At 72.7% G+C, this 44020-nt stretch carries 47 protein-coding genes (1 of these 47 running past the window's edge); 13 read left to right on the top strand and 34 right to left on the bottom strand.

Going from position 1 to position 44020, the window contains the following annotated elements; translation table 11 throughout:
• The 7 genes from GLX25_RS18480 to GLX25_RS05825 all read right to left on the bottom strand — a co-directional run.
• The coding region (locus GLX25_RS18480; protein WP_420837641.1) for a hypothetical protein at positions 1–330 on the bottom strand (330 nt) is incomplete at its 3' end.
• A 13-nt stretch (positions 331–343) separates the two neighbouring features.
• Positions 344–1411 (bottom strand): recombinase RecA, encoded by a 1068-nt coding sequence (gene recA / locus GLX25_RS05850; RefSeq protein ID WP_155841348.1) that lies wholly within the window; start codon positions 1409–1411, stop codon positions 344–346.
• A gap of 280 nt (positions 1412–1691) precedes the next feature.
• Entirely contained in the window at positions 1692–1928 is a 237-nt protein-coding gene (locus GLX25_RS05845; RefSeq protein ID WP_166548493.1) for a DUF3046 domain-containing protein, read from the bottom strand.
• A gap of 64 nt (positions 1929–1992) precedes the next feature.
• The gene (locus GLX25_RS05840) at positions 1993–2307 is read right to left on the bottom strand and encodes a helix-turn-helix domain-containing protein (protein ID WP_155050770.1); all 315 of its coding nucleotides are present in this window, start codon (positions 2305–2307) and stop codon (positions 1993–1995) included.
• A 145-nt stretch (positions 2308–2452) separates the two neighbouring features.
• Positions 2453–4042, bottom strand: a complete 1590-nt coding sequence (locus GLX25_RS05835; RefSeq protein ID WP_155841347.1) for a tripartite tricarboxylate transporter permease — start codon at positions 4040–4042, stop codon at positions 2453–2455.
• Positions 4035–4637 (bottom strand): tripartite tricarboxylate transporter TctB family protein, encoded by a 603-nt coding sequence (locus GLX25_RS05830; protein WP_166548492.1) that lies wholly within the window; start codon positions 4635–4637, stop codon positions 4035–4037. The genes GLX25_RS05835 and GLX25_RS05830 overlap by 8 nt, the downstream gene beginning before the upstream one ends.
• Positions 4634–5701: a Bug family tripartite tricarboxylate transporter substrate binding protein gene (locus GLX25_RS05825; protein WP_240898170.1), complete on the bottom strand. Its 1068-nt coding sequence runs from the start codon at positions 5699–5701 to the stop codon at positions 4634–4636. Before GLX25_RS05825 ends, GLX25_RS05830 begins: the two co-directional genes overlap by 4 nt.
• A gap of 188 nt (positions 5702–5889) precedes the next feature.
• Between GLX25_RS05825 and GLX25_RS05820 the strand changes: the two genes are divergently transcribed.
• Positions 5890–7560, top strand: coding sequence for an ATP-binding protein (locus GLX25_RS05820; RefSeq protein ID WP_271192598.1), 1671 nt, complete (start codon positions 5890–5892; stop codon positions 7558–7560).
• On the top strand, positions 7557–8246 hold the full coding sequence (locus GLX25_RS05815) for a response regulator (protein WP_155841346.1): 690 nt from the start codon (positions 7557–7559) through the stop codon (positions 8244–8246). The genes GLX25_RS05820 and GLX25_RS05815 overlap by 4 nt, the downstream gene beginning before the upstream one ends.
• Positions 8247–8267: 21 nt before the next feature.
• On the opposite strand, the gene GLX25_RS05810 is transcribed toward GLX25_RS05815, so the two are convergent.
• The 9 genes from GLX25_RS05810 to GLX25_RS05770 form a co-directional block, all read right to left on the bottom strand.
• On the bottom strand, positions 8268–8789 hold the full coding sequence (locus GLX25_RS05810; protein WP_155841391.1) for a CinA family protein: 522 nt from the start codon (positions 8787–8789) through the stop codon (positions 8268–8270).
• A gap of 38 nt (positions 8790–8827) precedes the next feature.
• Positions 8828–9430 carry a CDP-diacylglycerol--glycerol-3-phosphate 3-phosphatidyltransferase gene (gene pgsA, locus GLX25_RS05805; protein ID WP_155841345.1) on the bottom strand — a complete coding sequence of 201 codons (603 nt, stop codon included), beginning with the start codon at positions 9428–9430 and terminating at the stop codon, positions 8828–8830.
• 20 nt (positions 9431–9450) lie between these two features.
• Positions 9451–12345, bottom strand: coding sequence for an FtsK/SpoIIIE family DNA translocase (locus GLX25_RS05800; RefSeq protein WP_155841344.1), 2895 nt, complete (start codon positions 12343–12345; stop codon positions 9451–9453).
• 117 nt (positions 12346–12462) lie between these two features.
• The gene (locus GLX25_RS05795) at positions 12463–12954 is read right to left on the bottom strand and encodes a GNAT family N-acetyltransferase (RefSeq protein WP_155841343.1); all 492 of its coding nucleotides are present in this window, start codon (positions 12952–12954) and stop codon (positions 12463–12465) included.
• 97 nt (positions 12955–13051) lie between these two features.
• Complete coding sequence (locus tag GLX25_RS05790) at positions 13052–14728, bottom strand: ribonuclease J (protein WP_155841342.1); 1677 nt, start codon at positions 14726–14728, stop codon at positions 13052–13054.
• Between the two features lie 129 nt (positions 14729–14857).
• Positions 14858–15856: a 4-hydroxy-tetrahydrodipicolinate synthase gene (dapA, locus tag GLX25_RS05785; protein WP_155841341.1), complete on the bottom strand. Its 999-nt coding sequence runs from the start codon at positions 15854–15856 to the stop codon at positions 14858–14860.
• Entirely contained in the window at positions 15843–16256 is a 414-nt protein-coding gene (locus GLX25_RS05780; RefSeq protein ID WP_155841340.1) for a hypothetical protein, read from the bottom strand. Before GLX25_RS05780 ends, dapA begins: the two co-directional genes overlap by 14 nt.
• Before the next feature lie 500 nt (positions 16257–16756).
• A complete protein-coding gene (locus tag GLX25_RS05775; protein WP_155841339.1) occupies positions 16757–17284 on the bottom strand; it encodes a dihydrofolate reductase in 528 nt (175 codons plus the stop codon).
• Positions 17281–18090: a thymidylate synthase gene (locus GLX25_RS05770; protein WP_166548491.1), complete on the bottom strand. Its 810-nt coding sequence runs from the start codon at positions 18088–18090 to the stop codon at positions 17281–17283. The genes GLX25_RS05775 and GLX25_RS05770 overlap by 4 nt, the downstream gene beginning before the upstream one ends.
• 136 nt (positions 18091–18226) lie before the next feature.
• Here GLX25_RS05770 and GLX25_RS05765 point away from each other — a divergent pair, with 136 nt between their 5' ends.
• The 4 genes from GLX25_RS05765 (at position 18227) to GLX25_RS05750 (ending at position 20616) form a co-directional block, all read left to right on the top strand.
• Positions 18227–18727, top strand: a complete 501-nt coding sequence (locus GLX25_RS05765) for a thioredoxin family protein (protein WP_155841338.1) — start codon at positions 18227–18229, stop codon at positions 18725–18727.
• Positions 18708–19193, top strand: a complete 486-nt coding sequence (locus tag GLX25_RS05760; RefSeq protein ID WP_166548490.1) for a DUF4395 domain-containing protein — start codon at positions 18708–18710, stop codon at positions 19191–19193. The genes GLX25_RS05765 and GLX25_RS05760 overlap by 20 nt, the downstream gene beginning before the upstream one ends.
• An 89-nt stretch (positions 19194–19282) precedes the next feature.
• Positions 19283–19708, top strand: coding sequence for an OsmC family peroxiredoxin (locus GLX25_RS05755; protein WP_155841337.1), 426 nt, complete (start codon positions 19283–19285; stop codon positions 19706–19708).
• A gap of 2 nt (positions 19709–19710) precedes the next feature.
• The gene (locus GLX25_RS05750; protein WP_166548489.1) at positions 19711–20616 is read left to right on the top strand and encodes a TIGR01777 family oxidoreductase; all 906 of its coding nucleotides are present in this window, start codon (positions 19711–19713) and stop codon (positions 20614–20616) included.
• Here the strand turns inward: GLX25_RS05750 and GLX25_RS05745 are convergent.
• Positions 20588–21031 (bottom strand): hypothetical protein, encoded by a 444-nt coding sequence (locus GLX25_RS05745; RefSeq protein ID WP_155841335.1) that lies wholly within the window; start codon positions 21029–21031, stop codon positions 20588–20590. The two genes, GLX25_RS05750 and GLX25_RS05745, sit on opposite strands and share 29 nt — an antisense overlap.
• Positions 21028–21777 carry a 4-hydroxy-tetrahydrodipicolinate reductase gene (gene dapB, locus GLX25_RS05740; RefSeq protein ID WP_166548488.1) on the bottom strand — a complete coding sequence of 250 codons (750 nt, stop codon included), beginning with the start codon at positions 21775–21777 and terminating at the stop codon, positions 21028–21030. Before dapB ends, GLX25_RS05745 begins: the two co-directional genes overlap by 4 nt.
• A 122-nt stretch (positions 21778–21899) precedes the next feature.
• On the opposite strand from dapB, the gene GLX25_RS05735 reads away from it, so the two are divergent.
• Positions 21900–22391, top strand: coding sequence for a GNAT family N-acetyltransferase (locus GLX25_RS05735; RefSeq protein WP_155841334.1), 492 nt, complete (start codon positions 21900–21902; stop codon positions 22389–22391).
• A gap of 52 nt (positions 22392–22443) precedes the next feature.
• On the opposite strand, the gene GLX25_RS05730 is transcribed toward GLX25_RS05735, so the two are convergent.
• From GLX25_RS05730 to GLX25_RS05720, 3 genes are read right to left on the bottom strand one after another with little or no spacing between them, the layout of a single operon-like run.
• Complete coding sequence (locus GLX25_RS05730; protein WP_166548487.1) at positions 22444–23049, bottom strand: histidine phosphatase family protein; 606 nt, start codon at positions 23047–23049, stop codon at positions 22444–22446.
• A gap of 24 nt (positions 23050–23073) precedes the next feature.
• Entirely contained in the window at positions 23074–24468 is a 1395-nt protein-coding gene (locus GLX25_RS05725; protein WP_155841333.1) for a M16 family metallopeptidase, read from the bottom strand.
• 51 nt (positions 24469–24519) lie between these two features.
• Positions 24520–25632 (bottom strand): aldo/keto reductase, encoded by a 1113-nt coding sequence (locus GLX25_RS05720; protein ID WP_271192597.1) that lies wholly within the window; start codon positions 25630–25632, stop codon positions 24520–24522.
• Positions 25633–25817: 185 nt separating this feature from the next.
• On the opposite strand from GLX25_RS05720, the gene GLX25_RS05715 reads away from it, so the two are divergent.
• The 3 genes from GLX25_RS05715 to GLX25_RS05705 are packed head-to-tail and all read left to right on the top strand — an operon-like array spanning position 25818 to position 28382.
• Positions 25818–26570, top strand: a complete 753-nt coding sequence (locus tag GLX25_RS05715; RefSeq protein WP_166548485.1) for a TetR/AcrR family transcriptional regulator — start codon at positions 25818–25820, stop codon at positions 26568–26570.
• A 43-nt stretch (positions 26571–26613) separates the two neighbouring features.
• Positions 26614–27588 (top strand): ABC transporter ATP-binding protein, encoded by a 975-nt coding sequence (locus GLX25_RS05710; protein ID WP_155841331.1) that lies wholly within the window; start codon positions 26614–26616, stop codon positions 27586–27588.
• Positions 27585–28382 carry an ABC transporter permease subunit gene (locus GLX25_RS05705; protein WP_155841330.1) on the top strand — a complete coding sequence of 266 codons (798 nt, stop codon included), beginning with the start codon at positions 27585–27587 and terminating at the stop codon, positions 28380–28382. The genes GLX25_RS05710 and GLX25_RS05705 overlap by 4 nt, the downstream gene beginning before the upstream one ends.
• 12 nt (positions 28383–28394) lie before the next feature.
• Here the strand turns inward: GLX25_RS05705 and GLX25_RS05700 are convergent, their stop codons facing one another.
• From GLX25_RS05700 to GLX25_RS05660, 9 genes are all read right to left on the bottom strand, one after another.
• Positions 28395–29810 carry a cytochrome b/b6 domain-containing protein gene (locus GLX25_RS05700; protein WP_338081368.1) on the bottom strand — a complete coding sequence of 472 codons (1416 nt, stop codon included), beginning with the start codon at positions 29808–29810 and terminating at the stop codon, positions 28395–28397.
• A 291-nt stretch (positions 29811–30101) separates the two neighbouring features.
• Positions 30102–31088: an electron transfer flavoprotein subunit alpha/FixB family protein gene (locus tag GLX25_RS05695; protein WP_155841329.1), complete on the bottom strand. Its 987-nt coding sequence runs from the start codon at positions 31086–31088 to the stop codon at positions 30102–30104.
• Positions 31089–31098: 10 nt separating this feature from the next.
• Positions 31099–31875 carry an electron transfer flavoprotein subunit beta/FixA family protein gene (locus tag GLX25_RS05690; RefSeq protein ID WP_155841328.1) on the bottom strand — a complete coding sequence of 259 codons (777 nt, stop codon included), beginning with the start codon at positions 31873–31875 and terminating at the stop codon, positions 31099–31101.
• Entirely contained in the window at positions 31872–32726 is an 855-nt protein-coding gene (locus GLX25_RS05685) for an HpcH/HpaI aldolase/citrate lyase family protein (protein WP_155841327.1), read from the bottom strand. The genes GLX25_RS05690 and GLX25_RS05685 overlap by 4 nt, the downstream gene beginning before the upstream one ends.
• The gene (locus GLX25_RS05680; RefSeq protein ID WP_155841326.1) at positions 32723–33244 is read right to left on the bottom strand and encodes a MaoC family dehydratase; all 522 of its coding nucleotides are present in this window, start codon (positions 33242–33244) and stop codon (positions 32723–32725) included. Before GLX25_RS05680 ends, GLX25_RS05685 begins: the two co-directional genes overlap by 4 nt.
• A gap of 32 nt (positions 33245–33276) precedes the next feature.
• Positions 33277–34440: an acyl-CoA dehydrogenase family protein gene (locus tag GLX25_RS05675; RefSeq protein ID WP_155841325.1), complete on the bottom strand. Its 1164-nt coding sequence runs from the start codon at positions 34438–34440 to the stop codon at positions 33277–33279.
• 8 nt (positions 34441–34448) lie between these two features.
• Complete coding sequence (locus tag GLX25_RS05670; protein WP_155841324.1) at positions 34449–36461, bottom strand: acetyl/propionyl/methylcrotonyl-CoA carboxylase subunit alpha; 2013 nt, start codon at positions 36459–36461, stop codon at positions 34449–34451.
• The gene (locus tag GLX25_RS05665) at positions 36461–38068 is read right to left on the bottom strand and encodes a carboxyl transferase domain-containing protein (RefSeq protein WP_155841323.1); all 1608 of its coding nucleotides are present in this window, start codon (positions 38066–38068) and stop codon (positions 36461–36463) included. The genes GLX25_RS05670 and GLX25_RS05665 overlap by 1 nt, the downstream gene beginning before the upstream one ends.
• A 108-nt stretch (positions 38069–38176) precedes the next feature.
• A complete protein-coding gene (locus GLX25_RS05660) occupies positions 38177–38743 on the bottom strand; it encodes a TetR/AcrR family transcriptional regulator (protein ID WP_155841322.1) in 567 nt (188 codons plus the stop codon).
• Positions 38744–38800: 57 nt separating this feature from the next.
• Between GLX25_RS05660 and GLX25_RS05655 the strand changes: the two genes are divergently transcribed.
• The 3 genes from GLX25_RS05655 to GLX25_RS05645 all read left to right on the top strand — a co-directional run bounded on the left by GLX25_RS05655 (position 38801) and on the right by GLX25_RS05645 (position 40673).
• Positions 38801–39532 (top strand): MBL fold metallo-hydrolase, encoded by a 732-nt coding sequence (locus GLX25_RS05655; protein ID WP_155841321.1) that lies wholly within the window; start codon positions 38801–38803, stop codon positions 39530–39532.
• An 80-nt stretch (positions 39533–39612) separates the two neighbouring features.
• A complete protein-coding gene (locus tag GLX25_RS05650) occupies positions 39613–40209 on the top strand; it encodes an SACE_7040 family transcriptional regulator (protein ID WP_155841320.1) in 597 nt (198 codons plus the stop codon).
• A complete protein-coding gene (locus GLX25_RS05645) occupies positions 40188–40673 on the top strand; it encodes a GNAT family N-acetyltransferase (RefSeq protein WP_155841319.1) in 486 nt (161 codons plus the stop codon). The genes GLX25_RS05650 and GLX25_RS05645 overlap by 22 nt, the downstream gene beginning before the upstream one ends.
• A gap of 25 nt (positions 40674–40698) precedes the next feature.
• On the opposite strand, the gene GLX25_RS05640 is transcribed toward GLX25_RS05645, so the two are convergent.
• The 4 genes from GLX25_RS05640 to GLX25_RS05625 all read right to left on the bottom strand — a co-directional run.
• Positions 40699–41022, bottom strand: coding sequence for a histone-like nucleoid-structuring protein Lsr2 (locus GLX25_RS05640; protein ID WP_155841318.1), 324 nt, complete (start codon positions 41020–41022; stop codon positions 40699–40701).
• A 236-nt stretch (positions 41023–41258) separates the two neighbouring features.
• Positions 41259–41567 carry a 4a-hydroxytetrahydrobiopterin dehydratase gene (locus GLX25_RS05635; protein ID WP_155841317.1) on the bottom strand — a complete coding sequence of 103 codons (309 nt, stop codon included), beginning with the start codon at positions 41565–41567 and terminating at the stop codon, positions 41259–41261.
• Between the two features lie 64 nt (positions 41568–41631).
• Positions 41632–43077, bottom strand: a complete 1446-nt coding sequence (locus GLX25_RS05630; RefSeq protein WP_166548482.1) for a 2-oxo acid dehydrogenase subunit E2 — start codon at positions 43075–43077, stop codon at positions 41632–41634.
• A protein-coding gene (locus GLX25_RS05625) for an alpha-ketoacid dehydrogenase subunit beta (protein ID WP_155841316.1) crosses the window boundary here: on the bottom strand, positions 43074–44020 show its 3' portion. The gene runs 64 nt beyond the window's last position; the window shows 947 of its 1011 coding nt (coding positions 65–1011); its start codon lies beyond the right edge, outside the window; it ends in the stop codon at positions 43074–43076. Before GLX25_RS05625 ends, GLX25_RS05630 begins: the two co-directional genes overlap by 4 nt.

Below are 44020 nucleotides of genomic sequence, written 5' to 3'. Positions count from 1 at the left end.
CGACAGCGACGAGCGACGCAAACGCGAGACGATCAGCCGGTCGATGCGGTCGTCGCGCTCCGGGCCGGTCTCGGGCTCATCCGGATCCGCCGACGGGACCCGTTCGGTCGCGGCGCCACGGAGGCCCGTGCTGCGACGCTGCGAGTCCGGCCGCGCGGCGCCCGGCCGCGCGGTGTCGCGATCGCGCCCGACGGGCGCTGCCGTGGGCGGCCCCGCCGCAGCGGGCGCCGTTCCCGCCCCGCGGCGGGCGGCACCGTCGGATTCCTCCGACGGCGCCACCCATGGCAGGTAGGTGACCGGCGCGAGTCGCTCGTTCCGCTGATCGGTCATCGGTACCGCCGACTCAGGCGCCCTTGCGCTTCGCCGCGATCGACTCGACGTTGGACGGCGCCGCGGCCGCCGGCGCACCGCCGGCCTGGCCGATGCCGAGCTTCGAGAGGATCTTCTTCTCGATGTCGGCGGCGATGTCGGGGTTCTGGATGAGGAAGTTGCGGGCGTTCTCCTTGCCTTGGCCGAGCTGGTCGCCGTCGTAGGTGTACCAGGCGCCGGACTTCTTCACGATGCCCTGGTCGACGCCGTAGTCGATGAGGCTGCCCTCGCGCGAGATGCCCACGCCGTAGAGGATGTCGAACTCGGCCTGCTTGAAGGGCGGGGCCATCTTGTTCTTCACGACCTTCACGCGCGTGCGGTTGCCGACCGCGTCGGAGCCGTCCTTCAGGGTCTCGATGCGACGGATGTCGAGGCGCACCGACGCGTAGAACTTCAGCGCCTTGCCGCCCGCGGTCGTCTCGGGGCTGCCGAAGAACACGCCGATCTTCTCGCGGAGCTGGTTGATGAAGATCGCCGTCGTCTTGGTCTGGTTGAGGCCACCGGTGAGCTTGCGCAGCGCCTGGGACATGAGTCGCGCCTGGAGGCCGACGTGCGAGTCGCCCATCTCGCCCTCGATCTCGGCGCGCGGCACGAGCGCGGCCACGGAGTCGATGACCACGAGGTCGATCGAGCCCGAACGGATCAGCATGTCGGCGATCTCGAGCGCCTGCTCACCCGTGTCGGGCTGCGAGACGAGCAGCGAGTCGATGTCGACGCCGAGCTTCTTGGCGTAGTCGGGGTCGAGCGCGTGCTCGGCGTCGATGAACGCCGCGATGCCGCCCGCGCGCTGCACGTTGGCGATGGCGTGGAGGGTCAGCGTCGTCTTGCCCGACGACTCGGGCCCGTAGATCTCGATGATGCGGCCGCGCGGCAGGCCGCCGACGCCGAGCGCGACGTCGAGTGCGATGGAACCGGTGGGGATGATCTCGACCGGTGCGCGCTCCTCGCTGCCGAGGCGCATCACCGAGCCCTTGCCGAACTGGCGGTCGATCTGGGCGAGTGCGGTCTCGAGGGCCTTCTCGCGGTCTGCGGGTGATGGCATCGGTGCTCCTTCGTGGTGGTGACGGCTGCCTCTAGGCTGTCGTTCCGCGTGCCAGGCCGTGACCCGGCACGTCTCGCGACAAGGCGTTTGCGGTGTGTTCCGACGCCTCCGACCGTACGGCCGGCCACCGACATCCGTCGCCCGGGGGCTCGGGTTGTGGATGGACGCGTCGTCCCTCCTGCTGTTGAGGAGCCTAACGCAGCATCCGAACGGATGTTCGACACGCGCCACGGCGTGTCGAACGGGTCTTCGGACGCGGTCCCGGCCTGTGCGCAGCGGCCTACCGGGAGGGTCGTTCACCCGGCTCGGGACGCCCGACGCCGTGACGCCGCTCCTCCGGGACATCCGTCGCCGCGCACAGCGCGAACCACACGTCGCGCGGCGCGAGGCCGGCCGCGAGCGCCTCGCGCGCGGTGCGGTTGCCGAGCTCGACGAGCACGAGGTCGTTCACGACGACGTCCCCGTAGCCGGGGCCGAACTCCTGCTCGACCGCCAGCGCGAACTCGCTGCGCTTCACCGATGACCTCCGGAACGTGCGAACGGCCGGTCACGAGGACCGGCCGTTCGAGTGGATCTGTGGATCAGCGGACCATCATGTCCGCGTCGAACTCCGCCACCAGCTCGTCGGGGAGGCTGTCGGGCACTGCCGGGGTGTTGAGCCCCTCGAGCACCGCGATGCGGTCGCCGACCTCGTGCATGATCACGGAGATGGGAGTGTCGAGCGCGTCCGCGACGGACGCGAGGATCTCGCTCGAGGCCTCCTTCTGGCCGCGCTCCACCTCGCTGAGATAGCCGAGCGCGACGCTCGCCTTGCTGGCGACCTGGCGGAGGGTCCGGCCCTTCTGCAGGCGGAAGTCCCTCAGCACGTCGCCGATCTCCTGTCGAACCAGAACCATCGGAACCTCCCTCGTCTCACCTTGCGACCCGACCGGGGCCGGTACGGGGAGGTCAGTCTAACGCCTCTTCCCGTTCACCGAGCCTACCGTTGGTCACTGGTGTTTTGCTCTGAACCCGACACCTGTAACAGGGTGTTCACGTGGACTATTCCCGGTCGCGCGTCGCCGCGTCCGCGGGAGCGTCGGCGATCTCGACCGCGGCGACGGCACCCGTCGGCACCAGCGCCGGCGACGCCTCGAGCCGGGCCTTGCGCCGCTTCAGCCAGATGCCCGTCACGACGATCACGGCGAGCGTCGCGTACGCGGCGATCGCGAACGGGCTGTGCACGAGGTACGCGAGGTCGCCCTGGCTGATCGCCATCGCCTTGCGGAGCTGCTCCTCGGCCATGGGTCCGAGGATGCCGCCGACGACCATCGGCGCGACCGGGTACCCGTAGCGGCGCATCAGGAACCCGACGATGCCGACGACGAGGAGCGTGAGCGTGTCGAACACGTTGAAGTGCAGCGCGTACGCCCCGAGCCCGGCGAACGCGAGGATGCCCGCATAGAGGTAGGGACGCGGGATGCGCAGCACCTTCACCCACATGCCCACGAGCGGCAGGTTGAGCACGAGCAGCAGCACGTTCCCGATGTAGAGGCTCGCGATGAGCGCCCACACGAGCCCGGACTGGGTCTCGAACAGCAGCGGCCCGGGGCGGATGCCGTACGACTGGAACGCCGAGATGATGATCGCGGCGGTCGCCGTGGTCGGCAGCCCCAGCGTGAGCAGCGGGACGAGCACCCCGGCGGCGGCGGCGTTGTTCGCCGACTCGGGTCCCGCCACGCCCTCGATCGCCCCGCGCCCGAACTGCGCGCGGGACGGACCCTTCGCCAGCCGGCGCTCGGTGGCGTACGACAGGAAGGTCGCGACATCCGCCCCACCCGCCGGGATGGTGCCGATCGGGAACCCGATCGCGGTGCCGCGCAGCCACGGCTTCCACGAGCGGCGGAGATCGTCGCGCGTGAGCCAGCTGCGCCATCCGCGTGCCACCGGGATCACCCGCACCGGGCCGTGACGCAGGCGTGAAGCGACGAAGAGCGTCTCGCCGAGCGCGAAGAGCCCGACCGCGATGAGCACGACGTCGATGCCGTCGGCGAGGCTCGGGACGCCGAGCGTGTAGCGCTGCTGGCCCGAGAGCACCTCGGTGCCGACGAGCCCGAGCAGCAGGCCGAGGCCCAGCGAGACGAGCCCCCTGGGCACGCTCGAGCCGAGCAGCGCGCCGACCGTGAGGAAGGCGACGACGATGAGCGCGAAGTAGTCCGCCGGGCCGAGCTGGACGGCGAGCTTCGCGATGCCCGGTGCGAGGAAGGTCAGCAGGACGGTCGCGACCGTGCCCGCGACGAAGGACCCGATCGCCGCGGTCGCCAGCGCCGCCGCGCCCCGGCCGGCCTTCGCCATCCGGTTGCCCTCGAGCGCGGTGACGATCGAGGCCGACTCCCCCGGCGTGTTCAGCAGGATCGACGTCGTCGACCCGCCGTACATGCCGCCGTAGTAGATGCCGGCGAAGAGGATGAGCGCGCCGGTCGGATCGAGCGTGTAGGTCAGGGGCAGCAGCAGGGCGACCGTCATGGCCGGACCGATGCCGGGCAGCACGCCGACGGCGGTGCCGATGAACACGCCGAAGAGCGCGATGAGGAGGTACTGGGGCTGCAGCGCGGTGGCGAACCCCTCGAGCAGTGCGGTGAGGCTATCCATGGAAGATCGGGATCCAGTCGAGGAGCGGGCCGGCGGGCAGGGACAGCCCGAGCCAGGCGCCGAAGACGAGTTGCGTGACGAGTCCGAGGCCGAGACCGATGAGGAGCGCCATCCACCAGCGCTTCGCACCGAGCACGATCGCCGCGCCTCCGAACACCACCGCGACCGCGACGGGCCATCCCGCCGACTCGATGAGCACGAGCTGCGAGAGGAAGATCGCGACGAGCTTCGCGACCGTGAGCCAGTCGGTCGGGGCGTCCGGGTCGACGTCCTCGCCGTCGTCGGGCACGCCGCGGCGGCCGCGTGCGATCTGCACGACGACGGCGACGGATGCCACGAGGAGCAGCACCCCGACGGCGTACGGGAATGCGCGGGGACCGAGCACGCTCGCCGAGCCCGGCGGCACCCGGATGAACCCCGCGCCGATGATCGCGTAGGCGCCGAGTGCGGCGCTCACGGCCGCGAAGGCGTATTCCCCCGCGAGGCCGGGACCGGCGCGCCCGTCGGCGGCGCCGTCGGCGGGCGCGCCGGTCGCGGGATCGGGGGTTCCCCCCGGCGCGGTCGCGCCGAGGGGAACCGGGGACGACTCGGTCACGGTGCGACCAGGCCGATCGTCTCGAGCGTCTGCGTCACCTCGGCGATGTCGCCGTCGAGGAACTCGGTGAACTCGTCGCCCGTGAGGAACGCGTCGGCCCAGCCCTTCTCCTCGAGCGTGGCGGCCCATGCGTCGGAGTCGTGCAGCTCGGTCACGAGCGTGCTGAGCGCCTCGACGTCGGCCTCGTCGAGGCCGCCGGGGGCGATCAGCCCGCGCCAGTTCGTGAGGGTCACGTCGTAGCCCTCGTCGACGAGGGTGGGCACGTCGGGCAGCAGTTCGACCGACTCGGGCGACGAGACGGCGAGGGCGCGGAGTTCGCCCGCGGCGATCTGCTCGGCGAACTCGCCGACGCCTGAGATGCCCGCCTGGACCGTGTTGCCGAGGAGCATCGTGACGGCCTCGCCGCCGCCCGAGTTCGGGATGTAGTTCAGCGTCGTCGGGATGTCGGCCGGATCGACGCCCGCCTCGGTGAGCAGCATGCCCGCCAGGATGTGGTCGGCCCCGCCCGCCGACCCGCCCGTGACGGCGATCGCCGCGCCCTCGTCGACGATGGCGTCGACGAGGTCCTCGGCCGATTCGTAGGGCGAGGACGCCGGCACGACGAGCACGAGCGCCTCCTCGGTGAGCTTCGCGATGGGCGTCATGTCCTCGATGCGCACGGGCGAGGCGTTCGTCTCGACCGCGCCGACCATGACGAGGCCCGTGACCATGAGCGTGGCCGGGTCCTTCTCGTTGGCGAGCGCCGCGAGGCCGACGGTGCCGCCGGCACCGCCGATGTTCTGGACCGGCGCCGATCCGACGAGTCCCTCCGTGGTCAGCACCTGCGAGAGCGCGCGGGCCGTCTGGTCCCAGCCGCCGCCCGGGTCCGCGGGAGCGATGAGGTTGACCGCGTCGAGGGATGCCGCGGCATCCGACCCGTCGCCGCCCGCGGTGGCGGTCGACGCGCTGCATCCGGCGAGCCCGACCAGTGCGGTGACGCCGAGGCCGGCGAGCGCCGCACGCGCGGCCGCGTTCCGGATCCGATGAGGGGTGGCCGAGGGGGTCGGCCGGCTGTGTGATCGCAATGCTCCTCCTTGAGTGCCCGGCGCCGTCGCCGGGCCGACGATCGTCGGTGCCGTCGACGGTAGGGCGGCGGCGCGACCCGGCGGAACGTTGCGGTCGTACGGGTCGTACTGGTCGTTGCGGTCGATTCGGTCGTATTGGTCACGGCCCCGCGGGAGATGGGTGCGCGCCCGTGCGTCACACTGGTGGGGTGGGCCGGTCGAGGATGACGCTGGGCATGCAGCTGCTGCTGCTGCAGGTCGCGATCGTGCTCACGACCGTCGTCGGCACGGGCGTGACTGCGATGCTCATCCAGGAGCGCCAGCTGCGCGAGGGCTACCAGGACCGGATGATCGCGGTGGCCCAGTCCGTCGCCGGGCTGCCGGTCATCCGCGGCGCGTTCGACGACCCGGACCCCTCCGCGACGATCCAGCCGGTCGCCGAGGTGATCCGGAACGCGTCGGACGTCACGTACGTCGTCGTCGCGAACGTCGACGGGATCCGCTACTCGCATCCCAATCCCGACCGCATCGGAGAGCGTGTCTCGACCGACCCGACGATCCCCCTGTCGGGCGAGGTCTACGTCGGCACGCAGACCGGAACGCTCGGCGAATCGTGGCGCGTGAAGGTGCCGATCTTCGACGACGACGGCGACGTCATGGGGCAGGTGTCGGTCGGCATCCTCGAGTCCGAGCTGCGTGCCGACTTCCTCGGCGGGCTCGGCGGGCTCCTCGGCGCGCTCGCCGTGGCGGCGCTCGTCGGCGTCGTCGGGTCCGCGTGGATCGGCCGCGTCATCCGCCGCCGGATCTACGGGCTCGAGCCCGACGAGATCCGCGCGATGCTCGAGACGCGCGAGGCGATGCTGCACGGCATCCGGGAGGGCATCGTCGCGGTCGACGACCGGGGCCGCATCGTGCTGATGAACGACGCCGCGGCGCGCCTGCTCGACGTCGAGGCCCCCGATCGCGTCCTCGGGCTGCCCGTCGAGGAGGTGCTCGACCGCGACCTCGCGCGCTTCATCGCCTCGGGTGAGGACCGTGAGGCGCCCGTGCTCTCGGGCGAGCGGGTGCTCCTCGTGCACGGGGATCGGGTCCGCGTCGAGGGCCGGGAGGTCGGCTCGATCGCGATCCTGCGCGACCGCACCGAGCTCGAGACCATGCTCCGCGAGCTCGAGGGCGCACAGGGCCTCGCCGAGGGGCTGCGCGCGCAGTCGCACGAGTTCTCCAACAAGCTCCACGTCGTCAGCGGGCTGCTCGAACTCGGCCACGTCGATGCGGCGATCGCGTTCATCCAACGCGTCGGCAGCGGCGGCGCCCTCTCCACGCTCGGCGACCACGACGGCATCGCGGACGTCGAGACCGCCGCGCTCGTGCTCGCGAAGCGGTCGCGCGCGGGTGAACTCGGGCTCGCCTTCGACGTCGACGTCGAGTCCCACCTCGACGCGACCACCGACGCTCGCGAACGCACCGACCTCGTGACCGTCGTCGGCAATCTCGTCGACAACGCGATCGAGGCGTGCGTGCTGGGCGGGCGCATCGAGCTGTCGATCCGGGACGACCTCGAGCCTGGAACGGTCGTCGTCCGCGTCGACGACGACGGGCCGGGCGTGCCTCCCGAGCGGCGCGCCGCGATCTTCGAGCCCGACGTCAGCGGGAAGGCACCGGCACCCGGCAAGGCGCGGCGCGGCATCGGGCTCACGATCGTCCAGCGCGTCACGGCGCGGGCCGGCGGCGGCGTGGCCGTCGACGCGTCGCCCGCCGGTGGCGCGCGATTCGTCGTGCGGCTGCCGTGGGGTTCGGGCGCGACATCGGCCGAAGCGGCGCCGAAACGCCCGACCGAGACGGATGCCACGGCAACGCCGGCTGCGGGAGGTCGGCGATGAGCGGGATCCGCGTGGTCATCGTCGACGACGACTTCGCCGTCGCGCAGGTCAACCGGGCGTTCGTCGACGCCCAGCCGGGCTTCGCGGTCGTCGCGGAGGCGCACACCGGAGCGGCCGCGCTCGAGGCGATCGAGCGGCACCGGCCGCACCTCGTGCTCCTCGACGTCTACCTGCCCGATCTCGGCGGCCTCGACGTGCTGCGCCGACTTCGCGCGTCGGGCGACGAGGTCGAGGTCATCGCCGTGACGGCTGCGCGCGATCTCGACACCGTGCGACAGGCCCGACTGCTCGGCGTGCGGCACTACCTCGTCAAGCCATTCTCCGCCGCGACCCTGGTCGAACGACTCGACGACGTCCGCCGCGGCATCGCCGCCGACCGTGCGGCGCCTGCGCGGGCGCTCGACCAGCACGGTGTCGACCGCATCCTCGGCGGGACGACGAGCACGATGCGCCGGGTCGCCCTGCCGAAGGGACTGTCGCAGGTCAGCCTCGACCGTGTCGCCGCGAGCCTTGCGGCGTGCCGTGCCGACGCATCCGCCGCCGAGATCGCCGAGGCGCTCGGGATGTCGCGTGTGAGCGCGCGCCGCTACCTCGAGCACCTCGTGGCGAGCGGCGCCGCCGAGGTCGCGCCGCGGTACGGGAGTGCGGGCCGGCCGGAGCACCGATACCGGATGCCGTCGCGCTGACGCGGGGCACGGTGGTGGCGATCAGCTCCGCTCGCGCACGCGCGCGAGCGCCGCGTCGATCGCGGCCCGCACGGTCGCCGCACGGATGGCGTCGCGCCCGCCCACCCCGGCGAGATCGAGGGTGATCGCCTCGGTTCCGTCGGCCGTCGCGACGCCGACGTAGACCGTGCCGACCGCCTTGCCGTCCTGCGGGTCGGGTCCGGCGACGCCCGTGGTCGCGAGGCCGACGTCGGCCGGGCGCTCATCGACCGCGAGGGCGCGCCTCACCCCGTCGGCCATCCGCCGGGCGACCTCGGGGTGCACGGCGCCCTCCGCGGCGAGCAGGTCGGCGGGCACTCCGAGCAGCGAGCGCTTCACACCGGTGTCGTAGGCGACGATGCCGCCGCTCACGGCGAGGGATGCGCCGGGGATGCGGGTCATCTCGGCGGTCACCAGTCCACCCGTGAGCGATTCGGCGACCGCGATGCGCAGGCCCCTCCGCGTGAGCTCGGCGATGAGCTCAGCGGCCGGGTCGGCCGGCGCGTCGCCGGCGGCGGGCGCCATCCGCTCGTCGCTCACGGCACGTCACCCACCGAGCGGGCTCACGTCGACTCGGCCCGGTGCTCGCGCGCGAGCCGGATCGCGTCGCGCACGTACAGCAGGCCCGACCAGACGGTGAGCACGAGCGCGACCGCCATCGCCGCCCAGTTCACCCAGAAGATCCAGTCGCCGACGATCGTCCAGAGCGGGGTCAGGAAGAGCGAGATCGCGATCGCCTGCGCGAACGTCTTCGCCTTGCCGCCCGAGGAGGCCGGCACGACGGTGCCGCGGCGCAGCTCGACGAGCCTCCAGACCGTGATGCCGACCTCGCGGACGACGATGAGGATCGTCACCCACCACCACAGCTCGCCGAGGATCGACAGGCACACGAGCGCGCCGCTCGTGAGCAGCTTGTCGGCGATCGGGTCGAGGATCTTCCCGAGGTCGGTGACGAGACCGCGCGAGCGCGCCAGGTGCCCGTCGACCCAGTCGGTCGAGATCGCGACGATGAAGATGACCGCCGCCCACCACCGCATCGATCCGTCGGCGCCGCCGTCGGCGAGCAGCAGCCAGAAGAAGATCGGCGCCATGACGATCCGGACGATCGTGATCGCGTTCGGGAGGTTCCAGTTCGAGCTGCGATCACGGCTGACGGCATCGGTCATGGCCTCAGCCTAGCCGTCGGTCAGTCGCGGCCGGTGAGGCCCCAGGCGTCCTCGTCGCCGTCGGCCTCGACCTCTTCCATGCCCTCGGGGATGCGGCCGACGGGGTCGTCGTATCGGTCGTCGACGTCGTCGGGCGACGCGGACGCGACGGGCGCGGCCGCAGCAGGCGCCGGCGGGGCGGATGCCGCGGGCGCGGCCGGCGCCGCCGGCTCCTCGCCGCGCAGCTTCGCGAGCACGCCCGGCAGCTGTTCGGGCGTCACGAGCACGTCGCGGGCCTTGGAGCCCTCGGACGGACCGACGATCTCACGCGACTCGAGGAGGTCCATGAGGCGGCCCGCCTTGGCGAACCCGACGCGGAGCTTGCGCTGCAGCATCGACGTCGACCCGAACTGCGTGGAGACGACGAGCTCGGCCGCCGCCAGCAGCAGCTCGAGGTCGTCGCCGATGTCGGAGTCGATCTCCTTCTTCTCGACGGCCGCCTCGACGTCCTTGCGGTACTCGGGGCGGGCCTGCCGGGTCACGTGCTTCACGACGCGGTCGATCTCGGTCTCGGTGACCCAGGCGCCCTGCACCCGGATCGGCTTCGACGCGCCCATCGGCAGGAACAGCGCGTCGCCCTGGCCGATGAGCTTGTCGGCGCCCGGCTGGTCGAGGATGACTCGGGAGTCCGTGACGCTCGTGACCGCGAACGCGAGGCGCGACGGCACGTTGGCCTTGATGAGGCCCGTGACGACGTCGACCGACGGACGCTGCGTGGCGAGCACGAGGTGGATGCCCGACGCGCGCGCGAGCTGCGTGATGCGGACGATCGAATCCTCGACGTCGCGCGGGGCCACCATCATGAGGTCGGCGAGCTCGTCGACCACGACGAGCAGGTACGGGTACGGCTTGAGCTTGCGCTCGCTGCCCGCGGGCAGCTTGATCTCGTCGTTGACGACGGCCGCGTTGAAGTCGTCGATGTGGCGGAACCCGAACGACGCGAGGTCGTCGTACCGCATGTCCATCTCCTTCACGACCCACTGCAGCGCCTCGGCCGCCTTCTTGGGGTTCGTGATGATCGGCGTGATGAGATGCGGCACGCCGGCGTACGGCGCGAGTTCGACGCGCTTCGGGTCGATGAGCACCATCCGCACCTCGGAGGGCTTGGCGCGCATGAGCAGGCTCGTGATCATCGAGTTGACGAAGCTCGACTTTCCCGAGCCCGTGGAGCCGGCCACGAGCAGGTGCGGCATCTTCGCGAGGTTCGCGACGACGTAGCCGCCGCCGACGTCCTTGCCCACGCCGATCGTCATCGGGTGCTTCGCGTTCACCGCGGCGCCCGAGCGGAGCACGTCGCCGAGCGTGACCGTCTCGCGGTCGGCGTTCGGGATCTCGACGCCGATCGCCGACTTGCCGGGGATCGGCGAGAGGATGCGCACCTCGTTCGACGCGACCGCGTACGAGAGGTTCTTCGACAGTGCGGTCACGCGCTCGACCTTGACGCCCGGCCCGAGCTCGATCTCGTACTGCGTGACCGTCGGCCCGCGCGAGAAGCCGGTCACCTTCGCGTCGACGCCGAACTGCTCGAGCACGCCCGTGATCTGCCGCACGACCTCGTCGTTCACCGCCGAGCGGGTCTTCGCGGGCGCGCCCGCCGCGAGCGTGGACGAGGAGGGCAGGTGATACGGCCGGTCGGGCAGGTCGTCGCCCGCGTCGTCGACGGATGCCGCGGGGCCGGCCGTCGTCGGTGCGTCGCCCGCCGCGGCTCCGGCGACGAGCCCGGCCGCAGCGCCCGCGGGCGCGAGCACCTCGGTCGCCCCGGCGTCGTCGCCCCGCAGGCCGGTGCCGCTGCCGGCGACCTCGCCCGTGAACTTCTGGAGCGCGGACTCCGCACGCTCGAGGTCGTCGATGACGCCCGCACCGTACGGGTCGGCCGGGCGGACCCCTTCGAGGGGCGTGTCGAAGCTGCCGACCGCCGACCCCTCGCCGAAGACCTCGGTGATGCCGTCGCCGCCCGCATCGGCGAACTCGGGATCCTCCTCGCGGTTCGACGCATTGCGGCGCCACCACGGCAGCATCCCGCCGGCGGGCGCCTCGTCGTCGATGCCGTCGAGCTCGACCTGCTCGGAGCGGCCGCGCTTCGACCGGCCCTTCGGCTTCGCCTCGGCCGACGCGCTGTTCGGCGCCGCGTCGTCGGCCTCGCCCTCGAGCGACCCGAACAGCCACGCGTACAGCTCGCGGAAGCGCTGCGGGATCCGGTTCGGCGGCGTCTTGGTGAGGATGAGGAGTGAGAGCACCACCAGCAGTGCCAGCACGACGCCGGCTCCGACCTCGGTGATGAGGAGGATCAGGGGCTCGGCGAGCATCCAGCCGAGGATGCCGCCCGCGCCGGCGAGCACCGGCATCCCCTCGCTCGGCGACGGCTGACCGCCGAACAGGTGGCAGAGCCCCGAGACGGTGATGAGCAGCATCCCGAGCCCGATGCCGATGCGCGTGTTGTCGTGCACCGAGCTCGGGTGCCGGAACAGCCAGACGGCGAACATCAGCATCACGACCGGCAGGGCGAACGCCACCCGGCCGAACAGCCCGCCGAACGTGTAGGCGTCGAGCGTCTGCGCGACGGGGTCGTTGATGAAGAACCACTCGACGATCGCGCCCGACACCGCGAGGAGGACGAGGAAGAAGGGCAGGCCGTCGCGGCGCTCCTCCTTCGCGAGGGTCTCGGGGCCGAGGGCGCGCGCCGCGCCGCCGGTCAGGTGGGCGAGCCCCATCCAGGCGCGGACGAGGACCCCCGGTCGGTCGGTCTTCGGCGGCGTGCTGCGCGCCGATCGCGTCGACGTGCCCTTCGCCGGCAGCTTCTTCGTGGGCGCGTTGCGCGTCGACGAGCGCCCGGACGCGCCGGAGGCGCGACCGTTCGACCTGGTGCTCGTAGCCATGCGCCCAACGTTACGGCCCGCCGCCGACGCGGCACGGCAAGCGGGTCGAGTGTCGGCGCAGTCGACGGCCGCCGGGATGTTGGCCGCCGGGCGACGTCGGTCGAAGGTCGACGAAGGTCAGCGCAGCAGTCGCACCATGGTGTCGCGCCCCGCCGCCGAGGCGACGACCGAGAAGCCCTCCGACCGGTACAGGTCGTGCGCGAAGTTCCCGTGCTCGACCGAGAGCGCCAGGCGCGCGTAGCCGCCCGCGCGCGCATCCTCCGTGAGCGCCCGCAGCAGCGCACGCCCGAGGCCCTGCGCCCGCCACAGCGGCTTCACGCCGATGATGAGCTCGGGGACGCCGGTCGCGACGAACCCCATCGACGGCCGGTCGGCGCCGAACAGGCGGTACCACGCGGCGCCCACCGGGCGCCCCTCCGGGTCGACCGCCACGACGCCCCGATCGGCGGGGCGCTGCCACCCCGAGATGTACGCGGCGTGCGTCGCGTCGGCCAGGACGACCGGGCGCGGGCGCGTGGCATCCGCTCGCCAGTTCGCCGCCTCGACGACCATGTCGGCGAGGAAGCCGCCGTCCGCGGGGAGCGCGGACCTGATGGTGAAGGCCGCCATGACCGGAGGGTACGCGGCGCCTGTTACGGCGGTGTTTCGAGGCGACGGATGCCGCGGCATCCGTCGCCCGTGCCCGGAGACGACCCGAGCGGCCGGCCTACGCCTCGATGACGAGCGGCACGAGCATCGGGCGGCGGCGCAGGCGCCGGTTCACCCAGCTGCCGACCGTGCGGCGCACCGTCTGCTGCAGCGCGTGCGGGTCGCGCACCCCGTGGTGCGCGGCATCCGCGAGGGCCGCAACGATCTTCGGCTTCACGTCCTCGAAGACCGCGTCGTCTTCCGCGAAGCCGCGCGCGTGGATCTCGGGGCCGACGATGACGCGGCCGGTCGAGGCGTCCACCACGACGATGACCGAGATGAAGCCCTCCTCGCCGAGGATCCGGCGGTCCTTCAGGTCGGCGTCGGTGATCTCGCCGACGGTCGAACCGTCGACGTAGACGAAGCCGAGGTCGAGCTGGCCGACCACCTTCACCTCGCCGTCGCGCAGGTCGAGCACGGTGCCGTTCTCGGCGAGGAACGTGCGCTCGGCCGGGATGCCCGTGTCCTGCGCCAGGCGCGCGTTCGCGACGAGGTGGCGGTACTCGCCGTGCACCGGCAGCACGTTCCGCGGCTGCAGGATGTTGTAGCAGTACAGCAGCTCGCCCGCGGCCGCATGGCCCGACACGTGCACCTTCGCATTGCCCTTGTGCACGACGTTCGCGCCGAGCTTCGTGAGCCCGTCGATCACGCGGTACACCGCGTTCTCGTTGCCCGGGATGAGGCTCGACGCGAGGATCACCGTGTCGCCCTCGCCGATCTCGATCTGGTGGTCGCGGTTCGCCATGCGGCTGAGCACCGCCATCGGCTCGCCCTGCGAGCCCGTCGACATGTACACGATCTTGTCGTCGGGGATGTCGCCGGCCTTCTTGAAGTCGACGAGCACGCCCTCGGGGACGTCGAGGTAGCCGAGGTCGGCCGCGATGGTCATGTTGCGCACCATCGAGCGGCCGAGGAGCGCGACGCGGCGCCCGTTCTGGTGTGCGGCGTGCAGCACCTGCTGGACGCGGTGCACGTGGCTGGAGAAGCTCGCGACGATGACCCGCCGCGGCGAGCGCGCGATGACCTCGTCGAGCACCGGCCCGATGGCGCGCTCCAACGGCGTGAAACCCGGCACGTCGGCGTTCGTCGAGTCGACGAGGAAGAGGTCGACGCCCTCCTGGCCGAGGCGAGCGAACTCGCGCAGGTCGGTGAGCCGGCCGTCGAGGGGCAGCTGGTCCATCTTGAAGTCGCCGGTCGCGAGCACCGTTCCGGCGTCCGTGCGGATGGCGACCGCCAAGGCGTCGGGGATGGAGTGGTTCACGGCGACGAACTCGAGCGCGAACGGCCCGAGCTTCTCCGTCTGCCCCTCCTTCACGGTGAGGCTGTACGGCGCGATGCGGTGCTCCTTGAGCTTCGCCTCGACGAGCGCGAGGGTGAGCTGCGAGCCCACGAGCGGGATGTCGGCGCGCAGCTTCAGCAGGTACGGCACGGCGCCGATGTGGTCCTCGTGGCCGTGCGTGAGCACGACGGCGACCACGTCGTCGAGGCGCTCACGGAGGAAGCCGAAGTCGGGCAGGATCAGGTCGACGCCCGGCTGGTGCTCCTCGGGGAACAGCACGCCGCAGTCGACGATCAGCAGCTTGCCGTCGATCTCGAAGCACGTCATGTTGCGGCCGACCTCGCCGAGGCCGCCGACGGGGATAACGCGGAGCGTCCCCGGTTCGAGCGGCTCGGGGTCGATGATCTCGTCGGGCATGTGCCCTCCTCACGTTGCGGTGTTCAGTTCGGTGCGACCCTCGTGGTCGCGGATGTCTCGGTCCGGTGCCCGGTCGGATGCCTCGTCGGTGCGCGGTGCGCGACGGCGTGCCGTGGCATCCGTCGTTCGTCAGCGCGTCGTGCCGGCCACCTTGGGCAGCGCGCCGCCGGCGGCGGCGTTGCGGTCGGGGCGGAAGTTGCGGAAGTCGACGCCGGGGATGCCCTGGACGAGGTCGATCTCGTCCTCGATGAGCGCGGCCTCCCACTCCTCGGGGCCGACGAGCGGCAGGCGCACGCGCGGGCTGCCGATCCGGCCGAGGCCGTGCAGGATGTACTTCGCCGCGACCGTGCCCGGCACGTGCGTCATGACGGCGCGCACGAGCGGCTCGAGGCGCTGGTGCTCGGCCGTCGCGGCCTTCAGGTCGCCGCGGTTCACGGCGTCGACGATCGTGCGGTACGGGGCGGGGGCGATGTTCGCGGTCACGCCGATGAGGCCGGTCGCGCCGATCGCGAGGTGGGGCAGCACGTTCGCGTCGTCGCCGGAGAAGTACATGAGGTCGGTCTGGTTCAGCACGCGGCTGACCTCGCTGAAGTCGCCCTTGGCGTCCTTGATGGCGAGGATGTTCGGGTGCTTGGCGAGCCGGAGGATCGTCTCGTACGTGATCGGCACGCCCGTGCGGCCCGGGATGTCGTAGAGGATGACCGGCAGGTCCGTGGCATCCGCGACGAGCCGGAAGTGCGTCAGGATGCCCGCCTGCGTCGGCTTGTTGTAGTACGGCGTGACGATCATGATGCCGTCGGCGCCGGCCTGCTCGCTGTGCTTGTACAGCTCGATCGCGTGCGCGGTCTCGTTCGAGCCGCCGCCCGTGATGATCTTCGCCCTGCCTGCCGCGACGTCCTTGCCGACCTCGACGAGGCGGATCTTCTCGGGGTCGGTGAGCGTCGACGTCTCCCCCGTGGTGCCGGTGACCACGATGCCGTCGGCGCCCGCCGTGATGACGTCGTCGATGTGCTTCTCCACGGCCGGCCAATCGACCTCGCCGTCCGCCGTCATCGGCGTGACGAGCGCGACGAGCACCTGACCGAAGGGATTCTCTGCACTCACGTGCTCAAGGCTATCGTTCCGCATCGCCGCATCGCTCCCACTGCAGCCGGGCGGTCATCACGTCGACCGCGGCTCGATCACCCGAGGACGGACGCCGCGGCTGATGCAACCGGATGCGCTCCACTCCGCCGTCCAGTCGGCGGGCGGAGCCGTTGGCGGGCAGTTCGACATGCAGGACTCCGTCGTCGCGGAGATGCTCCCCGTGGAAGCGGAGGGCGCTCGCGCATGCCAGTCGCCCGCCGATGCGGCACGCGCGCACGGCGTCGTTGTCGGTGCCGGGCAGCGCATACCAGGCCTGCCGAACCCGCAGCAGGCGCTGACGCCCGACCAGCAGGCGAAGGGTCTCGTCGTCGAGGCCGATCCGCCGCAGGTCGGATCGGCGCGCGATTCCGCCGAGAGCCACCATCTCCCGCTCGAATCTCATCGTTCGAGCCTGCCTGCGGGCGCGCCTCCGAGCGCCGCGACCCTGATCCCCGTTCGACACGGACGTCGCGCCCTTCCTGTGCAGGACGACTCCCGACGCCATCGCCCGAGCGACGGTCGCACGCGGGGCCAGGATCGCTCCCTCGACTCGATCCACATCGTCGACGCCCGCTCGATCGTCGACGCCCGCTCCATATCCGACGTTCGCTCCATCGACGATGGCACGCACCCTCGATCGTTCCTGAATCGAAGGACGGTGACGGCCGTGTGCAAGCCACCTGCGCAGCGCGAGCGACGATCGGATCGCGGATGGCGGCGACACGGGATCGCGAATGCGTGAGTGTCCTCGGATTCAGGAGGGCAGGCCGACCCCGCACACCCCAGCAGTCGCGACCGAGCCTGCGGCCGTCCTCGGATTCAGGAGCCGGGCGCGTGCGTACGTGCCTTGCATCCGGCAACAACCCAGGCCAAGGCTCCGGCCTGGGTTCACCCCGGGCGCGATCAGCGCTCGAGCGTGAGGAAGCGGTGGCGGATGCCGGAGCGCGAGGCGTGCCATCCGTCGGCGGGATCGGCGGCGACCACCCGCCACCCCGACCGGTCGGGCGCGAAGGTGTCGCCATCGACGTCGAGGTCGAGTTCGGTGACGACGAGGCGGTCGGCGAGGTCGATGGTGCGCGCGAAGAGCTCGGCGCCGCCGATGACCCAGATCCGGTCGTCGGCGTCGGATGCCGCGAGCGCGAGCGCCTCGTCGACCGAGGCCGCGCGGACCGCGCCGTCGGCGTGCCAGTCAGCCTGCCGGGTGACGACGATGTTCGCCCGCCCCGGCAGCGGCCGGAAGCGCGGCGGCAGCGAGTCCCAGGTGCGGCGGCCCATGACGACCGGGGCGCCGTGCGTGGTCCGCTTGAAGTGCGCCAGGTCTTCGGGCACGTGCCACGGCATGCCGCCGGCGGCGCCGATCACTCCCCCGCGCGCCTCGGCCCAGATCAGGCCGACCCGGGGGGTCGCCTCGTCGTCGAACGCGTCGCTCATACGGCGACGGCCGCGCGGATCGCGGGGTGGTGCTCGTAGCCGACGACCTCGAAGTCCTCGAAGCGGTAGTCGTCGATCGAGCCGGGTCGGCGGCCGATTCGGAGCGTCGGGTACGGGAAGGGATCGCGCGAGAGCTGCTCGGTCACCTGCTCGACGTGGTTGTCGTAGATGTGGCAGTCACCGCCGGTCCAGACGAAGTCGCCGACCTCGAGGCCCGTCTGCTGCGCGATCATGTGCGTGAGCAGCGCGTACGAGGCGATGTTGAAGGGCACCCCGAGGAAGAGGTCGGCGCTGCGCTGGTAGAGCTGGCACGACAGGCGGCCGTCGGCGACATGGAACTGGAAGAGCGCGTGGCACGGCGCGAGCGCCATGTCGGGGATGTCGGCCGGATTCCACGCCGACACGATGAGCCGGCGGGAGTCGGGGTTCGTGCGGATCTGCTCGATCACCTGCGCGACCTGGTCGACCTGGCCGCCCGACGGGGTCGGCCAGCTGCGCCACTGCACGCCGTAGACGGGGCCGAGCTCGCCCGAGGCATCCGCCCACTCGTCCCAGATGGTGACGCCGTGCTCCTGCAGCCAGCCGACGTTCGACTCGCCCCGGAGGAACCAGAGCAGCTCGTAGGCGATCGACTTGAAGTGCACGCGCTTGGTCGTGACGAGGGGGAAGCCCTGGGAGAGGTCGAGACGGATCTGCCGGCCGAAGACGCTGCGCGTTCCGGTGCCGGTGCGGTCGGCCTTCGGGGTGCCGTTCTCGAGCACGTCACGGAGGAGGTCTTCGTACGGGGTGGGGATCGCGCTGGCCACGGCGTCAAGGCTACGCCGACCCGGCGACAGCGCCGGCACGACAGGCGGGGCGGATGCCGCGGCGCTCCGGGCGCCGGGCGTCACCCGGCGTCACACGGCGTGACCGGACCGTCCCGCCCGACGTAGCCTGCGGGACATGGACCTCGCGCCCGCCCTCGTCGTCGGCCTCGGGCTGCCCGCGGTCGCGCTCGTGGTCGGCCTCGCGTGGCGGGCTCGCGACGGGCGGGTGCGACGCGTCGCACCCGGCGCGGACGTCCCCGGCGCGGCGGCCTCGGCGATCCAGCCGCGGACGCACTCGGCATCGGAGGCCGAACGGCTCGGACTCGGAGTCGACGTGGTCGGCACCGACGCCACCCTCGTCCAGTTCTCGACCGAGTTCTGCAGCCGCTGCCCAGGCACGGCGCGCGCACTCGTCGGACTGGCCTCGGAGTACGACGGCGTCCGGCACGTCGACGTCGACCTCACGCACCGGCGCGACCTGGCCCAGGCGTTCCACGTCACGCAGACGCCGACCGTGCTCGTCCTCGGCGCGGACGGTCGCGCGACCGCGCGCGTGACCGGCGTCCCCCGTATCGACGACCTTCGCGACGAACTCGACACCACCACCGGGAGGTCCCGTGTCCGCAACCACGCCTGACGCCGGCGCCACGACCCCCGACCGTCCGGGCATCGACCCGCGCGGGCCCCGGTTCTCCGCGGCGATCACGTCCGTCCTGCTGCTCGCGGTCGTCGTGCTCGCCGTCGGCGGGCTCGACACGGCGGCGCTCGTGCTCCTCGCCCTCCTCGCGGCGCTCTTCGCCTGGGGCGCGATCGCGGGCGTCGCGCGGCACCCGTTCGGGCTGCTGTTCCGGACCCTCGTCCGCCCGCGGCTCGCGCCGCCCGGCGAGCTCGAGGACCCGCGACCGCCGACCTTCGCCCAGCTCGTCGGCCTGGTCGTGACGGGGACCGGCGTCGTGCTCGGCCTCCTCGGCATCGGCATCGCGGTGCCGATCGCCGCCGGCGCGGCCTTCTTCGCGGCGTTCCTCAACGCCGCGTTCGCGTACTGCCTCGGATGCCAGCTGTACCTGCTGCTCGTCCGTGCCCGGGTCATTCGGACCGCGTGAACCGGACCGCGTGACGCGCCACCGCCGGCGACTGCCGCACGCGGCATCCGCTCGATAGGCTGGGAGCCCGGCTCGAGGAGGAGGACCCATTGGCACTGACGAGCGAATCGACCACGGTCTGGACGGGAAGCCTCCTGGAGGGATCCGGCACGACGCGGCTGGACTCATCGAAGGTGGCCGAGTTCCCCGTCAACTGGAAGGCGCGCGCCGAGGGCGAGGCCGGAACCACGAACCCGGAGGAACTGCTCGGCGCCGCGCACTCGGCGTGCTTCTCGATGGCGCTCTCGAACATCCTCACCCAGGCCGGCCACACCCCCGAGAGCATCCAGACCACCGCCGCCGTCACGTTCCAGCCCGGTGAGGGCGTGACCGGAAGCCACCTGCTCGTGAGCGCGCGCGTGCCGGGCGTCACCGAGGCGGAGTTCGAGGCCTTCGCCGACGACGCCAAGGCGAACTGCCCGATCTCGCAGGCGCTGACCGGCATCCCGATCACGATCGAGGCGGAGCTCGCGTAGCGGTGCGGGTCCTCGTCGCCGGCGCTTCCGGGTTCATCGGCACGGCCGTCCGCGACCGGCTCGTGGCCGACGGCCACGAGGTGGTGCGGCTCGTCCGCCGGCGCGCCCAGTCGGGCGACGAGGTCAGCTGGTCGCCGTCGTCGGGCATCATCGACTTCACGGTCATCGACCGCGTCGACGCCGTCCTGAACCTCTCGGGCGCCTCGCTCGCACGCCTGCCGTGGACGCGGCGGTACCGCGACGAGATCCTGGAATCGCGGATCGCCGCGACGCGGACCCTGGCCGACGCGATGCGCAAGGCGCGGACGCCGCCCGCGACCTTCCTCAGCGCGTCGGCCGTCGGGTACTACGGCGACCGACCGGGCGAGCTCCTCACCGAGCACTCCGCGGCCGGCACGGGGTTCCTCGCCGAGGTCGTCGCCCGCTGGGAGGCTGCAGCGCAGCTCGCCCCGCACGAGACGCGCACCGTCGTCTTCCGGACCGGCATCGTCGTCGGCCGCGGCGGCGCGATGCAGCGGATCCGGGCGCTCACGACCTTCGGGGTCTCCGGGCGCCTCGGCACGGGCGGACAGCACTGGCCCTGGATCGCCCTCGACGACGAGGTCGGCGCGATCGTGCACCTGCTCGACTCGCACCTCTCGGGGCCCGTGAACCTCGTGGGGCCGACGCCCGCGACCGCCGATCGCGTCATGGCGGCGCTCGCCGAGCGCATGCACCGGCCGTACGCGATCCCCGTTCCCGAGAAGCTCCTGGAGGCCGCGCTCGGCAAGGCCGCCGACGACCTGCTGCTCTCGAGCCAGAAGGTGCGGCCGCAGCGACTCATCGACGACGGCTACCGCTTCCGGCACCCGAGCATCGAGTCGGCGATCGACGCGATGCTCAGTCCCGAGCCCGCTCCAGCTCGATAGCGCGGCGCACCGCGCGACGCGCGCGCCGCCGATCGCCCGCCGCGTCGTACGCGAGCCCGAGCCGGAGCCAGGCGCGCCACGAGTCGGGCTCGGCCTCGACGGCGGCGCGGAACTCGGGGAACGCGGCATCCGCCTCGGCGCGTTCGGGGCGCCCGCTCGGACGCACCGGGATGCCGAGGTCGAGGGCGCCCTCGGACTCGAGCCGCTCGACGAGTCGTTGCGAGCGGATCCCGAACGCGAACTCCCGCCAGATCGCCCAGACGGCGACGATCGGCAGCACGATGAGCGCCACGCCCATCGCGACGGCGACCGGCTCGCCCGTGAGGACGAACTGCACGGCTCGCCACCCCACGAGCGCGACGTAGAGGACGAGCAGCGCCGCCATGACGACGGCGCCGGTCTTCGCGCCGCTCATCGGTCGTCGGGGAGCTCGATGCCGAGCAGGGCGTCGAGCCCCACGGTGACGCCCTCGGCCGTGGCGGCCCGCCGCAGCGCGAGCAGGATGCCGGCCTCGTACGCCGTCGCAGCGATCGTCGAGTGCGTGATCTGCAGGCTCTCGCCGGGCCCGCCCAGCATGACCCGCTGGTCGGCGAGGATCCCGTCCATCCGGAGGCTGTGGATCGGCACCCCGGACACGAGCTGACCGCGCGCGCGCTGGTCGGCGTGCGGCGCCGACACCGGGCCGAGTCCGCCGCGCGCGGCGGCGATGAGCTCGGCGGTGCGGACCGCGGTGCCCGACGGCGAGTCGACCTTCCCGGCATGATGCGCCTCGACGATCTCGATGGAGTCGAAGTGGCGCGCGGCGAACGCCGCGAACGCCGAGCCGAGCACGCTGCCGACCGAGAAGTTCGGCACGAAGATCACGCCGGACATGGCATCGGCGTCGCGGAGGCGCGTCTCGACCTCGACGATGCGCTCGCGCGACCAGCCGGACGTGCCGACGACGACCGAGGCGCCCGCCTCGATCGCGGCCTCGACGATCGCCGCGCTGGCCGCGGGATGGGTCACGTCGAGGACGACGTCGGCCCCCGCGAGCTCGTCGAGGCTCGACGTCGAGTCGAGGCCCGCGTGGAGCTCGAGGTCGTCGGCCTCGTCGATCAACCGGGTCGCGAGGCGCCCCATCTTCCCCGTCGCGCCAGCGACCGCCACCGTGATCGTCACGACGTTCACCCTAGCAAGCGGGTGCGGCCCGCCTGGCGGGTCCCGACCGGGCCACGGGCGGCTCCCGGTCAGGCGGCGGCCGGACGAACGGATGCCGCGCACGCGCGCCCTAGGCTTGGCCCATGCTCCGCTTCCGCGACGCCGCCGTGACCGACCCCGACGCGAACCGGCTGATCGGCGACTACTTCGCCGAGCGCGCCGCGGGCTTCCCGCCCGAGCAGGGCGAGTACCGTCCGACCTGGCCGGATGCCGCGCAGTTCACTCCCCCGGCGGGCGTCTTCGTTCTGGTCGAGGACGAGACGGGCGTGGCGGTCGGATGCGGCGGGGTGCGCCGCATCCCGCCGGCCGACGGCGGGCTCGTTCGCTACGAGGTGAAGCACCTCTGGCTCGCCCCCGCGGCGCGCGGACGCGGCGGCGGGCGCGCCCTGCTGCACGAGCTGGAGCGGCGCGCCGTCGCGTTCGGCGCCGAGGAGCTCGTGCTCGACACGAACGCGAGCCTCGCCGCCGCCGGCGGCCTCTACGCGGCGAGCGGGTACGTCGCCATCGAGCCCTACAACGACAACCCGAACGCGACCAACTGGTACGGCAAGCGGATCGAGCGGGCCGCCGGCTGAGCCGGACCCGGCAGGCGCGGTCCGGCGTCGCGATGCGCGCCGCGCCGGCGGCTCAGAGCGCGAACGGCTCGGGCAGCCCGGTGCGGAGTTCGGGGGGCAGGTGCGCGAGGTCGTTGTGCACCACGAGGTTCCACGGTCGACCCGGAGCGCGCTGCGTCAGGACGGTGAGTCCGCAGTTGGCCTGGTTGATCGTCGCCCACCGCCACTCGGGTGCGCCGAGCACCTCGCGCACGAACCACCCGATCACGAAGTTGTGCGTGATGAGCAGGTCGTGGCGGTCCTCGCGGTGCGATCGGAGGAACTCCGCGTTCGCGTCGGCCATCTGCGCGCGGCCCGCCTCGAAGTCGAGCTCGGTGAAGGAACCGAAGAACGGCGCGTAGGCGGCGGGCGTCTCGGATGCCGGGCCGGACGGCACGCAGTCGAACAGCAGCGGCGAGGGCTCGGGCTTCAACGACGGCAGCTTCGAGGCGATGATGTCGGCCGTCTCGGCGGCCCGCTGCAGCGGCGAGTGGTAGGCGGCGTCGAACGGGATGCCGCCGAGGCGCTCGGCGAGCAGTTCGGCCTGGCGCCGTCCGCGCGGGGACAGCGGTCCGTCGGGAAGGCCGTGCTCGGCGTCGAGCTGCTCGCCGTGGCGGACGAGGTAGAGGTGGTGGGGCACGTCTGATCCTGTGGTCGGACGTCGCTAGGCGACGTCGGGTCGGGTTTCGGGCTGGTCGACGATCGAGCGGAACGCGTGCTCGTCGACGGGGCCGACCGCGACGAGCGAGAACGGCCGGTCGGCCAGCTCCCCGGCGAGCGCCCGGACGTCGTCGGCGGTGACGCGTCCGACGCGGCGCAGCGCCTCGTCGAGGTCGGCGAATTCCCCCAGCGCGAGCTCGGCGCGGCCGAGTCGCGACATCCGCGTGTCGGAGTCCTCGAGCGCGAGCGCCGAGGCGCCGCCGAGGTATCCCCTCGCGCGGGTGAGCTCGTCATCGGTGACGCCGTGGTGGGCGAGCCGCTCGAGCTCGGTGCGCATGAGCGCGGCCACGGTCGCGGCGTTCTTCGGCGCGCATCCGGCGTACATGCCGAACACCCCCGCGTCGGAGTAGCCCGGTGCGAACGAGTACACGGCGTAGGCGAGTCCGCGGCGTTCCCGGATCTGCTGGAACAGCCGCGACGACATGCCGCCGCCGAAGACGGTGTTGAGGACGCTCGTGACGGCGCGGCGCTCGTCGGTCGCGACGAGCCCGGGCACGCCGAGCACGAGGTTGACCTGCTCGCCGGGGCGCTCGACGACCGTGAGCGCGGAACGGCCGTCGACGAGGGCGAGCTCGGCGGGACGCCGGTCGACCGGCGTCGCCGCCACCGAGAGGTCCCAGCCGGCGGCCTCGAGGGCGGTGGACAGCCCGGCCACGAGGGCGTCGTGGTCGACCGCGCCGGCCGCGGTGACGACGAGGTCGCGTGGGCGGTAGCTCGCGCGGTAGTGCTCGAGGACCGCGTCGCGGGTGGCGACGCCGATCGTGTCGGGGTCGCCGCCGATCGGGCGGGCGAGCGGATGGGTGCCGAGCACGGCCTCGAAGAATCGCTCGTTCGCGACATCCGCCGGGTCGTCGCCCGCCATCGCGAGCTCCTCGAGGATGACGCGACGCTCGCTCTCGAAGTCCTCGGGATCGAGGACGGACGAGGTGAACATGTCGGCGAGCACGTCGACGGCCATGGGCAGGTCGCGGTCCTGCACCTTGGCGTAGTAGCAGGTGTACTCCTTCGCCGTCACGGCGTTGTGCTCGCCGCCGACGGCGTCGAACGAGACCGCGATGTCGAGGGCGCTCCGGGTCTCGGTGCCCTTGAAGAGCAGGTGCTCGAGGAAGTGCGTCGACCCGAAGGTCGCGGGGTGGCCGCTCTCGGCCGGATGCTCGTCGCGCGAGCCGACGGCGACCCAGAACCCGATGGTCGCGCTCCGGCTTCCGGGCACCTGCTCGCTGAGGACGCGGATGCCGGACGGGAGCACGGATCGACGAACGAGCGTGTCGCCTGCGGCGCGGAAGGCCAGTTCGGGCTCACCAAGCGGGAGTTCGACGGCGCCGTTCACGACTCCCAGCCTATGTCACCGCCCGCGCTCGGCGGGCCCGTGCGGGCCCGCGCGGCGTCCCTACGCCGATGCCCGATCGAGCTCGACGAGTTCGGACCGATGCAGTTCGAGCGAGGCCGCACCGAGCAGCGCGTCGACCTGCTCCGGCCGGCTCACCCCGGTGACGGGAGCGACGACCGTCGGTCGGGCGAGCAGCCAGGCGATGGCGACCGAGGCGGGCACGGTCCCGTGCGCGGCCGCGACCTCGTCGAGTGCTCGGAGCACGCGAAGGCCGCGGCGGCCGAGGTGGCGCCCCTGCCGCTCGCCGCGCGCGTCGCGGCGCACGTCGGCCCGGCGTCGGATGGCGCCGCCGAGGAACCCGTCGGCGAGCGCGAAGTCCGGCATCACGGGCAGGCCCTGGGCGTGCGCGACGAGTTCCGTGGCGCCCTCGAACGCGCGACGCTCCATGAGGTTGTAGCGCGTCGTGAGCGCGTGGAACCTCGGCAGGCCGTTCGCGGCGAGCACGCGCGCCTCGATGAGGCGTTCGGGCGACAGGTCGGAGGCGCCGAGCGCCAGCACCTTGCCGGCGGCGATGAGCGCGTCGACGGCGCCGAGGCTCTCCTCGAGGGGGACCTCGGGGTCGTCGCCGTGGAAGCAGAGCAGGTCGATCCGGTCGGTGCCGAGGCGTTCGAGCGAGGCGTCGACGGCGCGGGTGATCGACGCCGGGGCGAGGCCGTCGTGGTCCGGGTGGCGGCCGACCCTCGTGACGATCCGGACGCGGTCGCGCGTCCCGCGCGAACCCAGCCATTCGCCGATGATCGTCTCGCTGCGTCCGGCGGCATAGCTGTCGGCCGTGTCGACCAGCGACCCGCCCAGGGCGACGAAGCGGTCGAGGATGTCGGCGCTCGCCTCGGCGTCGAGGGTCCAGCCGAACGTGCTCGCGCCCAGCGCGAGCGGGTGCACCTCGAAACCGGTCTCGCCGATCGTGACGTGCCGGGGCACAGTGATCGGCCCGGAATCGGCGTTCGTCTCGACCTGCTCCGTCGGCAGCGCGAAGGTCCCCGTCGTCGGTTCCCCGTCGTCCCCGCGTGCGACCGCGTCGGCGCGCTCCGGCGCCGACCCGTCGTGCTCGCCGCGGACGGCCGACGGGCCTCCTGCGCGCCTGCCTCCTTGCAGTGCGTGTCGTCGTGCCACGCGATCCTCCTCCCCAGGATTGGAGACGAGCGTATGTCAGGAATGAACCGGGTGGTTGAACATGACAGCGAAGCGTTACGAAACCGTTGGTGAACGGCAGGTGACGCCGGACCGACGGCGTCTCGCCCGACGCCGCGCGAATCCGGGCCTTGCGGCGCGCTGAACGAGTGTTTAGCATGTTGAACATGCGTTCAGTGCGTCCCGAGGATGCCACGACCGCCGCCCGCATCCGGGACGCCGCGATCGCCCGCTTCGGCGCGCACGGCTACGCGGGCACGAGCCTGCGCGAGGTCGCCTCCGACGTCGGCGTCAGCGCGGCCCTCGTGATCCACCACTTCGGGTCGAAGGAGGGACTGCGTCGCGCCTGCGACGACTGGCTGGTGCATGAGCTCATGGGCGAGAAGGACCGGCTCGGCGACGCAACCGTCGCCGCCACGATCCGCGAATGGCTCGACGACCCCGCCCGCTTCCGCACCTCGATCGCGTACCTCGCGGTCATGCTCGCCGACGGGTCCCCCGCGGCGGACCGCCTCTTCGACCTCCTGCTCGCCGAGACCGGCGCCATGCTCGAGCGCGGCGTGGCCGACGGCAGCATGCACCCGTCGAGCGACCCCGACCTGCGCGCCGTGCTCATCACCGCGTACGGACTCGCGCCGCTGCTGCTGCGCGGCCAGTTCGCGCGCGTGCTCGGAGCCCCGCTCGACTCCCCCGCCGTGGTGCGGCGGATGACGCTGCCGACCCTCGAGTTCTACACGCAGGGCCTCTACGCCGACACGCGCCTGCTCGATGCCGCCCGCGACGCGCTCGACGCCGCCGCCGACGGCCACGCGCCGGAGTCGCGTCGTGTGGACCCCGCACCACGCGTGCGATCCGACAAGGGCCCGGGGAACCCGGTGCAGGACCCGGACCCGCCGGTCGGGGATTCCGCGCGCGCCTGACGCGCCGCGGCATCCCACTCCCACGACCGACGAGAGGATCCACATGACCACCGACACCGGGGCCGCCGTCAGCACGCGCGGCCTGACGAAGCGCTACGGCGCGACCACCGCCCTGCACGGCCTCGACCTCGACATCCCGCGCGGCAGCGTGTTCGGGATGATCGGGCCGAACGGCGCGGGCAAGACCACCACGATGCGGCTGCTGCTCGACATCATCCGGCCGACCGCCGGCGAACTCGTCGTGCTCGGCCGTCCGCCGCGCGAGGGCGGCGCAGAGCTGCGGCGTCGTATCGGCTACCTGCCCGGCGAGCTGCACCTCGGCACGCGGGTGAAGGGCCGCGAGTTCCTCGCGCACTACGCCGAGATCTCCGGCCCCGTCCGGAAGGGCGCGGTCGACGACCTCGCCGACCGGCTCGGCGTCGACCTCGGCCGCCCCGTGCGGAGCCTGTCCAAGGGCAACAAGCAGAAGGTCGGGCTCATCCAGGCCTTCATGCACGAGCCCGAACTGCTGGTGCTCGACGAGCCGACGAGCGGGCTCGACCCGCTCGTCCAGCAGGAGTTCCACGCCATGCTGCACGAGGCGAAGGCCAAGGGGCAGACGGTGTTCCTCAGCTCGCACGTCCTCAGCGAGGTGCAGCAAACGGCGCTCGAGATCGCGATCCTCAAGGAGGGGCGCATCGTCGAGCAGTCGACGGTCGCCGCGCTCCGCGAGAACGCCGTGCGCCACGTCAAGGTCGTGGTGGCCGAGACGGATGCCGCGGACGCGCGCGCCACGCTCGACTCGCTGCCCGGCGTGGCCGGACTCGCTGCGGCACCGAACGGCCCCGGCACGGTCGCACTGTCCGCGACGCTCGACGCGCACGTCGACGCGTTCGTCAAGGCCGTCGCGCGCCTCGACGTCATCGACCTGACGATGGAGGAACCCGACCTCGAGGAGATGGTGCTCGCGTACTACGGCACCGACGTCTCGTCGACGGCGGAACCCGTCGAGGCGGACCGGAAGGCGGCCAAGCGATGAACCGCATGCTCCCGCTCTTCCGCCGCTCGATCCTCGACGGCTGGCGCGGCCTCGTCGGCTGGACGATCGGCATCCTCGCGGCGCTGTTCCTCTACCTGCCGCTGTACCCGTCGTTCGGCGGCAACGGCCAGATGCAGCAGATCATCGACACGCTCCCACCCGAGCTCGTCAGGTCCCTGAACTACGACCAGATCGGGTCGGGTCCGGGCTACGCCCAGGCGACGTTCTACGGCCTCATCGGATTCGTGCTCATCACGATCGCGGCCGTCGGATGGGGCACGGAGGCCATCGCGAACGACGAGGAGAACGGCCAGCTCGAACTCACGCTCGCCCATGGCGTGCTCCGCGGCCAGGTCTTCGCCGAGCGCGCGGCCGCGGTGCTCGTCAAGCTCGTGTGGCTCGCGGTCGTGAGCGTCGCGGTCGTCATGGTCCTGAACGAGCCCGCCGAGCTCGGCATCGAGTTCGACCATCTCGTCGCGACCGCGGTCGCCTTCCTCGGGCTGGTCTCGCTGGCCGCGACCGCCGCGATCGGCGTCGGCGCCGTCACGGGCCGCCGGTCGTGGGCGGTCGGCGCCGGTGCCGGCATCGCGGTGTACGCCTACGCGCTGAACGCGCTCGGGAACCAGAGCGACGACCTGGGCTGGCTGCACGACTGGTCGCCGTACAGCTGGGCGTACGGCGACTCGCCGATCCTGAACGGCTGGAGCGGCACGATCTGGCTGAACTACGCGGTCATCGCCGCCCTGCTGCTGGTCGGATGGCTCGTGTTCCGTCGCCGCGACGTGGCGGTGTGACCGAGCGGACGCCTATCGACCGACCTTGCCGAACAGTCCCGCGATCGGCGCGAGCAGCGTCGGGCGGGCGGCGATCCACGCCGCCGCGATGACGACGATCGAGGCGACGAAGATCCAGAAGCCCAGCCATCCGTCGGCGTCCTGCGCCGCGTACATGTGGTTGAGGTTGCGCAGCGCCCCGGTCAGGAGGACCAGCGTGACGTGCACGATGTTGAACCCGACGAAGTAGAGCATGACCGGGAAGTGCACCGCCCGGGCCCACTCCACGGGGTAGATCCGGTTCAGCGTCGCGGCGTTCTTCGGCCACAGCCCCGACATCCGCACCCCGGTGATCGCGGCGAGCGGCGCGGCGATGAAGATCGTCGCGAAGTAGGCCAGCACCTGGAGGCTGTTGTAGTTGACCCAGCCGTTCTCGAGCGGCCAGTCCAGCGACAGGTACTGCAGCCCCGCCGACACCGCGTTCGGGATCACCTCCCAGCTCGTCGGCACGACGCGCATCCACTGGCCCGTCGCGAACAGGAGCACGACGAAGACGAGCCCGTTCACGAACCACAGGACGTCGAGCGACTGGTGGAACCACAGGGTGAGGCTGATCCGGCCCTGCCCGCCCTTCGCCCAGCGCGGTGTCCAGGACGCCGGTGGCCGCCGCTCGGTGCGCACCTGCAGTCCCGAGCGGATGATCAGCACGATCAGGAAGACGTTGAAGAAGTGCTGCCAGCCGAGCCAGGCCGGGAGTCCGACCGGCGCGCCCTCGGGCAGGTGCGTCTCGCCGGGATAGGTCGCCATGAAGTCCTGCATGGACTCCAGCCCGAGGAACCACCTCGTGAGCTGGACGACGATCGTCGCGGCGCCGATGATCGTGAGGACGCCGACGACGGATGCCGCGACCCACTGCCTCACGGTGAGCGGGCCGTACCGCGTCGGCTCCGGCTGCGCGGGGGCGCTCGGTGCCGGTGTGGCGTCGGCGGCCGCGGCGGTCGCGGCCGGTGATGCGGGCTCGGCGGGGACCGCTTCGGGCTCGGCGGGGGCCGCTGCGGGCTCGGCGGGGCGCGAGGGCGCCGTGGCGACGGATGCCGCCGGCGCCGTCACCGCGGGTGCGGCAGGAGCGGGCGTCGCGGCGGCCGGCGCGGCGGGCTCCGGCGCAGCGGGCGCCGGTGCAGCGGGCGCCGGTGCAGCGGGCGCCGGTGCAGCGGGCTCGACGGACGGTGCGGGTGCCGCCGGCGCGTTCCCCGTCGGCCACGGAGCTCCACCGGCGACCCTCGGAAGCCCACGACGAAGCCGCGTGCCGGCCGCTGCGGATGGCGCGGAGGCCGCTGCGGGTCGGGGTGCCGGTGCAGCTGTGGGTGCCGGTGCCGGCTCGGCTGCGGGCTCGACGGCGGCGGCGGGCGTCGGCGCGGCCGCGGCATCCGTCACCTCGGCGTTCGCCACGGCGGCAGCTTCGCCGGCGTCCGGCCACGGCCGCCCGCCGCGCACGCGCGGAAGGCCGCTTCGGAGCCGACGACCCGACGATGACGCGGCCGGCGCGGTCGCCTCCGGCGCCTCCGGGGCCACGCGCGCGGACGCAGCCGGTGCATCGACGATCGTCGTCACGGGTGCCGCCGCCGGAGCCTCGACCGGCTCCGCGACGCGGTCGTCGCCCGCGGTGCCCGCAGGGGGCCACGGCTCACCGCCACGGTGTCGAGGCAGCCCCCTGCGCAGGTTCCCTGGAGCGGCCACGGGTCACCGCTTCCGCTCGGCGAGGGCGCTGATCAGCTGCGGGACCACGGTGAACACGTCGCCGACCACGCCGAAGTCGGCGACCTCGAAGATCGGCGCGTCGGGGTCCTTGTTCACGGCGACGATGTTCTTGGCGGTCTGCATTCCCGCCTTGTGCTGGATCGCACCCGAGATGCCGAGGGCGACGTACAGCTGCGGCGAGACCGACACGCCGGTCTGCCCGACCTGGTGGTTCGCCGGGATGTAGCCGGCGTCGACGGCCGCGCGCGACGCGCCGACCGCCGCGCCGAGGGCGTCGGCCAGTTCCTCGACGAGGGCGAACTTCTCGGCCGAACCGAGCCCGCGACCGCCCGAGACGACCCGCTTCGCCCCGCGCAGCTCGGGTCGGCTCGAGGTCTCGGTCACGGGCTCGACGGACTCGATCGCGGCCGATGCCGCGCCCGAGGCGGGCACCTCGAGCGACTCGGTCACGACGGGTCGCGACTCAGCGCGCGCATCGATCGCACCCTGCCGCACGGTGACGACGAGCGGCCCGAAGGTCGCCGCCGACACGATGTTGTAGGCGCCGCCGTACACGGAGTGGTGGGCGAGCACGCCCTCGTCGTCGCGCGAGACGCCGACCGCATCCACCGCGATGGGCGCGCCCGTGCGGGCGGCGAATCGGCCCGCGATGTCGCGGCCCTCGATGGAGTTCGAGATGAGCACGGCGTCGGGGGCGATGAGCTTCACCGCCGCGGCGAGCGCGTCGACGTGCGGGACCGTGAGCTCGGACTGCGTCGAGGTGGCCTCGACGGCGAGCACCCGCTCCGCTCCGAGCGCGGCCGCCTGCTCGGCGAGCGACTGGGCCTCGCCGGGCGCGGCGACGGCGAGCGCGACCGGCGTGCCGATCCCGGCGGCGGCCGCGAGGAGGCCCGCCGCGCTCGTCGCGAGCTCACCGGTCGGCGTGGCCTCGAGGAGGACGAGGATGGCGTCTGCAGGGTGGTCGGTCATGTTCGTCCTCTCAGACCAGCCGGTTCTCGATCAGGAACTCCGCGATCTTCGTGCCGCCGTCGCCCTCGTCCGTGATCTTGGTGCCGGCCGTGCGGGGCGGCTTCTCGGCGATGGCGGTCATGATCGACCAGGCTGCCGACAGGTCCTCGGGCTCGATGCCCAGGTCGGCGGCGCTCAGGGTCTCGAACGGCTTCTTCTTCGCGGCCATGATGCCCTTGAAGTTCGGGAAACGGGCGTCGGGGAGCGCCTCGGTGATCGAGATGACCGCCGGCAGCGGCGCGCGCACGCGCATGGCGCCGCCGTCGACGGTGCGCGTTCCGGACACCGCGTCATCGGTGATCTCGACGGAGGTGAGCGCCGTCGCGTTCGGCACCTCGAGCAGCTCGGCGAGCATGGCGGGGATCACGCCGCCGCTGCCGTCCGTCGAGAGGTTGCCCGTGATGACGAGGTCGAATCCGGTCCGCCGGATCGCTGCGGCGAGCGTGCGGGCGGTGAGGCCGAGGTCGGCGGCGGCGAGGCCCGGGTCGGCGATGTGCACAGCCGATCCGGCGCCCATCGCGAGGCCCTTGCGGATCGTCGTCGCGGCGGTCTCGGGCGCCATCGACATGACCACCACCTCGGTGTCGGCGTGCGCGTCGGCGTGGACGAGCGCCACCTCGAGCGCCCGCTCGCCGATCTCGTCGAGCACGGCCTCGCTCGCGGCGCGGTCGGCGAGCCCCGTCTCGAGGTCGAGCTTCCGCTCCCCGTACGTGTCGGGGACCTCCTTCACGAGGACGATGATCTTCATCGGGTTCCTGTCCTTCCATCGACGCCGGTTCGGGAACGCGCCCGCCGCAGGACCGCCTCGGCCTGGCGCAGGAGCGGCGCGTCGACCATCTGCCCCCGGAATGCGAACACGCCGTCGCCCTCGCGGGCGGCGGCCTCGGCGAGCAGGGCCTGCGCCCACTCCAGGCGCTCGGCGCTCGGCGCGTACGCGGCCCTGACGACCTCGGCCTGCCCCGGATGCACGCACGCCGTGGCGGCGAAGCCGAGCGCGGCCGCATCCTCGGCCTCCGCGCGGAGGCCGTCCGCGTCGGCGAGGTCGAGGTGCACCGCGTCGATCGCCGCCACGCCGTGCGCACCGGCCGCGAGCAGCACCTGGGACCTGGCGTGCCGCGCGACGTCGCGGTACCGCCCGTCGGGGTGACGGCTGGAGCCGCCGCCGAGGGAGGCGACGAGGTCCTCCGCACCCCACATGAGCGCGGAGACGATGGGCACGGACGCGATGTCGGGTGCGGCCAGCACGCCCCGAGCGGTCTCGCACAGCGCGATCACGTCGAAGTCCTCGAGCGTCACGAGGTCGGCCGTGCCCTCGCACTTGGCGAGCATGACGGTGCGGTAGTCGGTGCGCCGCAGGGCGGCGACGTCGTCGGCGAGATGCGGCGTGGAGGCCGGGTTCACCCGCACGATGACGCGTGCGGGATCGATCGGGTTCGCCACGAGCGACTCGCGCGCCGCCGACTTCGCGGTCTCGGCCACGGCGTCCTCGAGGTCGAGGATCACCGCGTCGGCACGGTCGGCCGCCTTGGCGTAGCGGTCGGGCCGGTCGGCCGGGCAGAACAGCAGTGCGGGACCGAACGGGAACGGCGGGTGCGTCATCCGCTCGCCTCGCCGTTCCCGCTCGCGTGCCGTTCGCCCGCGTCGCGGGTCCAGACGAGCATGGTGCGCGACGCCGTCGCGACGACCACGCCGTCCTGGTTGCGCGCGGTGTGGCCGAGCACCACGACGCCTTCGCCGGGGCGCGACGACGACAGCCGCTTCGACTCGACCACGCTCTCGCCGTAGAGGGTGTCGCCCACGAACACGGGATTCGGGAACGCGACCGCCCCGAACCCGAGGTTCGCGACGAGCGTGCCTTGCGTGAGCTGCCCGACCGACTGGCCGACGAGGGTCGACAACGTGAAGAGCGAGTTCACGAGGATGCGGCCGAAGGGCTGGCGCGCCGACCACGCGGCGTCGAGGTGGAGCGGCTGCGGGTTCATGGTGAGCGTCGTGAAGAGGACGTTGTCGGCCTCCGTCACCGTGCGACCGGGACGATGCAGGTAGCGCACGCCCTCCTCGAACTCCTCGAACCAGAGCCCGCGCTGCACGACCTCGCGCACCTCGGCATCCGTCATGACGCTCCCTCCTCCCCGGCGGCCGAACCGCCCTAGGCCGCGAGCCCGAGCTCGCGCGCAATGACCATGAGCTGCACCTCGTTCGTGCCCTCGCCGATCTCGAGGATCTTCGAGTCACGGTAGTGCCTGGCCACGGTCGTCTCGTTCATGAAACCCATGCCGCCGAAGATCTGGGTCGCGTCCCGGGCGTTCAGCATCGCCGCGTCGCTCGAGACGAGCTTCGCGATCGCGGCCTCCTTCTTGAACGGCAGTCCGGCGTCGGCACGGCGCGCGGCGTCATGCCAGGCCAGGCGCGCGGTGTGCACGCGGGCCTGCATCCCGGCGATGGTGAACGCGATGTACTGGTGGCTCGCGATGGGCACGCCGAAGACGTTGCGGGTCTTCGCGTACGTCATGGCCTCGTCGAGGCATCCCTGCGCCGCACCCGTCGCGAGCGCCGCGATCGCGATGCGGCCCTCGTCGAGCGCACGGAGGAAGTTCGCGAAGCCGCGTCCGCGCTCGCCGAGCAGGTTGCCGGCCGGCACCCGGACGTCGTCGAAGGTCAGCGGGTGGGTGTCGGAGGCGCGCCATCCGGACTTGTCGTAGCCCGGCCCGACGGTGAAGCCGGGCGTGCCGTTCGGCACGATGATCGTGGAGAGCTCCTTCGAGGTGGAGCCGTCGGGACGCGTGCGCTCCCCCGTCACCGCGGTGACGGTGACGAACCGGGTGATCGGCGTGCCCGAGTTGGTGATGAACTGCTTCGACCCGTTGACGACCCACTCGTCGCCGTCCAGCACGGCCGTCGTCCGGGTGGCGCCGGCGTCGGAGCCGGCCTCGGGCTCGGTGAGGCCGAAGCCCCCGAGCGCGCGCCCCGCGACCAGGTCGGGCAGGAACTCGGCCTTCTGCTCCTCGGTGCCGTGACGGTAGATCGGCATGGCGCCGAGGCCCACGGCGGCCTCGAGGGTGATCGCGATCGACTGGTCCACGCGCGCGAGGGCCTCGATGGCGAGGCAGAGCGCCATGTAGTCGCCGCCCTGGCCGCCGACCTCCTCGGGGAAGGGCAGGCCGAAGAGCCCGAGCTCGCCCATCTGGGCCACGACGTCCATCGAGAGCTCGTGGGAGCGGTCGGCCTCGTAGGCCTGCGGGGCGACGACGGTGTCGGCGAACTCGCAGACCATGTCGTACAGCTGCTGTTCCTCGTCGGTCAGGTCGTGCATGGTGCTCCTCATTCCTGGTGGGATGCGGTCACGACGGCGCCCTCGTGCGGGCCGTCGATGGGTTCGGTTCCGGATGCCGCGGGGCTCGCCGCGGCGGGCTCCGTGACGTGGTCGATGCGCGCGACGACCTGGTCGCGGGCGACCTGCTCGCCGACGGCGACGCGGAGGCGCGCGACGCCGGCGACGGTCGCGGTCACGCGGTGCTCCATCTTCATGGCCTCGATCGCGAGCACCCCCTGCCCGGCCTCGACGCGGTCGCCGTCGGCGACGAGCAACGTCGTGACGCTGCCCGGCATGGGCGCGCGGAGGTCGGGGTCGGCGCTGCCCCCGCGCTCCAGCTGCGCGAGGCGCGCGTCGAGCGCGGCGCGACGGTCGGGACGCGCGAACGAGCCGGTGCGGCCGTCGAGGTGCACCCACACGGTGCCGTCGGCGGCGGTCGCGACGGATGCACGGTCGAGGTCTGCGACCGGGCCGGATGCCGCGGTCCCGCCGCCCGACCCGATGCGCCACTCTCGAGCGCTCCGCCAGGCGTGGTCGCCGACGGCCGCGGCACGGGCGTCGCGTTCGCGCGCGTCGTGGGCGACCCGCTCGAGCGGGTCGGGCGCGGCGTCCGTCGTCGGCGCGTCGGTCGCGGCATCCGCCGGCACCGGGGTCGCGCCTGCCGCGCCCCCTTCGGGCAGCCGGTCGATGAGCCCGGTGTCGAGGTGCCCGGCGCGCACGTCGGGATGCGCGAGCAGCGTGCGCAGGAACGCGATGTTCGTGTCGACGCCGAGCAGCAGCGTGTCGGCGAGCGCCGCGTCGAGCCGGTCGAGCGCCTCGGCGCGGTCGGCGCCGTGCGCGATGACCTTCGCGATCATCGGGTCGTAGTCCGCCGTGACGTGCTGGCCGGCGCGGACGCCGGAGTCGACGCGCACGCCCTCCCCCGCCGCCGGGCGCCACGCGAGCAGCTCGCCCGTGGCCGGGAGGAACCCGCGCTCGGGGCTCTCGGCGTAGACCCGGGCCTCGATCGCGTGCCCGGTCAGGCGCACGTCGCCCTGCGCGATCGCGAGCGGCTCCCCCGCGGCGATGCGCAGCTGCTGCTCGACGAGGTCGACGCCCGTGACGAGCTCGGTGACGGGGTGCTCGACCTGGAGCCGCGTGTTCATCTCGATGAAGAAGAACTCGTCGGGCGCGGCATCCGAGACCAGGAACTCGACGGTGCCCGCACCGAGGTACTCGACGCTGCGTGCGGCGTCGCAGGCCGCCGCGCCGATGCGCTCGCGCGTCGCGGCGTCGAGCAGCGGCGAGGGCGCCTCCTCGACGACCTTCTGGTGGCGGCGCTGCAGCGAGCACTCGCGCTCGCCCAGGTGGATGACGTTCCCGTGCGCGTCGGCGAGCACCTGCACCTCGATGTGGCGCGGCCGCTCGACGAAGCGCTCGAGCAGGAGCGTGTCGTCGCCGAACGCGGCGCGGGCGACCCGGCGTGCGGCGGGCAGGGCGTGCTCGAGTTCGCCCTGGTCGCGCGCGACCTGCATGCCCTTGCCGCCCCCGCCGGCCGACGGCTTCACGAGGATCGGGAAGCCGACGTGGGGTGCCGCGTCGAGCAGTTCGTCGTCGGTCGCATCGGGCTCGCTGACGCCGGGCACGACGGGCACGCCGGACGCCTCGACGTGGCGCTTCGCGCGGATCTTGTCGCCCATGACCTCGAGGGCGAGCTCGCCCGGTCCGATGAACACGATGCCCGCTTCGGCGCAGGCGCGACCGAAGGCCGCGTTCTCCGACAGGAACCCGTAGCCCGGGTGGATCGCCTGCGCGCCGGTCTCGAGCGCGGCGCGCACGATGCGGGCGGGGTCGAGGTAGCTCTCGGCGGCCGCGGCCGGGCCGATGCGGACGGCCTCGTCGGCGAGCGCGACGTGCGGCGCGTCGGCGTCGGCGTCGGAGTACACGGCGATCGCGCGGATCCCGAGGCGCTTCAGGGTCCGGATGACCCGGACGGCGATCTCGCCGCGATTGGCGACGAGGACACGTTCGAACATTCCCATCACATCCTGAACAGGCCGAAGCGGGGCTCGGGCAGCGGCGTGCGGCTCGCGAGCTCGAGGGCGAGGGCGAGCACCGTGCGGGTGTCGCCGGGGGCGATGACCCCGTCGTCCCACAGGCGCGAGGTCGAGTGGTAGGGGCTCCCCTGCGCCTCGTACTGGGCGCGCACGGGCGACTTGAACGCCTCCTCGGCGTCGGCCGACCACTCCTCGCCGCGCACGGCCATCTGGTCGCGCTTGACCGTCGAGAGCACGGATGCCGCCTGCTCGCCGCCCATCACGGAGATGCGCGCGTTCGGCCACATCCAGAGGAACCGGGGCGAGTAGGCACGGCCGCACATCGAGTAGTTGCCGGCGCCGAAGGAGCCGCCGATCACGACCGTGAACTTCGGCACCCGGGTCGTCGCGACGGCGGTGACCATCTTGGCGCCGTGCTTGGCGATGCCGCCGGCCTCGGCGTCGCGCCCGACCATGAAGCCCGAGATGTTCTGGAGGAAGACGAGGGGGATGCCGCGCTGGTCGCACAGCTCGATGAAGTGCGCGCCCTTCATGGCCGACTCGCTGAAGAGCACGCCGTTGTTCGCGACGATGCCGACGGGGTGCCCGTCGATCCACGCGAAGCCGGTGACGAGCGTGTCGCCGTACTCCTTCTTGAACTCGTGGAACTCGCTGCCGTCGACGAGGCGCGCGATGACCTCGCGCACGTCGTAGGGCTGCTGCACGTCGACCGGCACGGCCGCGGTGAGCGTCGCCGGGTCGACCGCGGGCTCGCGCGGCTCGCGGACGGCCCAGGCCCGGTCGGGCAGGGCGGGAAGGGTCGTGAGGATGTCGCGGACGAGCTCGAGCGCGTGCTCGTCGTCCTCGGCGAGGTGGTCGGTGACACCGGACGTGCGGGCGTGCAGCTCGCCGCCGCCGAGCTCCTCCGGCGTCACGACCTCGCCGATCGCGGCCTTCACGAGGGGCGGGCCGCCGAGGAAGATCGTGCCCTGGTCGCGGACGATCACGGTCTCGTCGCTCATGGCGGGGACGTAGGCGCCGCCCGCGGTGCACGAGCCCATGACGGCGGCGATCTGCGGGATGCGCCGCGCGGAGAGGTTCGCCTGGTTGTAGAAGATGCGGCCGAAGTGGTCGCGGTCGGGGAAGACCTCGTCCTGCTTGGGCAGGAACGCGCCGCCCGAGTCGACGAGGTACACGCACGGGAGGCGGTTCTCGAGGGCGACCTCCTGCGCGCGGAGGTGCTTCTTCACCGTCATCGGGTAGTAGGTGCCGCCCTTGACCGTGGCGTCGTTGCAGACGACCATCACCGGCCGGCCGTGCACGAGCCCGACGCCGGCGATGACGCCGGCCGCGGGAGTGTCGTCGTCGTAGAGGTCGCCCGCGGCGAGCGGGGCGAGCTCGAGGAACGGGCTGCCCTCGTCGAGGAGCCGTTCGACGCGGTCGCGCGGCAGCAGCTTGCCGCGTGCGACGTGACGGTCGCGGGATGCCTCGGGCCCGCCGAGGGCGGCGATCCGCAGCTTCTCGCGGAGTTCGTCGGCCAGCGCGGCGTGCGCGTCGGCGTTCGCGCGTGCGGCGTCGGATGCCGCGTCGACCGCGCTCGTGATGGTGTGCATCCGCTCCCGTTCCGCCTCTCCGTCGTGGCGTCGTGCGAGCGGTTCGGTGAACGCTCGCTAACCGGGATTCATGTTAGCGACCATTCACCGAGTTCCGCAACCGCGGCCTCAGCGATGCGCCGCGAGTCCGCGGACGAGGTGGTCGAGCCCGTACTCCCAGGCGTCGTCGACCGACCCGCCGAGGCGGAACGCGCCCGCGAGCTCCATGCTCGTGAAGCCGTGCATCCACGCCGTGATCGTGCGCGCCGACTCGAGCGCGCGCGCATCGCCCGAAAGCCTCCGGGCCGCCTCGAGGATCGCGACGCTCGACCGCTCCATCGCCGAGCCCCGAGCCCGCGCCGATTCGGGCAGCGGACCGAAGATCAGGCCGTAGCCGTGCGGATGCTCCCGCGCGTACCGGCGAGCGGATGCCGCGATCGCGCGGACCGCGTCGGCCGCATCGGCCTCGGCGGCGAGCACCCGGTCCATCCGCTCGCCGAGCTCGACCGCGACGTCCTCCGCGACGAGCCGGACGAGCGCGTCGCGATCGCGCAGGTGCTTGTAGAGCGAGGGCGCGCGCACGCCGAGCTCGGCGGCGACGGCCTGCATCGTCAGCCCCTGCTGACCCTCTCGCTCGAGGATGGCGCGCGCCGCGGCTCGCAGCGCATCGGGGGTGACCTTCGCGGGTGCCGGCATGACCGCCTCCTCCATGGCTATTGACACTAGCCATCATAGCTATGTATCGTAGCCTTCATGCAACTCACACCGGGACTCCGGCGCGTCGGCAACGAGATCGTCGCGTCCTACCTCTTCATCGACGACCGCGGCGTCACCGTCGTCGACGCCGGCCTCGCCGGCCACTACGGCGACCTGCTCGCCGAGCTCGCCGACGCCGACCTCACGATCGACGACGTGCGCGCGATCATCCTCACGCACGGCGACACCGACCACCTCGGCTTCGCCGAGCGCCTCCGGCGCGACCACGGCGTTCCCGTCTACGTCCACACCGCCGACCTCGACCGCGCGAAGGGCGGCGACAAGCCCGCGACCTCGTTCGGCCGCGGCGTCCGCCCGTGGCCCGTCGTCCGCTTCTTCGCGTACGCGCTCGGCAAGGGCGGGGCGAAGACCGAGTACCTCACCGACGCCCGCACGCTCGAGGGCGGCGAACGCCTCGCCGACCTCCCGGGCTCGCCCGAGATCATCGCGATGCCGGGCCACTCGCCCGGCAGCATCGCCGTGCACTCCCCCGCGTTCGACGCGATCGCCGTGGGCGACGCGCTCACCACACGCCATGTGCTCACGGGGCGGCGCGGACCGCAGCCCGCGCCGTTCACCGACGCGCCCGACGCCGCGCTCGACTCGCTCGACCGGCTGGCGGCGACGGATGCCACGTGGGTGCTCCCCGGCCACGGCACGCCCTGGAACCACGGCGCCGCCGAAGCCGTCCGGCTCGTGCGGGAGGCCGCTGCGGCATCCGTGCGCTGAGGCTCGGCCGGCCTCGCGTGCTTGCCACCCGCGTGTCGTTCGGTTAGTGTGCATTCACCGAATGCCCCGGGAGGTGCCCCCTGACCGAGACGCTCACCGAGCGCGGTCGCGCCAAGGCCGACCGTCGCGCCGCGCTGCTCGCCGCGGCTGCGCGGCTGTTCGCCGAGCGGGGGTACCCCGGTGTGACGCTTGAGGAACTCGGCCAGGCCGCCGGAGTCTCGGGGCCGGCCGTCTACCGGCACTTCCCCGGCAAGGCCGCGGTCCTCGCCGCCATCCTCGTCGACGCGAGCCAGGGACTCCTCGACGGCGGCCACCGCACGGTCGAGGAAGTCGCCGCACCCGACGAGGCGCTTCGCGCCCTCATCCGCTTCCATGTCGACTTCGCGCTCGCGAACGCCGACGTCATCCGCGTGCAGGACCGCGACCTCGACAGCCTCGGCGACGCCGACGCGCACGACGTCCGGCGCCTGCAGCGCTCCTACGTCGAACTGTGGGTGGGCGTGCTCGCCCGCCTGAGGCCCGACCGGGCCGAATCCGAGTTGCGCATCCGGGCACACGCCGCCTTCGGACTGATCAACTCCACCCCGCACAGCGCCCGCATCCATGGGCGCCGACCCGCGGACAGAGTCGTCCGCAGCATCCTGGAGGACATGGCATGGTCGAGCCTCACGTCGTGACCCTGCGCGCGATCCGCGCCGGCGACCGCGACGAGCTGTTCCGCATCCAACTCGATCCCGAGGCGAATCGCATGGCCGCGTTCACGGCGGCCGATCCGTCGGACCGCGCCGCGTACGACGCGCACGTCGCCCGGTTCGCGGACCGTCCCGACTACGACGCGAGGACCGTTCGCAGCGACGGCACGATCGTGGGCAGCGTGGCGCGGTGGATCGACGCCGACACGGGCATGCCCGAGATCACGTACTGGATCGATCGGGAGCACTGGGGTCGCGGGATCGCCACCCGCGCGCTGCGGCTGTTCCTCGACACGCAGCCGCGGCCCGTGCGCGCGCGGGCCGCGGCCGACAACGCGGCATCCGTCGCCGTGCTCGGCAAGCTCGGGTTCGTCGAGGTGGGCCGCGATCACGACTACGCCAACGCCCGCGGCGAGGAGATCGAGGAGATCGAGTTCGTCCTCCGGTGAGGATGCCGCGGGCGGGCGTCGTTCCTCAGCGGTTGCGGTAGAGCTCCATGAGCGGCGCGGGGATCCGGCCGCGGTCGGACACCTGGTGGCCGTTGGCGCGGAGCCACTCGCGCGCGTCCTTGGTGTCGCCGCCTCCCGCGGAGGCGCCGCGACGACGTGAGGCGCCGCCGCGACCCGCGGTCTTGCGTGCCGCGCCGACGTAGGGCGCGAGCGCCGCCTCGAACTTCTCGATGTTTTTCGAGGAGAGGTCGATCGCGTACTGGTCGCCGTCGAATGCGAATGAGAGGGTCCGGTCGGCGTCGCTGCCGTCGAGGTCGTCGATGAGCGTCTCGACCACGCGCTTTGCCATTGTGCACTTCCATTTCTGCGGTGGTTCCGCGGGATTCTCTGGGAACGGGCTATTCCGAGCATAATTACGAATCCATTGGAATTGCGCACATTCCCGACGGATGTGGAGAATTCTTCGGCGCACCGACCTTTCCTGCAATTCGCGCGGCCGTGCGCACGCCCGAATTCGCCTTTCGGCGCGCAATGCACGGTCGCCGCGGGGAATCGTCCTCGGAGGCATCCAGGGCGACCGCGGGATCACCCGAGCGTCGCGCCCTGCCGGGCCGCGATCTCGCCGATCCGCCGCGCGAGCGCGACATCCCTCGCCGTGACGCCGCCGACGTCGTGCGAGAGGAGATCGAATTCGATGCGACCCCACCCGAGGCGCACGTCGGGATGATGATTCATCGCATCCGCCTCGGCCGCGACGGCGTCGAGCAGCCGCACCGCGGCCGCGAAATCCGCAGTGCGGAATTCCGCGATCAGGCGCTCGCCGTCGTGTCGGAATCCCGTGCCGTCGAGGTCGGCCGCGACATCCGCCCGGGACAGCGGGGTGTGCTCGTCCATGCGGCCATGGTGCTCGCTCGCCGGACGAGCCGCCACCCCCGACCCGGAACCTCCTCCCGTCGGCTCAGGCCATCGTGAGCGCGAGGCCCGGCTCGCGGAGGATCCGCCCGACGTCGGCGAGGAAGCGCGAGCCCTGCTCGCCGTCGACCAGGCGGTGGTCGAACGAGAGCGAGAGCGTCATGACGTCGCGGAGCGCGATCTCGCCGCGGTGCTCCCACGGGGTCCGGCGCACCGCGCCCATCGCGAGGATCGCCGCCTCCCCCGGGTTCAGGATCGGCGTGCCGGCGTCGATCCCGAAGACGCCGATGTTCGTGATCGAGATCGTGCCGCCCGTGAGGTCGGCCGGCGCGGTGCGCCCGGCGCGCGCCGTGTCGGCGAGCGAGGCGATCGCGTCGGCGAGTTCGATGAGCGTCATCCGCTCGGCGCCCTTGACGTTCGGCACGACGAGCCCGCGCTCGGTCGCCGCGGCGATGCCGAGGTTCACGTGGCCGAAGCGCACGATCTCCTGGGCCTCCTCGTCCCACCGCGAGTTCACCTCGGGCGTACGGGCCGCGGCGATGCAGAGCGCCTTGGCGACGACCGTGAGCGGGGTCACCTTGCGGCCCGCGTACGCGCGATCCGCGCGGATGCCGGCGAGCAGTTCCATCGTCGCGGTCACGTCGACCGTGAGGAACTCCGTGACGTGCGGCGCGGTGAAGGCGCTCCGGACCATCGCCGCCGCGGTGTGCTTGCGCACGCCCTTGATGGGGACGCGGGTCTCGGTGGACGCGGCCTCGCGGGCACCGTGCGTGGGCTGCGACACGGGTTGCTGCGGCGTGCTCGCGGTCGCGGATGCCGCGGCCTCGACGTCGGACCGCGTGATGAGCCCGCGTTCGCCCGTGCCGACGACCTGTTCGAGGTCGACCCCGAGGTCGCGCGCGAGCTTGCGCACGGGCGGCGTCGATCGCGGCCGCTCGCCGCGGCCGGTGCCGTCGCCGTTGCCGCGCGGATGCGTCGCCGTGTCGGGTTCGATGCGGTCGTGCTCGGGCGGTGCCGGGACGAGGTCGTCGCTGAGCGCGGCGCCGCCGAGCCGGCGCGGCCGCCGCTTCGGGCCGCGCTCGGCGCCCGCGCCGTAGCCGACGAGCGTGGGCTCGCGCGCCTCGGCGGGCTCGGCGGAGGCGGAAGCCGGTTCCTGCGCCTCCGCCGGGCCGGTCGCCGCCGACGTCGACGCCGCGGCCGCGGCATCCGTCTCGACAGGGGTCGCAGCCGCCGGCGCATCGCCCGGCCCGCCGGTGTCGCACGAGAACAGCTTCTCGCCGACGTTCACGGTCTCGCCCTCGGCCGCGTGCAGCGCGGTGACGGTGCCTTCGAACGGCGACGGCAGCTCGACGACGGCCTTGGCGGTCTCGACGTCGGCGATGATCTGGTTGAGCTCGACGTGATCGCCGACCTGGACGCGCCAGGCCACGATCTCCGACTCGGTGAGTCCCTCGCCGAGATCGGGCAGCGCGAAGTCGCGGATGGTGCTCACGCGTCCACCTCCGAGAGCGAGTTCGGCCGGCCGAGGGCGCGGTCGACGCCGTCGAGGATGCGGTCGAGGTCGGGCAGGTGGTACTGCTCGAGCTTCGCCGGCGGGTACGGGATGTCGTGCCCCGTCACGCGGACCGGCGCGGCCTCGAGGAAGTCGAAGCAGCGCTCGGTGATCGACGCGGCGATCTCGGCGCCGACGCCGCCCTGCTCGCCGGCCTCGTGCGCGACGACGAGCCGGCCCGTGCGGCGCACGGATGCCTCGATCGTCGCGTAGTCGACGGGCGCGAGCGAGCGCAGGTCGATGACCTCGATCGACACGTCGTCCTCCGCGGCGGCGGTCGCGGCATCCTTCGCGGTCTGCACGAGCGCCCCGTACGTGACGAGCGTGACGTCGTCGCCGGCCGCGACCGTCGTCGCGACGCCCATGGGTCGTGCGTCGGCCAGGTTCGCCTCGAGGTCGACCTCGCCCTTGACGTGGTACCGGCGCTTCGGTTCGAGGAAGACCACGGGGTCGTCGCTCGCGATCGCCTGCCGGATCATCACGTAGGCGTCGGCGGGGTTCGAGCACGCGATGACGCGCAGGCCCGCGGTGTGCGTGAAGTACGCCTCGGGCGACTCGGAGTGGTGCTCGGCGGCGCCGATGCCGCCGCCGAACGGGATGCGGATGACCATGGGCATGCGCACCGTTCCGCGCGAACGGTAGTGGAGCTTCGCGACCTGCGCGACGATCTGGTCGAACGCGGGGTAGACGAACCCGTCGAACTGGATCTCGACGACGGGGCGGAACCCGCGGTAAGCGAGCCCGACGGCCGTGCCGACGATGCCCGCCTCGGAGAGGGGCGTGTCGACCACGCGGTGCTCGCCGAACTCGGCCTTGAGGCCGTCGGTGATGCGGAACACGCCGCCGAGGGTGCCGATGTCCTCGCCCATCAGCACGACCGTGT

Origin of the sequence: Agromyces luteolus, assembly GCF_009729855.1 — a bacterium.
GTDB lineage: Bacteria > Actinomycetota > Actinomycetes > Actinomycetales > Microbacteriaceae > Agromyces > Agromyces luteolus.
Note: the sequence above shows the minus strand (reverse complement) of the source record. Positions and strands in the feature narration are given on the sequence as shown.

Bases quoted from the DNA above. Each gene is read 5' to 3' on its own strand.
- GLX25_RS05655 (WP_155841321.1), top strand. From the start codon at position 38,801: ATGCAACTCACACCGGGACTCCGGCGCGTCGGCAACGAGATCGTCGCG.
- GLX25_RS05705 (WP_155841330.1), top strand. From the start codon at position 27,585: ATGAACCGCATGCTCCCGCTCTTCCGCCGCTCGATCCTCGACGGCTGG.
- GLX25_RS05710 (WP_155841331.1), top strand. From the start codon at position 26,614: ATGACCACCGACACCGGGGCCGCCGTCAGCACGCGCGGCCTGACGAAG.
- GLX25_RS05665 (WP_155841323.1), bottom strand. From the start codon at position 38,068: ATGCACACCATCACGAGCGCGGTCGACGCGGCATCCGACGCCGCACGC.
- GLX25_RS05835 (WP_155841347.1), bottom strand. From the start codon at position 4,042: ATGGATAGCCTCACCGCACTGCTCGAGGGGTTCGCCACCGCGCTGCAG.
- GLX25_RS05780 (WP_155841340.1), bottom strand. From the start codon at position 16,256: ATGAGATTCGAGCGGGAGATGGTGGCTCTCGGCGGAATCGCGCGCCGA.
- GLX25_RS05840 (WP_155050770.1), bottom strand. From the start codon at position 2,307: ATGGTTCTGGTTCGACAGGAGATCGGCGACGTGCTGAGGGACTTCCGC.
- GLX25_RS05635 (WP_155841317.1), bottom strand. From the start codon at position 41,567: ATGGACGAGCACACCCCGCTGTCCCGGGCGGATGTCGCGGCCGACCTC.
- GLX25_RS05790 (WP_155841342.1), bottom strand. From the start codon at position 14,728: ATGCCCGACGAGATCATCGACCCCGAGCCGCTCGAACCGGGGACGCTC.
- GLX25_RS05800 (WP_155841344.1), bottom strand. From the start codon at position 12,345: ATGGCTACGAGCACCAGGTCGAACGGTCGCGCCTCCGGCGCGTCCGGG.
- GLX25_RS05715 (WP_166548485.1), top strand. From the start codon at position 25,818: ATGCGTTCAGTGCGTCCCGAGGATGCCACGACCGCCGCCCGCATCCGG.
- GLX25_RS05810 (WP_155841391.1), bottom strand. From the start codon at position 8,789: ATGGCGCCCGCCGCCGGCGACGCGCCGGCCGACCCGGCCGCTGAGCTC.
- GLX25_RS05815 (WP_155841346.1), top strand. From the start codon at position 7,557: ATGAGCGGGATCCGCGTGGTCATCGTCGACGACGACTTCGCCGTCGCG.
- GLX25_RS05690 (WP_155841328.1), bottom strand. From the start codon at position 31,875: ATGAAGATCATCGTCCTCGTGAAGGAGGTCCCCGACACGTACGGGGAG.
- recA (WP_155841348.1), bottom strand. From the start codon at position 1,411: ATGCCATCACCCGCAGACCGCGAGAAGGCCCTCGAGACCGCACTCGCC.
- GLX25_RS05645 (WP_155841319.1), top strand. From the start codon at position 40,188: ATGGTCGAGCCTCACGTCGTGACCCTGCGCGCGATCCGCGCCGGCGAC.
- GLX25_RS05765 (WP_155841338.1), top strand. From the start codon at position 18,227: ATGGACCTCGCGCCCGCCCTCGTCGTCGGCCTCGGGCTGCCCGCGGTC.
- GLX25_RS05775 (WP_155841339.1), bottom strand. From the start codon at position 17,284: ATGAGCGACGCGTTCGACGACGAGGCGACCCCCCGGGTCGGCCTGATC.
- GLX25_RS05695 (WP_155841329.1), bottom strand. From the start codon at position 31,088: ATGACCGACCACCCTGCAGACGCCATCCTCGTCCTCCTCGAGGCCACG.
- GLX25_RS05660 (WP_155841322.1), bottom strand. From the start codon at position 38,743: ATGCCGGCACCCGCGAAGGTCACCCCCGATGCGCTGCGAGCCGCGGCG.
- GLX25_RS05680 (WP_155841326.1), bottom strand. From the start codon at position 33,244: ATGACGGATGCCGAGGTGCGCGAGGTCGTGCAGCGCGGGCTCTGGTTC.
- dapA (WP_155841341.1), bottom strand. From the start codon at position 15,856: ATGCGGAACGATAGCCTTGAGCACGTGAGTGCAGAGAATCCCTTCGGT.
- GLX25_RS05795 (WP_155841343.1), bottom strand. From the start codon at position 12,954: ATGGCGGCCTTCACCATCAGGTCCGCGCTCCCCGCGGACGGCGGCTTC.
- GLX25_RS05670 (WP_155841324.1), bottom strand. From the start codon at position 36,461: ATGGGAATGTTCGAACGTGTCCTCGTCGCCAATCGCGGCGAGATCGCC.
- GLX25_RS05735 (WP_155841334.1), top strand. From the start codon at position 21,900: ATGCTCCGCTTCCGCGACGCCGCCGTGACCGACCCCGACGCGAACCGG.
- GLX25_RS05685 (WP_155841327.1), bottom strand. From the start codon at position 32,726: ATGACGCACCCGCCGTTCCCGTTCGGTCCCGCACTGCTGTTCTGCCCG.
- GLX25_RS05745 (WP_155841335.1), bottom strand. From the start codon at position 21,031: ATGAGCGGCGCGAAGACCGGCGCCGTCGTCATGGCGGCGCTGCTCGTC.
- GLX25_RS05675 (WP_155841325.1), bottom strand. From the start codon at position 34,440: ATGCACGACCTGACCGACGAGGAACAGCAGCTGTACGACATGGTCTGC.
- pgsA (WP_155841345.1), bottom strand. From the start codon at position 9,430: ATGACCGATGCCGTCAGCCGTGATCGCAGCTCGAACTGGAACCTCCCG.
- GLX25_RS05640 (WP_155841318.1), bottom strand. From the start codon at position 41,022: ATGGCAAAGCGCGTGGTCGAGACGCTCATCGACGACCTCGACGGCAGC.